General features: G+C 71.3%; 53 protein-coding genes and 4 pseudogenes (2 of these 57 only partly in view). 30 read left to right on the forward strand and 27 right to left on the reverse strand.

The genetic code is table 11. The features are described 5' to 3' along the window. On the forward strand, positions 1-181 hold the 3' end of the coding sequence (locus tag ACFY9V_RS34240) for a phosphotransferase (RefSeq protein WP_391164246.1). 872 nt of this gene lie to the left of the window's left edge; only the last 181 of its 1,053 coding nucleotides appear in the window; its start codon lies beyond the left edge, outside the window; the stop codon is at positions 179-181. Position 182: 1 nt separating this feature from the next. Here the strand turns inward: ACFY9V_RS34240 and ACFY9V_RS34245 are convergent, their stop codons facing one another. From ACFY9V_RS34245 to ACFY9V_RS34255, 3 genes are all read right to left on the reverse strand, one after another. After that, the gene (locus tag ACFY9V_RS34245) at positions 183-1,001 is read right to left on the reverse strand and encodes a family 1 encapsulin nanocompartment shell protein (RefSeq protein ID WP_355347477.1); all 819 of its coding nucleotides are present in this window, start codon (positions 999-1,001) and stop codon (positions 183-185) included. Beyond that, positions 998-2,080 carry a Dyp-type peroxidase gene (locus ACFY9V_RS34250; RefSeq protein WP_391164247.1) on the reverse strand — a complete coding sequence of 361 codons (1,083 nt, stop codon included), beginning with the start codon at positions 2,078-2,080 and terminating at the stop codon, positions 998-1,000. Before ACFY9V_RS34250 ends, ACFY9V_RS34245 begins: the two co-directional genes overlap by 4 nt. A 223-nt stretch (positions 2,081-2,303) precedes the next feature. Then, positions 2,304-4,523 carry an NADP-dependent isocitrate dehydrogenase gene (locus tag ACFY9V_RS34255; RefSeq protein ID WP_355347483.1) on the reverse strand — a complete coding sequence of 740 codons (2,220 nt, stop codon included), beginning with the start codon at positions 4,521-4,523 and terminating at the stop codon, positions 2,304-2,306. Between the two features lie 432 nt (positions 4,524-4,955). Here ACFY9V_RS34255 and ACFY9V_RS34260 point away from each other — a divergent pair, with 432 nt between their 5' ends. From ACFY9V_RS34260 to ACFY9V_RS34280, 5 genes are read left to right on the forward strand one after another with little or no spacing between them, the layout of a single operon-like run. Beyond that, positions 4,956-5,144 carry a hypothetical protein gene (locus ACFY9V_RS34260; RefSeq protein WP_188280008.1) on the forward strand — a complete coding sequence of 63 codons (189 nt, stop codon included), beginning with the start codon at positions 4,956-4,958 and terminating at the stop codon, positions 5,142-5,144. A gap of 14 nt (positions 5,145-5,158) precedes the next feature. Beyond that, on the forward strand, positions 5,159-5,875 hold the full coding sequence (locus tag ACFY9V_RS34265; RefSeq protein WP_391164248.1) for a hypothetical protein: 717 nt from the start codon (positions 5,159-5,161) through the stop codon (positions 5,873-5,875). Next, the gene (locus ACFY9V_RS34270; RefSeq protein ID WP_355347490.1) at positions 5,872-6,855 is read left to right on the forward strand and encodes a DUF6895 family protein; all 984 of its coding nucleotides are present in this window, start codon (positions 5,872-5,874) and stop codon (positions 6,853-6,855) included. Before ACFY9V_RS34265 ends, ACFY9V_RS34270 begins: the two co-directional genes overlap by 4 nt. Further along, a complete protein-coding gene (locus tag ACFY9V_RS34275; protein WP_391052104.1) occupies positions 6,855-7,787 on the forward strand; it encodes a DUF6895 family protein in 933 nt (310 codons plus the stop codon). The genes ACFY9V_RS34270 and ACFY9V_RS34275 overlap by 1 nt, the downstream gene beginning before the upstream one ends. Continuing rightward, a complete protein-coding gene (locus ACFY9V_RS34280; protein WP_391164249.1) occupies positions 7,784-8,866 on the forward strand; it encodes a serine hydrolase in 1,083 nt (360 codons plus the stop codon). The genes ACFY9V_RS34275 and ACFY9V_RS34280 overlap by 4 nt, the downstream gene beginning before the upstream one ends. Position 8,867: 1 nt before the next feature. On the opposite strand, the gene ACFY9V_RS34285 is transcribed toward ACFY9V_RS34280, so the two are convergent. The 4 genes from ACFY9V_RS34285 to ACFY9V_RS34300 form a co-directional block, all read right to left on the reverse strand. Continuing rightward, positions 8,868-10,526 carry a DHA2 family efflux MFS transporter permease subunit gene (locus ACFY9V_RS34285; protein ID WP_391052099.1) on the reverse strand — a complete coding sequence of 553 codons (1,659 nt, stop codon included), beginning with the start codon at positions 10,524-10,526 and terminating at the stop codon, positions 8,868-8,870. Positions 10,527-10,656: 130 nt separating this feature from the next. Then, positions 10,657-11,625: an oxidoreductase gene (locus ACFY9V_RS34290; protein WP_391164250.1), complete on the reverse strand. Its 969-nt coding sequence runs from the start codon at positions 11,623-11,625 to the stop codon at positions 10,657-10,659. A gap of 70 nt (positions 11,626-11,695) precedes the next feature. Next, positions 11,696-12,904, reverse strand: coding sequence for an acyl-CoA dehydrogenase family protein (locus tag ACFY9V_RS34295; protein ID WP_391164251.1), 1,209 nt, complete (start codon positions 12,902-12,904; stop codon positions 11,696-11,698). 201 nt (positions 12,905-13,105) lie between these two features. Next, on the reverse strand, positions 13,106-14,035 hold the full coding sequence (locus ACFY9V_RS34300) for a LysR family transcriptional regulator (protein ID WP_355347507.1): 930 nt from the start codon (positions 14,033-14,035) through the stop codon (positions 13,106-13,108). A 439-nt stretch (positions 14,036-14,474) separates the two neighbouring features. Between ACFY9V_RS34300 and ACFY9V_RS34305 the strand changes: the two genes are divergently transcribed. From ACFY9V_RS34305 to ACFY9V_RS34330, 6 genes are all read left to right on the forward strand, one after another. Further along, positions 14,475-15,239 carry an SDR family oxidoreductase gene (locus tag ACFY9V_RS34305; protein ID WP_391164252.1) on the forward strand — a complete coding sequence of 255 codons (765 nt, stop codon included), beginning with the start codon at positions 14,475-14,477 and terminating at the stop codon, positions 15,237-15,239. A gap of 26 nt (positions 15,240-15,265) precedes the next feature. Then, entirely contained in the window at positions 15,266-16,879 is a 1,614-nt protein-coding gene (locus ACFY9V_RS34310) for a rhodanese-like domain-containing protein (RefSeq protein ID WP_391164253.1), read from the forward strand. A gap of 90 nt (positions 16,880-16,969) precedes the next feature. Continuing rightward, positions 16,970-17,872: an ABC transporter permease gene (locus ACFY9V_RS34315; RefSeq protein ID WP_355347516.1), complete on the forward strand. Its 903-nt coding sequence runs from the start codon at positions 16,970-16,972 to the stop codon at positions 17,870-17,872. After that, on the forward strand, positions 17,856-18,638 hold the full coding sequence (locus ACFY9V_RS34320) for an ATP-binding cassette domain-containing protein (RefSeq protein ID WP_391164254.1): 783 nt from the start codon (positions 17,856-17,858) through the stop codon (positions 18,636-18,638). Before ACFY9V_RS34315 ends, ACFY9V_RS34320 begins: the two co-directional genes overlap by 17 nt. Before the next feature lie 65 nt (positions 18,639-18,703). Continuing rightward, positions 18,704-19,822, forward strand: coding sequence for an ABC transporter substrate-binding protein (locus ACFY9V_RS34325; RefSeq protein ID WP_391164255.1), 1,119 nt, complete (start codon positions 18,704-18,706; stop codon positions 19,820-19,822). A 48-nt stretch (positions 19,823-19,870) separates the two neighbouring features. Next, positions 19,871-20,875 (forward strand): aldo/keto reductase, encoded by a 1,005-nt coding sequence (locus ACFY9V_RS34330; protein ID WP_391164288.1) that lies wholly within the window; start codon positions 19,871-19,873, stop codon positions 20,873-20,875. A gap of 96 nt (positions 20,876-20,971) precedes the next feature. On the opposite strand, the gene ACFY9V_RS34335 is transcribed toward ACFY9V_RS34330, so the two are convergent. The 6 genes and pseudogenes from ACFY9V_RS34335 to ACFY9V_RS34360 all read right to left on the reverse strand — a co-directional run bounded on the left by ACFY9V_RS34335 (position 20,972) and on the right by ACFY9V_RS34360 (position 28,454). Then, the gene (locus ACFY9V_RS34335; RefSeq protein WP_391164256.1) at positions 20,972-22,297 is read right to left on the reverse strand and encodes an NtaA/DmoA family FMN-dependent monooxygenase; all 1,326 of its coding nucleotides are present in this window, start codon (positions 22,295-22,297) and stop codon (positions 20,972-20,974) included. Between the two features lie 17 nt (positions 22,298-22,314). After that, on the reverse strand, positions 22,315-23,646 hold the full coding sequence (locus ACFY9V_RS34340) for an NtaA/DmoA family FMN-dependent monooxygenase (RefSeq protein WP_391164257.1): 1,332 nt from the start codon (positions 23,644-23,646) through the stop codon (positions 22,315-22,317). A gap of 181 nt (positions 23,647-23,827) precedes the next feature. Next, positions 23,828-24,691 (reverse strand): DMT family transporter, encoded by an 864-nt coding sequence (locus tag ACFY9V_RS34345; RefSeq protein WP_355347646.1) that lies wholly within the window; start codon positions 24,689-24,691, stop codon positions 23,828-23,830. A 180-nt stretch (positions 24,692-24,871) separates the two neighbouring features. Continuing rightward, positions 24,872-26,749: a chitobiase/beta-hexosaminidase C-terminal domain-containing protein gene (locus ACFY9V_RS34350; protein WP_391164289.1), complete on the reverse strand. Its 1,878-nt coding sequence runs from the start codon at positions 26,747-26,749 to the stop codon at positions 24,872-24,874. Positions 26,750-26,884: 135 nt separating this feature from the next. Continuing rightward, positions 26,885-27,253 (reverse strand): annotated as a pseudogene (locus ACFY9V_RS34355) (hypothetical protein); the annotation flags it as partial. Positions 27,254-27,602: 349 nt separating this feature from the next. After that, entirely contained in the window at positions 27,603-28,454 is an 852-nt protein-coding gene (locus tag ACFY9V_RS34360) for an alpha/beta fold hydrolase (protein ID WP_391164258.1), read from the reverse strand. Positions 28,455-28,555: 101 nt separating this feature from the next. Between ACFY9V_RS34360 and ACFY9V_RS34365 the strand changes: the two genes are divergently transcribed. After that, a complete protein-coding gene (locus ACFY9V_RS34365; protein ID WP_391052430.1) occupies positions 28,556-28,978 on the forward strand; it encodes a winged helix-turn-helix transcriptional regulator in 423 nt (140 codons plus the stop codon). A gap of 237 nt (positions 28,979-29,215) precedes the next feature. On the opposite strand, the gene ACFY9V_RS34370 is transcribed toward ACFY9V_RS34365, so the two are convergent. Continuing rightward, positions 29,216-29,782 (reverse strand): TetR family transcriptional regulator, encoded by a 567-nt coding sequence (locus ACFY9V_RS34370; RefSeq protein ID WP_391052431.1) that lies wholly within the window; start codon positions 29,780-29,782, stop codon positions 29,216-29,218. Positions 29,783-29,891: 109 nt separating this feature from the next. Between ACFY9V_RS34370 and ACFY9V_RS34375 the strand changes: the two genes are divergently transcribed. After that, a complete protein-coding gene (locus ACFY9V_RS34375) occupies positions 29,892-30,815 on the forward strand; it encodes an NmrA family NAD(P)-binding protein (protein ID WP_391164259.1) in 924 nt (307 codons plus the stop codon). A gap of 64 nt (positions 30,816-30,879) precedes the next feature. Here ACFY9V_RS34375 and ACFY9V_RS34380 read toward each other — a convergent pair. Beyond that, positions 30,880-30,987, reverse strand: a pseudogene (locus ACFY9V_RS34380) (TetR/AcrR family transcriptional regulator); the annotation flags it as partial. Between the two features lie 280 nt (positions 30,988-31,267). Here ACFY9V_RS34380 and ACFY9V_RS34385 point away from each other — a divergent pair. Then, a complete protein-coding gene (locus ACFY9V_RS34385) occupies positions 31,268-31,753 on the forward strand; it encodes a GNAT family N-acetyltransferase (protein WP_391164260.1) in 486 nt (161 codons plus the stop codon). Here the strand turns inward: ACFY9V_RS34385 and ACFY9V_RS34390 are convergent. Further along, positions 31,743-32,186 carry a glutaredoxin domain-containing protein gene (locus tag ACFY9V_RS34390; RefSeq protein ID WP_391164261.1) on the reverse strand — a complete coding sequence of 148 codons (444 nt, stop codon included), beginning with the start codon at positions 32,184-32,186 and terminating at the stop codon, positions 31,743-31,745. The genes ACFY9V_RS34385 and ACFY9V_RS34390 overlap by 11 nt on opposite strands. 175 nt (positions 32,187-32,361) lie before the next feature. On the opposite strand from ACFY9V_RS34390, the gene ACFY9V_RS34395 reads away from it, so the two are divergent. Next, on the forward strand, positions 32,362-32,892 hold the full coding sequence (locus tag ACFY9V_RS34395; RefSeq protein ID WP_391164262.1) for a GNAT family N-acetyltransferase: 531 nt from the start codon (positions 32,362-32,364) through the stop codon (positions 32,890-32,892). Positions 32,893-32,928: 36 nt separating this feature from the next. Here the strand turns inward: ACFY9V_RS34395 and ACFY9V_RS34400 are convergent, their stop codons facing one another. Then, positions 32,929-33,423, reverse strand: coding sequence for a MarR family transcriptional regulator (locus tag ACFY9V_RS34400; RefSeq protein WP_391164263.1), 495 nt, complete (start codon positions 33,421-33,423; stop codon positions 32,929-32,931). Positions 33,424-33,514: 91 nt separating this feature from the next. Between ACFY9V_RS34400 and ACFY9V_RS34405 the strand changes: the two genes are divergently transcribed. From ACFY9V_RS34405 to ACFY9V_RS34415, 3 genes are all read left to right on the forward strand, one after another. Then, positions 33,515-34,381 (forward strand): haloalkane dehalogenase, encoded by an 867-nt coding sequence (locus tag ACFY9V_RS34405; protein ID WP_391164264.1) that lies wholly within the window; start codon positions 33,515-33,517, stop codon positions 34,379-34,381. Positions 34,382-34,598: 217 nt separating this feature from the next. After that, positions 34,599-35,492 (forward strand): virginiamycin B lyase, encoded by an 894-nt coding sequence (locus ACFY9V_RS34410; protein WP_391164265.1) that lies wholly within the window; start codon positions 34,599-34,601, stop codon positions 35,490-35,492. A 147-nt stretch (positions 35,493-35,639) separates the two neighbouring features. After that, a complete protein-coding gene (locus ACFY9V_RS34415) occupies positions 35,640-36,545 on the forward strand; it encodes a phosphotransferase (protein WP_391164290.1) in 906 nt (301 codons plus the stop codon). A 78-nt stretch (positions 36,546-36,623) separates the two neighbouring features. Here the strand turns inward: ACFY9V_RS34415 and ACFY9V_RS34420 are convergent. Continuing rightward, positions 36,624-36,830, reverse strand: a pseudogene (locus tag ACFY9V_RS34420) (response regulator transcription factor); the annotation flags it as partial. 238 nt (positions 36,831-37,068) lie between these two features. On the opposite strand from ACFY9V_RS34420, the gene ACFY9V_RS34425 reads away from it, so the two are divergent. Beyond that, entirely contained in the window at positions 37,069-38,268 is a 1,200-nt protein-coding gene (locus ACFY9V_RS34425) for an anhydro-N-acetylmuramic acid kinase (protein ID WP_391164266.1), read from the forward strand. Between the two features lie 115 nt (positions 38,269-38,383). Here ACFY9V_RS34425 and ACFY9V_RS34430 read toward each other — a convergent pair whose 3' ends face one another. Then, the gene (locus ACFY9V_RS34430) at positions 38,384-38,752 is read right to left on the reverse strand and encodes a VOC family protein (protein WP_391052454.1); all 369 of its coding nucleotides are present in this window, start codon (positions 38,750-38,752) and stop codon (positions 38,384-38,386) included. A 64-nt stretch (positions 38,753-38,816) separates the two neighbouring features. Between ACFY9V_RS34430 and ACFY9V_RS34435 the strand changes: the two genes are divergently transcribed. Then, on the forward strand, positions 38,817-39,290 hold the full coding sequence (locus ACFY9V_RS34435; protein WP_391164268.1) for a MarR family transcriptional regulator: 474 nt from the start codon (positions 38,817-38,819) through the stop codon (positions 39,288-39,290). A gap of 80 nt (positions 39,291-39,370) precedes the next feature. On the opposite strand, the gene ACFY9V_RS34440 is transcribed toward ACFY9V_RS34435, so the two are convergent. The 4 genes from ACFY9V_RS34440 to ACFY9V_RS34455 all read right to left on the reverse strand — a co-directional run bounded on the left by ACFY9V_RS34440 (position 39,371) and on the right by ACFY9V_RS34455 (position 42,947). Then, the gene (locus tag ACFY9V_RS34440; protein WP_355347567.1) at positions 39,371-40,213 is read right to left on the reverse strand and encodes an alpha/beta hydrolase; all 843 of its coding nucleotides are present in this window, start codon (positions 40,211-40,213) and stop codon (positions 39,371-39,373) included. Between the two features lie 86 nt (positions 40,214-40,299). Then, positions 40,300-41,085 carry a glutaminase gene (locus ACFY9V_RS34445; protein ID WP_391164269.1) on the reverse strand — a complete coding sequence of 262 codons (786 nt, stop codon included), beginning with the start codon at positions 41,083-41,085 and terminating at the stop codon, positions 40,300-40,302. Positions 41,086-41,220: 135 nt separating this feature from the next. Further along, a complete protein-coding gene (locus tag ACFY9V_RS34450; protein ID WP_391164270.1) occupies positions 41,221-41,880 on the reverse strand; it encodes an NAD(P)-binding domain-containing protein in 660 nt (219 codons plus the stop codon). After that, a complete protein-coding gene (locus tag ACFY9V_RS34455) occupies positions 41,877-42,947 on the reverse strand; it encodes an Atu2307/SP_0267 family LLM class monooxygenase (RefSeq protein WP_391164271.1) in 1,071 nt (356 codons plus the stop codon). Before ACFY9V_RS34455 ends, ACFY9V_RS34450 begins: the two co-directional genes overlap by 4 nt. Before the next feature lie 313 nt (positions 42,948-43,260). Between ACFY9V_RS34455 and ACFY9V_RS34460 the strand changes: the two are divergent. Beyond that, a pseudogene (locus ACFY9V_RS34460) lies at positions 43,261-43,529 on the forward strand (alpha/beta hydrolase); the annotation flags it as partial. 243 nt (positions 43,530-43,772) lie between these two features. On the opposite strand, the gene ACFY9V_RS34465 reads toward ACFY9V_RS34460, so the two are convergent. Then, positions 43,773-44,741: a zinc-binding dehydrogenase gene (locus ACFY9V_RS34465; RefSeq protein WP_391164272.1), complete on the reverse strand. Its 969-nt coding sequence runs from the start codon at positions 44,739-44,741 to the stop codon at positions 43,773-43,775. Positions 44,742-44,819: 78 nt separating this feature from the next. Between ACFY9V_RS34465 and ACFY9V_RS34470 the strand changes: the two genes are divergently transcribed. Beyond that, a complete protein-coding gene (locus ACFY9V_RS34470; RefSeq protein ID WP_391164274.1) occupies positions 44,820-45,500 on the forward strand; it encodes a TetR family transcriptional regulator in 681 nt (226 codons plus the stop codon). 88 nt (positions 45,501-45,588) lie between these two features. Continuing rightward, a complete protein-coding gene (locus ACFY9V_RS34475; RefSeq protein WP_391164291.1) occupies positions 45,589-45,777 on the forward strand; it encodes a hypothetical protein in 189 nt (62 codons plus the stop codon). 139 nt (positions 45,778-45,916) lie between these two features. Here the strand turns inward: ACFY9V_RS34475 and ACFY9V_RS34480 are convergent, their stop codons facing one another. Then, positions 45,917-46,669 carry an SDR family oxidoreductase gene (locus ACFY9V_RS34480; RefSeq protein WP_391164275.1) on the reverse strand — a complete coding sequence of 251 codons (753 nt, stop codon included), beginning with the start codon at positions 46,667-46,669 and terminating at the stop codon, positions 45,917-45,919. A 113-nt stretch (positions 46,670-46,782) separates the two neighbouring features. Here ACFY9V_RS34480 and ACFY9V_RS34485 point away from each other — a divergent pair, with 113 nt between their 5' ends. Both ACFY9V_RS34485 and ACFY9V_RS34490 read left to right on the forward strand, forming a co-directional pair. Next, on the forward strand, positions 46,783-47,742 hold the full coding sequence (locus tag ACFY9V_RS34485) for a cupin domain-containing protein (protein WP_391164276.1): 960 nt from the start codon (positions 46,783-46,785) through the stop codon (positions 47,740-47,742). A 142-nt stretch (positions 47,743-47,884) separates the two neighbouring features. Next, a complete protein-coding gene (locus ACFY9V_RS34490; RefSeq protein WP_391164277.1) occupies positions 47,885-48,352 on the forward strand; it encodes a MarR family transcriptional regulator in 468 nt (155 codons plus the stop codon). Between the two features lie 186 nt (positions 48,353-48,538). On the opposite strand, the gene ACFY9V_RS34495 is transcribed toward ACFY9V_RS34490, so the two are convergent. Continuing rightward, positions 48,539-49,561 carry a MurR/RpiR family transcriptional regulator gene (locus ACFY9V_RS34495; protein WP_355347579.1) on the reverse strand — a complete coding sequence of 341 codons (1,023 nt, stop codon included), beginning with the start codon at positions 49,559-49,561 and terminating at the stop codon, positions 48,539-48,541. A 264-nt stretch (positions 49,562-49,825) separates the two neighbouring features. Between ACFY9V_RS34495 and ACFY9V_RS34500 the strand changes: the two genes are divergently transcribed. From ACFY9V_RS34500 to ACFY9V_RS34515, 4 genes are read left to right on the forward strand one after another with little or no spacing between them, the layout of a single operon-like run. After that, positions 49,826-51,115, forward strand: a complete 1,290-nt coding sequence (locus tag ACFY9V_RS34500) for an extracellular solute-binding protein (RefSeq protein WP_391164278.1) — start codon at positions 49,826-49,828, stop codon at positions 51,113-51,115. Position 51,116: 1 nt separating this feature from the next. Continuing rightward, the gene (locus tag ACFY9V_RS34505; RefSeq protein WP_391164280.1) at positions 51,117-52,097 is read left to right on the forward strand and encodes an ABC transporter permease subunit; all 981 of its coding nucleotides are present in this window, start codon (positions 51,117-51,119) and stop codon (positions 52,095-52,097) included. Continuing rightward, a complete protein-coding gene (locus tag ACFY9V_RS34510) occupies positions 52,094-52,930 on the forward strand; it encodes a carbohydrate ABC transporter permease (protein ID WP_355347589.1) in 837 nt (278 codons plus the stop codon). The genes ACFY9V_RS34505 and ACFY9V_RS34510 overlap by 4 nt, the downstream gene beginning before the upstream one ends. Positions 52,931-52,937: 7 nt before the next feature. Next, positions 52,938-54,542: a glycoside hydrolase family 3 N-terminal domain-containing protein gene (locus ACFY9V_RS34515; protein WP_391164281.1), complete on the forward strand. Its 1,605-nt coding sequence runs from the start codon at positions 52,938-52,940 to the stop codon at positions 54,540-54,542. A 67-nt stretch (positions 54,543-54,609) separates the two neighbouring features. Here ACFY9V_RS34515 and ACFY9V_RS34520 read toward each other — a convergent pair whose 3' ends face one another. Next, positions 54,610-55,732: the 3' portion of an MFS transporter gene (locus tag ACFY9V_RS34520; RefSeq protein ID WP_355347595.1), read on the reverse strand. 176 nt of this gene lie beyond the right edge of the window; 1,123 of the gene's 1,299 nt are visible here — the last part of the coding sequence; the start codon falls outside the window, past its right edge; the stop codon is at positions 54,610-54,612.

Genomic DNA, 55,732 nt, shown 5'->3' on the forward strand with positions numbered 1-55,732 from the left:
GGAATTGGACGGGCGGCGGCTGCGGTTCTACGCGCTCGCCATGCGGCTGTCGCTCGTCGCCGGGCCGCTGCGCCTGCTCGACGGCGACTTCCCCGACCGCGGCTTCATGCTGGGCGTCGTTGAGCACAACCTCCGGGAGTCGTTGGCGTTCCTGGAACCCGACCGGACCCGGTCGCCCTGACTCAGACCGCGATGGCGCGCGGGGCGGACTTCAGGGAGACGGCGGCTTCCGCGGTGTGGACGAGGAAGGTCAGGGTCTCCTGGAAGTAGAGCCGCACACTGGTGTCGTCGTGGGACAGGTAGCCGATGGACAGGTCCTGGCCGAGGCGCAGTTCGAAGTCGCCGCCGCGGCCGGCGATCAGGAAGGCGCCGTCGATGGCGGGCGCCCAGATGATGTCGCCGTCCAGCAGCCGGGCCAGGTGCTGGTGGATCGGGTAGCCGTGGTCCGAGGTCTCGTTGACCGCGGTGTACGCGTCGGCGCTGAGCGCCAGGTGGTAGGTGCCGTCGACGCCCGCGAGGCGCAGCGCGGTGATCGCCTGGCTGACGGCGTTCGGGTAGTCGCGTACGTCGTCGGGCAGGGTGATCGCCTGGTTGGAGGAGGCGGCGCGGATGCCGTCGATACCGGCGGCCGGGTAGCCCTCGAAGATCACCCGGTCCTCGGCGAAGGCGAGCTGCCGGGCGGCGTCCTTGACGGGCTGCCAGTCCGCGTCCTTCGCGCCGCGCTCGACGTCGTCCACCTGGCGGCGGTCGACGCTGAAGGGCAGCCGCAGTTCGACCACCGGCTGCGAGCGCCGTACGTGCGCGGCGACGCCGTCGGCGGGCGACTCGATGGCGTCGAGGTGCCCGGTGGCGACGGCGGACAGCTCGGATCCGGCCGGTTCCGGTACGTCCACGATCCGGCGCCCCGCCACGTTGCGCTTGAACGTGCGTCGCGCCTCGTCCTCCAGATCGGCCCAGGCGGCGGCGGAGATGGGGGCCAGTTCACGATGCAGGTTGTTCACGGCGTGGTGCTCCTCTTCAGGTCGCCGATACCCAGCGAGTCGTCGGGTACGGCGGGGGCGGATTCGACGGTGGCGGATTCGACGGGGACCGTGACGGGGGCGGGTGCGGCCGGGGTCGCGGTGCCCGACGCGGCCGCGCGGGCGGGCGGGTCGGGGAGGTCGTCCAGGAAACCGGCGGCCGGGGCGTGGAACAGGGTCCCGGTGACCGCCGTGGAGAAGTCCAGGATGCGGTCGTGGGTGGCGGGCGGCAGGCCGAGGAACATGTTCCGCAGCATCTGCTCGGTGACGTCGGGGGTGCGCGCGTAACCGATGAAGTAGGTGCCGAATTCGCCCCTGCCCGGACTGCCGAAGGGCATGTTGTCGCGCAGGATCTTGCGCTCGGTGCCGTCGGCCTCGGTGATGGTGTTGAGCGCGACGTGCGAGGCGTCCTCGTCCAGCTCCACATTGCTCAGCTTGCGGCGGCCGATGATCTTTTCCTGCTCCTCGACGGGCAGCGCGTTCCAGGCGTCGAGATCGTGCAGATACTTCTGCACGATGACGTAGCTGCCGCCCGCGAAGTCGGCGTCCTCGTCACCGATGAGCACGGCCCGGTGGGCGGCCGGGCCGACCGGATTCTCGCTGCCGTCGACGAAGCCGAGCAGGTCGCGGGCGTCGCGGTAGACGAAGCCCTGGGTCTCGTCGCGGAGGGTGACCGAGCCGCGCAGCCGGTTCATGATCTCGGTGGCGAGCGAGAAGCACAGGTCCATCCGGGTGGCCCTGATGTGGAAGAGCAGGTCGCCGGGGGTGGAGACGGCCCGGTGCCGGGCGCCGCGCAGTTCCTCGAAGGGGTGCAGCCCGGCGGGGCGCGGTCCGGCGAAGAGCCGGTCCCACGCCTCGGAGCCGATGCCCGCGACACAGCTCAGCCTGCCCTCGGGGCTGCCGAAGCCGATCGACCGCTGCAAGCCCGCGAGGTCGGCCAGCAGGTCGCGCGCCACGGCCTCGCCGCCGGGGTCGACGGTCACCACCAGGAAGGTCGCCGCGGTGGTCAGCGGGCTCAGCACCGCCTGCGGTTCCGCCGCCGGGGACGGTGCCGCGGGCACGCCGCTCTCCTGTGTCGTCAATGCGTTCCTCACCAGGCTCGGATCGGACAGGGACCCCGTGGATCGGAAGGGGTCCGCGTACAAGCGGGACATCTCAACTATCGCAAAGCACCGGGACTCGTGCCCGCGCCCCGGCCGGACATGCCGGTCGGGGCGCGGGGATGTGCGATGCGGTGATGTCCGCCGGGGTCGATCCGTACAGGTCAGCCCGGTGGCGGCGGCGTCAGCCCAGGGTCGACAGCGCCTGGTTCAGCGTCTGCGACGGCCGCATGACGGCCGCGGCCTTGGCCGCGTCGGGCCGGTAGTAGCCGCCGAGGTCGACCGGCGAGCCCTGGACCGCGATCAGCTCGCCGACGATGGCCTGCTCCTGCTCGGCCAGCGTCGTGGCGAGCGCGCCGAACGCCTCCGCGAGCTTGATGTCGTCGGTCTGCGCGGCCAGCTCCTGGGCCCAGTAGAGGGCCAGGTAGAAGTGGCTGCCGCGGTTGTCGATGCCGCCGAGGCGGCGGCTGGGCGACTTGTCCTCGTTGAGGAAGGTGCCGGTCGCCCGGTCGAGGGTGTCCGCGAGGATCTGGGCGCGCGGGTTGTCCGTGCTCTGCGCGAGGTGCTCGAAGCTCACCGCGAGGGCGAGGAACTCACCGAGGCTGTCCCAGCGCAGGTAGTTCTCCTTGACGAGCTGCTGCACGTGCTTGGGCGCGGAGCCGCCGGCGCCGGTCTCGAACAGTCCGCCGCCGTTGATCAGCGGGACGACCGAAAGCATCTTGGCGCTCGTGCCGAGTTCGAGGATCGGGAAGAGGTCGGTGAGGTAGTCGCGCAGCACGTTGCCGGTCACGGAGATGGTGTCCTCGCCGCGGCGGATCCGCTCCAGCGAGAAGGCGATGGCGTCGACCGGCGGCAGGATCCGGATGTCGAGGCCGTCGGTGTCGTGCTCGGGCAGGTACCGCTCGACCTTGGCGATCAGGTTGGCGTCGTGCGCGCGGTCCTCGTCCAGCCAGAACACCGCGGGGGTGCCGGTGGCGCGGGCGCGGGTGACGGCGAGCTTGACCCAGTCCTGGATCGGCACGTCCTTGGTCTGGCACATGCGGAAGATGTCGCCCGCGCTGACGGCCTGCTCCAGCACGGCCCGGCCGGCTCCGTCGACCACGCGCACCGTACCGGTGACGGGGATCTCGAAGGTCTTGTCGTGGCTGCCGTACTCCTCGGCGGCCTGGGCCATCAGGCCGACGTTGGGCACCGAGCCCATGGTGGCCGGGTCGAAGGCGCCGTGCGCGCGGCAGTCGTCGATGGTGACCTGGTAGATGCCCGCGTAGCTGCGGTCCGGGATGACCGCGAGGGTGTCGGCCTCCTGGCCGTCAGGCCCCCACATGTGACCCGAGGTGCGGATCATGGCGGGCATGGACGCGTCCACGATGACGTCGCTGGGCACGTGCAGGTTGGTGATGCCGCGGTCGGAGTCGACCATGGCCAGCTCGGGGCCCTCGGCGAGCTCGGCGTCGAAGGACGCCTTGATCGCGGCGCCCTCGGGCAGCGACTCCAGACCCTTGAGAATGCCGCCGAGGCCGTCGTTCGGGGTGAGACCGGCCGCGGCGAGCGTGGCGCCGTGCTCGGCGAAGGTCTTGGGGAAGAAGGCGCGTACGACGTGGCCGAAGATGATCGGGTCGGAGACCTTCATCATGGTGGCCTTGAGGTGCACCGAGAACAGCACGCCCTCGGCCTTGGCGCGGGCGATCTGGGCGGTGAGGAATTCACGCAGCGCCGCGACCCGCAGGACGGCGGCGTCCACGACCTCACCGGCCAGTACGGGTACGGACTCGCGCAGCACGGTGGTGCTGCCGTCGTCCCCGGCCAGCTCGATGCGGAGCGATCCGGCCTCGGAGACGACCGCGGACTTCTCGGTCGAACGGAAGTCGTCGCCGTCCATGTGCGCGACGTTCGTCTTGGACTCCGGCGTCCAGGCGCCCATCCGGTGCGGGTGCGCCTTGGCGTAGTTCTTCACCGAGGCGGGGGCGCGGCGGTCGGAGTTGCCCTCGCGCAGCACCGGGTTGACGGCGCTGCCCTTGACCTTGTCGTAGCGGGCGCGGACGTCCTTGTCCTGGTCGGACTTCGGGTCGTCCGGGTAGTCGGGCAGCGCGTAGCCCTGCTCGCGCAGCTCGGCGATGGCGGCCTTGAGCTGCGGGATCGACGCCGAGACGTTCGGCAGCTTGATGATGTTCGCGGCGGGCGTCTTGGCCAGTTCACCCAGCTCGGCGAGCGCGTCGTCGATCCGCTGGTCCTCGCGCAGGTACTCGGGGAAGACGGCGATGATCCGCCCCGACAGCGAGATGTCGCGGGTCTCGACGGTGACCCCGGCGGTGGAGGCATACGCCTCGATCACCGGCAGCAGCGAGTACGTCGCCAGGGCCGGAGCCTCGTCGGTATGCGTGTAGATGATGGTCGAGTCAGCCACCGGTCACTCCGTCCAGGTCTGCAACATTGCTCGACATCAAGATATCCCGTGACCGACCCGTGTCCTACCCGCCCCCACCTCCGCGCCCCGCGCGGACGCCCCGGACACCGCCGTACGCGCGCCGCATGACCGCGTCCCGGCGCAGGTCAGAGGTCCCGCGTCGGGCAGCGCCGGGCACCCGACCTCACTTGTCAGACAATATTCATGGCCGTGAACTCCCCTTCCTCGCGCGGTCGTACGGGAGCGTCGGGCCACGACGGATGCCGCGCGGGCGAGGAAAGAGCCGCGGCGTCCGGGGCGCGGACCGGGCCGTACGCGCCGGTGTCGCACGGGCCGCGATACGGGTCACCGCCTGGGCGATTTGTTCCGTTTGCGGCACTTTGGAACCTCGGCCATGCTGAAGGAGATCCAGCCGAACAAGGAGATGATTCCATGAACTCGGATCTCACAGCCCCGGTCGAGTCGGCGGTCCTCGCCGCTGAGGTCGAAGGACTGCTGGACTCCGCGGAACCCGAGGGCATCTACCGCGACACGCGCGAGTGCGGCGGCGGTCTGCTCCTCGCAGGACTTCTGCTGATCTCGCCCCCGACCCCCCGTCCGACGAAGACGGACGCGTCCTGAACTGAGGGGTCACGTTGGCAGAGCAGGCGCAGGGGACATCCCCGCTGAGCGCTGTGGTCGCCGACGTCGCACAGGCAGTCGCCCTCGCCCTTCGGGGCGGGGGCGGCTCCTATGCGCTGTCGCGCGTACTCCCGCAGGGCGAAGCGGTGGCATCGGCCGCGATCCGGGTACTGGGCGCCGACGTACTGGCGCCGTACGCGCTGGACCGCGGCCCCGCCCATGACACGGGCGGCGCGGCGGGCACGGCCGATCAGGCCCTCGTCCGCGCCGCGCTCGCCGCCTATCCGCCGGGGGCCGACGCCTCCGAGGTGTCGGTGTGGAGCTACCGGGGGCTCGCGGCGGCGGCGCGCGCCTTCCTGCCCGCGGACGCCGACGGCCGGCCGCCGGAGCCGCCCGCCGCGACGCAGTGGGCCGCCACCGACGCGTGGCCGCGACTGGCCCACCGGGCCTCGCAGTTGGCCTCGCTGTCGCTGCCGGGGCTCGACACCCCGCTGGCCGGGTGCCTGGCGGAGCGCACCGACGACCTGGCCCGCGGCTTCGTCCGCGCGGTCCGCCGTCGGGACTGGCTCCAGGCGGCCGGGATCGGCCGCTGGCTGGCGGGGCTGCCGGACGTTCCGGACTCGCTCGGTCTGGACAGCGGCCTGGTGTTCGTCCGTCAGATGAGCGGCGACGACCCCCGCGTGGCGCTGCACATCACCGCGGCGGCGCGTTTCCACGGGCGCGGTTCGTGACCGGCGGCCGGGTCCCCGCGGCGGGCGCCGGCCCGGAGCCGCTGGACCGCATGGCCGTCTCGGCGCTCACCTGGCTGGACGGCATGCGCCCGTGCTTCCGGCTGCCCCCGGACGTGACGACCGACGCCGATCCCAACACCACGCTCAAACCCCTCGGCGAGCTGGCCGAACTCAGCCACCTCATCCGTACGCACCACCCGCTGCCCGCCGTCCGCGACCTCGCGGACGGCCTCTTCCGCTTCGCCTGGCGTGAGACGCGCGACGGTGAGCTGTTCGGCGACCTGATCCGCGGCGAGCCGCGCGCGACCTACCCGGTCGAGCTGTACGGGGTCTTCGCGCAGACCGGGCTGAGCCATCCGGGCGTCGAGGAACTGGTGCGCACCATGACCGGGCTGCGCGGCTGGCGGGTGGCGCGCGAGGACCACACCCGTACCCTCGGCGTGCTCAACGCCGAGCGGCGGATCGGGCTGCGCCACCACGCCGACTTCGACGCGGTGCTGGCCATGACGGGACTCGGCCGGGCGGTCGAGCCGTGGACGCTGGACCGCAAGGCGGCCTACGGCGTGACGCACGACGTCTTCCACCTCACCGACTGGGGCCGCGCCCCGCACCGGATGCCCGCCGACCGCGCCGAGTATCTGCGGCTGTGGATCCCGTCCTGGCTGGAGAGCTGGCTGGAGGAGGAGCTGTGGGATCTGGTCGGCGAACTGCTCGCCGTGGCGGCCTGCCTGCCCGCGCCCGTCCCGGACGCGGCGGCCTGGCGGCTGCTGGCCGGGGCGCAGGGCGCGGACGGCGCGGTGCCCGAGATCGGCGCCGCGCCGCCGCCGGGCACGGCCGCCGCCGAGGCGTTCACCGCCTGCTACCACTCCACGTTGGTGACCGCCTTCGCGGCCACCCTGGCCCGGATCGGCCCGACGCGGCCGGCGGGCCCGACCGCGGGCGTACGGCGCCCGGTCCTGGAAAGCGAGGCAGCATCGTGATGACGACGGCCGCATCCCCCGCGCTCCTGCACCAGGTGGGCGAGCGCGCGCTGGCCTGGCTCGACGCGAACCGGGAGCACTTCCGGCTCACCGACGACGACCGCGCCACCAGCGGCGCGGTCATCGAACGCCTCAAGCCCATCGGCGAGTTGGCGATCAACATGCGGGTGCTCTCACGCGAGGGCGTGGCCGGGTCACGGCAGCGCGACCGGTCGCTGCGGCTGCTGGACTTCGCCTGGCGCGAGTTGCTGGACGGCGGCAACGTACTGGCGGCGCTCCAGCGCGACGAACCGCTCTCCCCCGTGCCGCTGGAGATCTACGCGACCTTCTACGAACTGGGCCACCGGCACCCCGGTGTGGAGGACGCGGTCGCCCTCTCGCGCCGCACGGCGTCCTGGCGGGCCCTGGAGATGGTGCCCAACCGGCGCCTGGGCCTGCTCAACGCCGAGCGCAAGCTGGGCCTGGTGCCCAGCGGCGACTTCGACCTGGCCGTGGAGCGCACCTGGCTGGGCCAGACGCCGGAGCCCTGGACGGTGCAGTTCCACATCGCGTACGACCTCACCCACACCGTCTTCCACCTCACCAACTGGGGCGAGGCGCCGGACCGCATCCCGCCCGCGATCGTCGACTATCTGACGCGGTATCTCCCGGCCTGGACCGAGGACTGGGCCGACCTCGCCCACTGGGACCTGCTCGGCGAACTGCTGGTCGTGGACGCCTGTCTGCCGCGCCCGGCGCTCGACGGCGAGGTGTGGGAGCGGTACGCCGCCGCGCAGTCCGACAGCGGTGCGATGCCGGTGCGCAACGGGATGCCGGACGGGAACGCGGCCGAGGTCTTCGACCAGGTGCACCACCCGACGCTGGTCGCCGCCTTCGCCTCCGCGATGGCCACCTCGCGGGCGCTGTCGGCAGACACGGACGCGGTCGCGTGAGCGCCACAGCGGTGGACCGCCTCGCGCCGGACGAGGCCGAGGACCGTACGGCCGACGGCGCGCCGGTCCGCGACCTGCTGGAGCGGGCGGTCACCGAGGTCAGGGCGCCCGATGTCGTGCTGGCCGTCTCCCGCGCGGGACGGCGGACGCTGGTGGGCGGCGGCAGCGCGCCGCCGCGGGCGGCGCGCGAGGAGGCGCGGTACGAACTCGGCTCGCTCTCCAAGACGTTCACCGTGCTGCTGCTGGCGGCACTCGCCCGCGACGGCGTACTCGGTCTCGACGACCCGCTCGCCGCGCACCTGCCGGACCTGCCGCTCCCCCACCCGTACGCGCGGCGGATCACGCTGCGGCACCTGGCGACCCACACCTCGGGGCTGCCGCGCGTGCCGCGTGACCTGGTGGCGGGCGCGGTGCTGCGGCCGTACACCAACAGCTACGCCCGCTACGACACCGGACGGCTGCTGCGGGCCTTCGCGGACACCCGTACCCGCCACGCCCCCGGCAGCCGCTGGCACTACTCCAACCTCGGCATCGCGCTGCTCGGACCCGCGATGGAACACGCCACGGGAACGGACTACGGCACGCTGCTGGCGGGGCGGGTGCTGGCGCCCCTGGGGCTGCCCGGCACCACGACGGGGCCGGGCGGTGTCCTCGCGGCGGTCGGCTACCGGACCGACGGGCGTACGCCGCTGCCGCCGACCGACATGGCGGCCTTCACGGCGGCGGGCGGGGTCCGGTCCACACCGACCGACCTGCTCCGCTACGCCGAGGCGCACCTGCGGCCCGGCGGCACGGCGTTGGAGGCGGCGCTGCGCGACGTCCAGGTCCCGCAACTGCGCCGGGGGCTCGGTCACCGGAACACGCACACGCTGACCTGGTACCACCATCCGGCGCCGGGTGGCCCCCTGCTCTTCCACGCGGGGGCCACCTTCGGGCAGCAGACATTCCTCGGCTTCCACCCGGCGACCGGTACGGCGGTGGCCGGATGCGCCACCCGGCACGACCGCGGCTGCCGCATCGTCAAGACGGCCTACGCGCTGCTGTACCGGCTGTGCGGTGAGCCGAGGCACACGCCCTGACTCAGGAGGTCGCCGCCTCCACCTTCTCCTCCTGCGAGAAGTCCCCCGCCGTGGTGCGCAGCGGGACCTCCTTGATGAGCAGCGACAGCACGAAGGCGATCACCAGGACGCCCGCGCCGACGAGGAAGGCGACGTTGATCGCGTCGGTGAAGCCGGTCTTGAAGGGGTGGGCGAGCGCCGGGTCGACATGGCTGAGGAACGACGTGTCGTTGAGCGTGCCGGTGCTGCCCGAGGACGCCGAGGTGAGCGTCTTGAGCTGGTCCGGGTGCGCGGCGGCGGCCTGCTGGAACGCTTCTCCTCCCTTGGCGGCGGCGAAGGCGGAGCCGATCTTGCCGCCCACGACGGAGTAGACGATCGACAGGAAGACGGCGACGCCGAGCGTGCCGCCCATCTGCCGGAAGAAGGTCGTCGAGGAGGTGGCGACACCGATGTCGCGCGGCGGCACCGCGTTCTGCATGGCCAGCACGATCGTCTGCATGTTCAGGCCGAGTCCGGCGCCGACGACGAACATCGACACGTCCACGTAGAACAGGCTGCTGTCGGCCGACATCTGCCACAGCATCAGCATGCCGCCCACCAGCAGGGCGCAGCCGATGATGGGGAAGATCTTGTAGCGGCCGGTGCGCGAGGTGATCTGGCCGGACACCATCGAGAAGATCATGATGCCGAGCACCAGCGGCAGGGTGAGCAGACCGGCCTTGGTCGGCGAGTTGCCCTTGACGAGCTGGAGGTAGAGCGGCAGCAGCGTGATGCCGCCGAACATGCCGATGCCGATGATCGCGGACTGCGCGGAGCCGACCGCGAAGACGCCGTTGCGGAAGAGCCGCAGCGGCAGCAGCGCCTCCTCGCCCGCCCGGCGCTCGGCCAGCAGGAAGGCGACGATGCCGACCGCGCCGATGATGTAGCAGGACAGCGAGGACGCGGCGCCCCAGCCCCACTCGCGGCCCTGTTCGGCCACGATCAGCAGCGGTACGAGGGCGACGATCAGCGCGGTCGCCCCGAGGTAGTCGATCCGGTGCGGCCGTCGTTCCTGGCGCACGTGCAGGACCCTGGCGACCACGAACAGGGCGAGGATGCCGATGGGGACGTTGATCAGGAAGATCCAGCGCCAGCCGTCGATGCCGAGCAGCGAGTCCTGCCCGGCCAGCGCGCCGCCGATGACCGGTCCGAGCACGCTGGACGTGCCGAACACGGCCATGAAGTAGCCCTGGTACTTGGCCCGTTGGCGCGGCGGGATGATGTCGCCGACGATGGCGAGCGCGAGCGAGAACAGCCCGCCCGCGCCGATGCCCTGGAGGGCGCGGAAGCCCGCGAGCATGTACATCGACGTCGACAGCATGCACAGCGCCGAGCCGACGATGAATATCGCGATGGCGAAGAGAAAGAACGGCTTGCGCCCGTACTGGTCGGAGAGCTTGCCGTACAGCGGTGTGCTGATCGTCGAGGTGATCAGGAAGGCGGTGGTCACCCACGCCTGGGCGGTCAGGCCGTTGAGGCTCTCACCGATCTTGTAGATGGCCGTGGAGACCACCGTCTGGTCCAGTGCCGCCAGGAACATGCCGAGCAGCAGCCCCGAGAGGATGACCATGATCTGCCGGTGTGTGTACTCCGTCGGGGGCGCCGCGGTGCCGGCCGGCGCGGCGTCTGCCTGAGCACTCATGGTGCTGCTTCCTCTCCCGTAATGCTGCTCTGTTTGCCTTGGGCAACATTACGCCGCCCGGTGCCGCGACCCCCTACCGGCTGCTGGGGAGTGCGGGGTAGCGGGTGCGGGCGGGGCGTGAGCGGGCGGCCTACCGGGGCGTGACGGCGTCCACGCCGGTCAGTTCGGCGGACAGCGTCCACAGCCGGGCGGCCTGGTCCGGGTCGATCGCGTAGTCCTTCACACCGATCCTGGTGCCGTCCGCGGGCGCGGGCTCGGCGATCTCGCAGTCCGCCAGGTAGACGCCGCCCTTGCCGTCGAGCATGGGCGAGGTGGCGGCCCAGACCTGGGTGGCGGCGCCCTGCTCGGTGCTCTTGAGCCCGGCGGACTCCAGCGGTTCGCCGTTCTCGTCGATCAGGCCGCGCTCGATCAGCTCGGACTGGGGCAGGTGGCGCTGGAGCGGGGTGAGGATGCCGCCGGGGTGCAGCGCGAAGGCCCGCACCCCGCGCCGCGCGGCGAGCTGGTCGAGGTGCACCGCGAACAGCACGTTGGCCGTCTTGGCCTGGCCGTACGCCTGCCACTTCTCGTAGCCGCCGCGCGCGTACTGCGGGTCGTCCCAGCGGATGGCGGAATAGTGATGACCGGCCGAGGAGACCGCGACGACGCGCGCGCCGCCGTCCTCGATCGCCGGCCACAGCCGGTTCACCAGCGCGTAGTGCCCGAGGTGGTTGGTGGCGAACTGCGCCTCCCAGCCGGGTCCTACCCGCGTCTCGGGGCAGGCCATGACGGCGGCGCTGTTGATGACGATGTCGATGCCGCGCCCGGTGGCCAGGAAGCGCTCGGCGAAACCGCGGACGCTGTCGAGGTCGGCCAGGTCGAGCTCGTCGACCTCCACGCCGTCGATGCCGTCGAGCGCGTCCTTGGCGGTCGCGGGCCGCCTGGCCGGTACGACGACGTGGGCGCCCGCCGCGGCCAGCGCGCGGGTGGTCTCCAGGCCGATGCCGGAGTAGCCGCCGGTGACGAGGGCGAGCCTGCCGGTCAGGTCGATCCCCTCCAGCACCTCCCGCGCGGTGGTCTGTGCGCCGAATCCCGAGCCGATCGCGTGCTGAGTCGTTGTCATGCCTCACACGCTAGGAGCTGGAGTGGACTCCAGCGCAAGCGCCGCGGCGCCGGACGTGTCGGGGCGGTTCCTAGAAGAAGCCCTGGTTCGGCAGCGGCGTTCCGTTGAGTTCGTAGCGGCCCACCGCGACCGCTTTGAGCGTCTTCGGATTGTGGGCGGCGATCGTACGGATGTTGCGCCAGTGCCGGTCGAGGTGGGCGCCGCGGCGGACCAGCGAGCCGCCGCCGATGTCGAAGAGCTCGGACGCGGCGCGGTTGGCGAGTTCGTCCACGACGACCTTGGCCTTGGCGTTGAGCAGCGACGCGCGCGCGGACAGCTCGGCCTCCTCGGGGGTGCCGTGCGCCGCGTAGGCGTCCTCCAGCGCGCGTCCGGCGGTCAGGACCAGGGCCTGCGCGGCGAACGCCTGGCTGTGCAGCAGCCCCACGCTGTACTGCACGATCGGGTCCTCGGTCGGCGCGTCGGCGGGCGCGTGGTAGAAAGCCCGTTTCTTGGCCCGGACGTGTGCGACGGCGTCGGCCGCCACCCGGCGCAGGATGCCCGCGATCATCGCGTTGAGCTGGATGTGGAAGAACGTCGCGGGGTACGGGACGGGTTCGCGGGCGTCGGTCGCCCGGGTGAAGTAGTCCTCGGGTGTGATGGCGACATCGTCGAAGGTCACCGTGCCGCTGCCCGTGAAGCGCTGGCCGAAGCCGTCCCAGTCGTTGGGGCGCAGCACGCCGGGGCGGTCGGTGGGGACGATGACCTGGGCCCTCCCGCCGTCCACGTCGGTGACGCCGACGACCAGCCAGTCCATGTACAGGCTGCCCGTGGTGTAGTGCTTCGTGCCGTTCAGCCGCAGGCCGCCGTCCGTGCGGCTGACGGTGGTCCGGTACGGGAAGTCGGTGGCCCCCGCCTTCGCGCCCAGTTCGGTGGAGGCGGAGCCGATCAGCTCACCGCGCGCGACACGGTCGAGCCAGACCGCGTCCTCGGGGCGGGCGCCGCGCAGCAGCCCCTCCACCACACCGAAGTGGCTGCGCAGGATGTGCGCCACATTGGAGTCCGCGGCGCCCAGGTCGATGAACACCTCGAAGAACTGGGTGAGGCTCGCGCCGCCCCCGCCCCGTTCGACCGGCACCCGCAGGGCGCCGAGCCCTGCCCTTTTCGCCGCCTCGACGGCCGCGTACGGCAGTTCGTCGCGCTCGTCCCGCCCGATCGCGCCGTCGCCGATGTGCTCGATCAGCTCCCGCAGTCGCGCCGAGCCGAAGGTGACACCGCTCGTGGCCTCGGCTGTTTCCGTCATGCGTGCTCCCCTGCTCACTGTGGCGCCCGGTTCCTGTGGCACCTCAGCGTCGATCCGGCGGCGTGGCCGATCAACAAGGTTCGGCTACGGCGTCGTTGCGGCTGCGCTTAACTGTCGGGCCGAGGTGCGCTCGTCAGCGCGGCGCGGTCCCGGTTCGGCCCGCGCGGGTGCGCGGCGCGGTACGCGGTCCTGGCGGCGCGGTCAGGAGGCGACCCGCAGGACCCGTCTGTGCAGCGCCTGTTCACCGATCGAGCGCAGCGTGCGCAGGACGAGCGCGATGTTCGGGTCGTTCCTGCGGGTGGTGCGCGTGACCGAACTGATCGTGCGGTAGCCGATCGGCACGCCCTCGACGATGAGGTGTTCCAGGTGCGCCGGTACGGACAGCCGGGGCACGATCGCCGAGACGACCTCGGTGGCGGCCAGGTCGCAGACGATCTGGGCGGTCACCAGCCGGTGCGTGATCCGCGGGGTGAACCCGGCCCGCTCGGCGGCCCGCAGCAGCGCGGTGTCCAGGGTGGAGTTGGCCAGACCGGTGACCCACACCTGTTCGGCGAGCGCGGCGAGCCCCAGGCTGCGGACCCGGGCGTGCAGCCCGGTCGGCGCAAGGAGCACGAACGGCTCGACCAGCAGCACCTCCCGGCTCAGCCCGTTGAGCAGGTCCTGCGCCTCGAAGTCGCACCGGTAGGTGACGGCCACGTCGACCTCGCCCTGGCGCAGCAGGCGCAGCGCGTCATCGGCCTCGGCCTGCTGGAGGTGGATCTGCAAGTGCGGCTCCTCGGCGCTCAGCAGGTGGATCAGCGGCGCCGCCAGGACGGGTATGCCCAGGTTGTAGGAGACCATCGCGATCTGTCCCGAGACCTGGTCGCGGGTGGCCGCGAGCGCGCTCATCGCGTCGTCGACGGCGCCGAGCACGACGCGTACGTGGTCCACGAGGATCCGGCCACTGCGGGTGAGGCCCAGGGTGCGCCCGTCCCTGCGGAACAGGATCGAGCCGGTCTCGACCTCCAGGACCCGGAGTTGCTGTGAGACGGCGGAGTTGGTGATGTTGCGCCGTTCGGCGACGGCGGTGACCGTGCCGAGATCGGCGAGATCGCGTAGCAGCATCATGCGACGCAGGTCGAGCATGCTCATGGTTGACCTCAGATGTTGTCGAGTTGACCCCCACGACACCCAGGCGCGGCGCGGCCGGTACCGGCGGCGGCGGTCTGGGTTCGATTCTGACGAGCGGCGGCGCTCCTAGGAGGGCAGGCCGCGCTTCGGCACCAACGGCGTGGTGCGGATCAACGACGACAGGCGGCGACGCAGACGCGCATGAGATCGACATGGCGTCGCGCGAAGAGGTCCGTCCCGGTCACGCACCGAGGATCGCACACCCACCCCGATTCCCACCACGTCCTAGATCGTGTCGATTCGCACAGTGCCGCCCCGGCCTCCCCCGCCCACCCCACTGTTAAGCCAGGTCCCGGCTATTGCTGTAGCCAGATCTTCTTGTTCGCCCCTTCCCGTCCCCGCAGGCTGAGGCCCTATTCGCAGCTCGGCGTCGCCGTCGGGCACTCGATCGGGGAAGTCCATGGGTCTCGAACTCGAAGGAAAACGCGCCGTCGTCACCGGGGGCGGCACGGGCATCGGTTACGCCATCGCCGAGGAACTGGCGCGCGAGGGCGTGCGGGTGGCGATCACCGGACGGCGGGGGGACGTCCTGGACGACGCGGTCGTACGGATCAGGGAGTCGACCGGCGCCGACGTGCTCGCCGTGCGGGCCGACACCGGTGACGACGACTCGGTGCGCGAGCTGGTCGACACCGTGAGAACGGCCTTCGGCGGTATCGACATCCTCGTCAACAACGCCGCCGAGCAGCCCGCGCAGAAGGGGCCGAGCTTCCAGGACGCCGACGACGCCTGGTTCCAACGGCAGCTCAACGTCAAGGTGATCGGCTATCTGCGCACCATCAAGGCCGTCGCGCCGCTGCTGATCGAGAACGGCTGGGGCCGTGTCATCAACATCAGCGGCACCGGGGCCCGTTCGACCGTCTCGGTGATCGGCTCGGTCCGCAACGCCTCGGTGATCGCGCTGACCAAGAACGTCGCCGACGAACTCGGCCCGCACGGCGTCAACGTCACCGTCGTCCACCCCGGTCCCACCCGCACCGAGCGGTACGTCGAGCTTCAGAGCGGCGGCGCGGCCGACGGCGCGCCGGGCAATGTCATCGGCCGGGTGATTGAGCCGCACGAGGTGGCGTGGGTGGTCGCCTTCCTCGCCTCGCCGCGCAGCGTGGCCGTCGTCGGCGACGGCGTCTACGCCGGCGGCGGCGTGCCCGGCGCCATCCACTACTGATCCGACCAGAGTCCAGGAGAGTTCCCATGACCGAATCCGTGGCCCCCGCCATCGCCGTCGACGAGTTGCGCGCGCTGCTCGACGGCGGCCAGGAGTACGCGCTCGTCGACGTCCGTGAGTCCGGCGTCACGGCGGCGCAGGGGTCGATCCTGCTCGCCGTCTCGATCCCGCTCAGCGTCCTGGAGCTGAAGGTGGGGGCGCTGGTCCCCCGCCGTGACACGCCGGTCGTCGTCTACGACGGCGGCGACGCGGAGCTGGCGGGGCGCGGGGCGGCCCGGCTGCGCGCGCTCGGCTACACCGACGTCCGGGTGCTCGACGGCGGCCTCGCCGCGTGGGCCGCGGCCGGGCACAAGGTCCACAGCGGCGGCGATCACGTCATCGGGCAGGCCTTCGGCGAGTGGATCGAGGAGGTCTACCAGACGCCGCACATCAGCGTGCCGGACTTCCTGAGCCGCCGCGCGGCCGGTGAGGACATCGTGCTGCTGGACAGCCGCCCCATCGGCGAGTTCCGCGACCACAGCCTGCCCGGCGGGACGTCGATACCTGGCGCCGAACTCGTCTACCGCGCGGCCGAGGCGGTGTCGTCGCCCGACACGCTCGTCGTGGTCAACTGCGCCGGGCGCACGCGGAGCATCCTCGGCGCCCAGGTGCTCATCAACGCGGGCCTGCCGAACCGGGTGGTGTCGCTGGAGGGCGGCACCCAGTCCTGGGTGCTGGAGGGGCACGAACTCGACCACGGCGAGACGTCCTCGGTGGCGCCGCCGACCGGCGCGGCGCTGGAGGCGGCGCGGGAGAGCGCGGTCCGCTTCGGCGAGCGCTTCGGGATCGAGCACATCGACGCGGCGGCGCTCGCGGCGTTCGGCAAGGACGACACGCGTTCGCTGTACGTCCTGGACGTGCGCACGCCCGAGGAGTTCGAGGCCGGTCACCTGCCCGGCTCCCTGTCGGCGCCGAGCTGGGATGTCGCGCCGTGGGTGTTCCGGCACGTCGGCACGCACCATTCCCGTGTGGTCCTCGTCGACAACGACGGCGTACGGGCCGCGGTCGCCGCTTCCTGGATCGCCCAGATCGGCTGGGCGCGGGTGTTCGTCCTCGACCGGGCCCTGGAAGGCGTCGACCTGGAGACCGGCCCGGTGCCGCGGCCCGTCCTCGACCCGCCGTCCGGCGGCTTCGAGACGGTCACCGCGCAGGAGCTGGACGGCGCCCCGGCCGACACCCGGCTCGTGCTCGACGTGGCGCCCAGCCCGGAGTACCGCACCGGCCACGTCCCCGGCGCCCGGTTCGCCATCCGCGCCCGCCTCGCCGCGTCGGCCGCCGAGCTGCCCGGCACCGGGCCGGTCGTGCTGACCTCCTCCGACGGGGTGCTCGCGCGCTACGCCGCCGCCGACCTCGCGGCGGCCACCGACCGTCCGGTGCGGGTGCTCGACGGCGGCACGGCGGCGTGGCGCGCGGCCGGTCTGCCCGTGGAGACCGACCGGGCCGAGTGGCTGCACGCCCCGGAGGATGTCGTCGCCTCCGGCTGGCGCGAGAGCGACCCCGAGGACCGCAAGGCCGGATTCCGCCGCTATCTGTCCTGGGAGCTCGGCCTGGTCGCCGAGTTGGCGCAGGACGACACCGTTCCGTTCAAGAAGTTCGCCTGAGGCACTGACCCCCTGTGAGGACACGCTCATGACCGCCATCGCCAGGCCCCTCACCACCCGGCCGGTCGACACCGCCGCCGAGGTGACGCGTTGACCGGCGCCGCTTCCGTCACCGACACCGCGCCCGCGCCGGGTGCGCCGACCGCCACGAGGACTCCGCGGGGCGCGGCGGGGCTCATCGACCTCAGCCCGCGCAACCGCGGGCGCGAGAGCGTGCGCAAGCGGGTCCGCTTCTGGAGCGGCTGGACCCTGCGCGTCGGCGTGCCCGTCGCACTGATCGCCCTCTGGCAGCTCGCGTTGACCTGGGGCTGGACCACCGAGGACGTGCTGCCCTCGCCGAAGACCATCGTCGAGGCGTACCAGTACCTGTGGAACAACGGCTCGCTCCAGGCCGCCGTACCGGTGTCGCTGCGGCGGGCCGGTGAGGGGCTGCTGCTCGGCGGCAGCGCGGGGCTGGTGCTCGGGATCTTCGCCGGTCTGTGGAAGATCGGCGAGGAGATCTTCGACGCCACCCTCCAGATGCTGCGGACGGTGCCGTTCATCGCGCTGGTCCCGCTGTTCGTCACCTGGTTCGGCATCGACGAGCCGTCCAAGCTCGCCCTCATCACCGCGGCGGCGCTGTTCCCGCTCTACCTGAACACGTTCCACGCCGTGAAGGGCGTCGACCAAAAGCTCATCGAGGCGGGCAGGACCTTCGGGCTCAGCGGCTTCCGGATCGCCCGCCGGATCATCTTCCCGACGGCGCTGCCCGGCATCCTCACCGGTCTGCGCTTCGCCTGCTCCTTCTCGCTGCTGTCGCTGGTGCTGGCCGAGCAGGTCAACTCCACCGCCGGGATCGGCTATCTGATCATCAACGCCCAGAACAACCAGCGCCCGGACATCGTCATCGCCGGCATCTGGATCTACGCCGTGCTGGGCATCCTCATCGACTTCGTCATGCGCGGCGTCGAGCGTCTCGTCCTGCCTTGGAGGGCCCGTGTCGGTATCAACTGAATCGCCGGGCGACCTCGCCGCGGACAGCGCAGGATACGCCGTCACCGCGCTGGGGGTCCGACGGGTCTTCGACGGCCGTGCGGTGCTCGACGGGGTCGATCTCCGGCTGCGGAAGGGGGAGTTCGTCGCGCTGCTCGGAGCGTCCGGCACCGGTAAGACGACGTTGCTCCGTATCGTCGGCGGACTCGACACCGCCGACGAGGGAAATGTCGTCGTGCCCCGCGTGCGGTCGACCGTCTTCCAGGAGCCGCGGCTGGTTCCCGCGCAGAAGGTGTGGCGCAATGTCGTGCTCGGCGCGCGGCGTCCGCGATCCGCGTACGGCAAAGCGCTCGACGCGCTGGCCGAGGTCGGTATCGAGAGCCACGCCAAAGCCTGGCCCCGGACGCTGTCCGGCGGTGAGGCACAGCGTGTCGCGCTCGCCCGCGCGCTGGTCACCGAGCCCGATCTGCTGCTGCTCGACGAGCCCTTCGCGGCCCTGGACGCGCTGACCCGGATCAAGATGCACGACCTGCTGGCGGCGCTGTGCGCCAAGCACGAGCCCGCCGTCGTCCTGGTCACCCATGACGTGGACGAGGCGATCCTGCTCGCCGACCGTGTCCTGGTCCTCTCGCGCGGTTCGATCGCCCTGGACCAGCGGGTCGAGATCGACAAGCCCCGCCACCGCGACGATCCGCGGTTCCTCGAACTGCGCGCGGCGCTGCTCGACCAGCTCGGCGTGGCCCGCACCGTCGGCGGCGGCGACGAGGAGGTGGCCGCCGGCCATTGACGACCCGTCAGATCAGCGCACCACGAACCGTCTTCACCCGACACATCCCGAGGAAGTCATCGCACATGTACAGCACCGGCAAGCACTCCCCCTTCGTCCAGCGCACGTTCACCGCCTTCGCGGCCGTCGCCCTCGCCATGGTCGCCACCGCCTGCGGCGGTTCCGGCGGCGCCTCGACCTCCGCGAAGAACGCGGGTTCCGGGTCGAACGGCGGCTCGACGGGAGGTTCCTCCTCCGCCGCCGCGGTCGACCTGTCCGGCGTCAATCTCACGATCAGCTACCAGACCGCCGACTTCCCCGCGCTGCTGAAGGAGTCGGGCCTGTTCGAGGACACCCCGTACAAGTACAAGGTCCCGATCATCGCGGGCCCGGCGAACCAACTGGCGGCGCTGTACGGCAAGCAGATCGACGTCGGCCAGGTCGGTGAGAACACCGCCGCCTTCGAGGCCGCCAACGCCTCGGCCGACTGGACGAAGACCGGCGCCCCGATCCAGGGCTTCGCGGTGACCTGGACGCCCGACGCGCCCTACCCGGCCGCCGTGTACGTGACGAAGAGCTCCGGCATCACGACGCTCGCCGAGCTGAAGGGCAAGAAGATCGGCTACAACTACGGCGGCAACATCTACGCCGCCTACGTCGTCGCGCTGGAGAAGGGCGGCTTCGGCCCCAAGGACGTCCACGGTGTGCAGTTCCCGAGCAACCAGGCCGCGGCCAACGCCTTCAACGCCGGGCGCCTGGACGCGGTGGTGACCAGCTACAGCAACGTGAAGAAGCCCGTCGACTCCGGAAAGGCGATCAAGATCGCCGACAACGCGACGCTCGGCATCCTCGGCGGCAGCGGCTGGATCGCCAGGACCGAGGTGCTCGACGACCCGGCCAAGCTGGCGGCGCTCAAGGACTTCTACGGCCGGCTGCGGACCTTCTACGAGCAGTGGATCCCCGGTCACGAGACCGCGTACGAGAAGGTCGAGCAGCAGGTCCTCAGCCAGACGCCCGACGTGGCCAAGGTCAACTGGGAGAACGCCCGGCACTCGACCTTCTACAAGATCGGTGACCCGGAGTTCCTGCGGATCCAGCAGGCGACCGTCGAGGCCGCGTACAAGTACGGCGGGCTGAAGACCAATGTCACGTCCAAGCTCGGGTTCAACTACACCACGGCGCTGGACGACGTGACGACCGGCTGACCCGGCGCCGCTCCCGAACCACCGGCTGAGGAGTAACCATTGACCGACATCACTCGACGCAGGCTCGGCACCGAGGGGCTGGAGGTCTCGGCCCTCGGCCTGGGCTTCATGAGCTTCGCGCGGTCCACCGACGCCGACGAGCGGCACAGCGCGTCGGCGTTGGTGGGCGAGGCGATCGACCTCGGCATCGACTTCTTCGACACCGCCGACATCTACGGCCCGGCCATCAGTGAGACGCTGCTCGGGCAGGCGGTCAAGGGCCGCCGTGACGGCCTGGTCATCGCCACCAAATTCGGCAACCCGCTCGACCGGGCCACCAACCCCGACGCCCGCCCCATCGACGGCCGTCCGGAGTACGTACGGTCGGCGGTGGAGGGCTCGTTGCGGCGCCTGGGCGTCGACCACATCGACCTCTACTACCAGCACCGCGTCGATCCGGCGGTGCCGATCGAGGAGACGGTCGGCGCGCTGAAGGAGCTGGTCGAGGCGGGCAAGGTCCGCTGGATCGGTCTGTCGGAGCCGGGTCCGCGGACCCTGCGCCGCGCCCATGCCACACATCCGGTCACCGCGATCCAGAACGAGTGGTCGCTCTTCACCCGCGACATCGAGGCCGAAACGCTGTCCATCGCGCGGGAGTTGGGCATCGGCATCGTGCCGTTCTCGCCGCTGGGCCGCGGGTGGCTGACCGGTCGGCTGCGCAGCCGCGCGGACCTGACGGGCCGTCGGCTGGAGCACCCGCGGTTCGCCGAGGAGGTCTTCGACACGAATGTGAAGTTGGCCGACGAGGTCGTCGCCGTCGCGGCCGAACTCGGCGCCGAGCCCGGTCAGGTGGCCCTCGCCTGGGTGCTCTCGCGGGGTGAGGACGTCGTGCCGATCCCCGGCACCCGGCACGCCGCGTATCTGCGGGAGAACGTCGGCGCGTTCGACGTCACGCTCACACCGGAGCAGGCCGCGCGACTGGCCGGTATCGCCGAGCGGGTCGAGGGCGACAGGGCGCTGCGGCCCGGCGCCATCGGGGCCGAGGCGCGCCTGCCGGACGCCGGCGGTTCCTGATCCGGCGGCAGCCCGAAGAGCCGCCCGGCGTACCGGCCCCGTGGGATGGGGGTCGGTACGCCGGGCGGCTCCGTCGCGCCGTGCTGCCCTGCGGCCTCAGACCGGGGTGGCCGCCGGGATGGGCAGGCCGAGGTTGCCGCGCAGCGTGCTCGCCTCGTACTCCTTGCGGAAGATCCCGCGCCGCTGGAGCTCCGGCACCAGGTGGTCGACGATGAGGTCGAGGCCGTCGGGGTAGAGGTCGTGGTTCAGGTTGAACCCGTCCGCGGCGCCCTCGGTGAAGTACGCCTCCATCTCGTCGGCGATCTGCTCCGGGGTGCCCACCACCATGCGGTGACCGCCGCCGGCGATGTGCCGGTCGAGCAGGTCGCGCACCGTCAGGTTCTCGTTGCGGGCGGACTGGAGCACGGAGTTGGCGAAGCCGTAGCTGCTCGGCTTCCACTCCGGCGAGTTGATCAGGTCCCAGGGCGGCTGCCGGTCGAGCTCCAGGCTGTCCACCGGCAGGCCGAGCTGCGCCGCCAGCGACGTCAGGGCGTCGGTGGTGTCGGTGCTCAGACCGGCCAGCAGGTCGCGGCGCTCGCGCGCCTCGGCCTCGGTGCTGCCGATGACCGGCCACAGTCCGGGCAGGATCAGAACGTCGTCGGGGTCGCGGCCGTGAACGTCGCGGGCCCGGGCCTTCACCTTGGCGGCGAAGTCCTTGCCCTGCTGGAGGTTGTGCGCGGCGCAGAAGACCGCGTCGGCGTACTTCGCGGCCAGGTCGATGCCCTGCTCCGACGCGCCCGCTTGCAGGACGACGGGGTGGCCCTGCGGCGAACGCGGCACCTGGTACCAGGTCTTGACCCGCAGGTGCTCGCCGACGTGGTCGACCTCGCGCACCTTCGTCAGGTCGGTCAGCTCACCTGACGCCTTGTCACCGACGAGCGCGTCGGGGTCCCATGACTCCCACAGCGCCCTGATCACCGCGATCGCCTCGTCCGCGCGGCCGTAGCGGGCGTCCCGGTCGGGGTGCGCGTCGAGGCCGAACTGGGCCCCGGCGCGCGGCGACTGCGTGGTGACGACGTTGACCGCGGCCCGGCCGCCCGAGACCAGGTCGAGCGAGGAGCCCAGCCGGGCGATGTGGTACGGGTGGCGGTAGGTGGACGACACGGTCGCCACCAGGCCGACGTGCGTGGTGGCGCGGGCGATCGCGGTCAGCACGACGAACGGGTCGATCGCGTTCCACGGCCTGGTGAAGTCCTGCTGGGAGAATCCGAGGGTCTCGGCGAGGAACACCGCGTCCAGCAGGCCGCGTTCCGCGGTCCGGCCGAGGTTCTCCCATTCGTCGATGTCGAGGAAGCCGAGCGGGTCGTCGCGCAGGCGCCAGCCCCCCGGTGCTCGGCCCAGCGCGTTGGCGTTGACGTTCAAGTGCAGTCGGCGTGTGCTCACTGGTGGCGGTCTCCTGATCAGGCCGTGCGCGCGGTGGCGCGGCTCGCGTCGGTCACCAGGGGCGGAAGCCCGTAGTGGCCGCGCAGCGTGGTGGACTCGTACTCCCTGCGGAAGATCCCGCGCCGCTGGAGCTCCGGCACCAGGTGGTCGACGACCTGCTCCAGGCCGGAGGGGAAGATGTCGAAGTTGATGTTGAAGCCGTCGGCGGCGCGTTGGGTGAACCAGCTCTCGATCTCGTCGGCGACCTGCTCGGGCGTGCCGACGATCGCGTTCTGCGCGTTCGCGCGGCGTTCGAGGACCTCGCGCACGGTGAGGTCTCCCTGGCGCGCCACGGACAGCACGCCGTTGGCGGCGCCGACGCTGCGCGGGCTCCACCGCGGCGAGTTGATGTAGTCCCAGGGCAGGGCCTTGTCCAGGCTCAGCAGGTCGACGGGGACGCCGAGTTGGACGGCCAGCGCGCGCACTGCGGCGTCGTCCGCCTCCACGGGACCGACCAGTTCGGCGCGGCGCCGGATCGCCTCGGCCTCGGTGCCGCCGAGGGTGATGTTGAGGCCGGGAAGGACCAGGAGTTCGTCGGGGTCGCGCCCGTGGGCGGCGGCGCGGGCCTTCAGCCCGCGGTAGAACTCCTGCCCAGTCGACAGGGTGTTGGAGGCGCAGAACACGGCGTCCGCGTGCTGCGCGGCCAGTTCGATGCCCAGGGGCGACGCTCCGGCCTGGACGATGACCGGCCGCCCCTGCACGGAGCGCGGGAACTGGAACCGCCCCCTGAAGCCCACGTGTTCGCCGTCGAAGTCCACCGTCGGGACCCGGCCGTCGTCCACCAGTTCGCCCGTCGTGGGGTCGGCGACCAGGGCGTCCGGGTCCCAGGAGTCCCACAGCCGCTTGACGGCGTTCAGCACCTCTTCGGCGCGCCCGTACCTGACCTCGCGTGCGGGAAGCGGTCCCCGCCCGTACAGGGCCGCGGCCGCGTCCTCGCCGGAGGTGACGATGTTGACCGCCGCCCGGCCGCCGGAGGTGATGTCGAGCGTCGCGGCGCGGCGCGCGATGTCCCACGGCTGGTAGAAGGTCGCGGACAGGGTCGTCACCAGACCGATGTGGCGGGTGGCGCGGGCCACCGCCGTCTGGAGCATGAACGGGTCGAAGGCGTGCCACGGCTTGCTGAAGTCGGTGGCGCCGAGGTGGTCGGCGAGGAAGACCGCGTCCAGCAGGCCGCGCTCGGCGATCCGCCCGAGCTTCTCCCAGGAGGCGACGTCGAGGAACCAGGTGGGCGGAGAGCTGTGCCGCCAGCTGTTCGGCGGTTTCGCCAGCCCGTTGGCGTTGACGTTGAGGTGCAGGAATCGTTCGGTCACGGCCCCATGCTTGGGCGAACCGCTCCGGGGATGAAGCCGAAGCGGCTACCGGTTCCCTTAAGCTGCCCTTCGCGGTTCGCGCCAGGCCCGGGCCGGTATCGGGCCGGTGCCGCGCCGTTGTCGAGCCGGTGCCGGGCGGATGTCAGGTCGGTGCCGGGCCGAGACCGGGCGGCCCGTGCGGTCAGCCCGCCAGTTCCCTGATCAGCGGGACCGCGCGGGAGAGCCGGACGGTGCCGTAGGCGATCAGGCCGACGGCCGCCAACTGCGGCACGACCCACCAGCCGGTACGGATGTGCTCGCCGTAGACGGTGATGCCCAGCGCCAGGCTGACGGTGGCGTCGCCGAGAGTGAGGGCGGGCTGCGAGGCGATGATCGGCCCGGACTGGAGGGCGCTCTCCAGCAGGAAGATCGCGGTGACGCCGCACAGCGCGAAGCCGTAGGTCTGCCAGGCGGTCAGGAAGGCGACGCCGCCGTGCGCGGAGAAGGTGTCGGCGGCGGACTTCATCAGCGCCGCGGTGAGCGCGTTGGCCACCGCGGAGGCGGCGCCCAGCAGGGCGGCCCTCGGCGCGCCGGAGGGCCGGTGGCGGGCGATGACGACCGCCCAGCCGATGGCGCCCACGCAGAGCAGGACGGCGGGCACCCAGTGCGCCATGGACGCCTGGGCGCCGCCGCCGCCCGGCGCCGCGGCGCCCAGGGCGAGCGCCAGACCCGCGACCATGCAGGCGACGCCGCTCCAGCCCGCGCGCGGCAGGGCGCGCCCGAGTAGCGGCACGCTGAAGAGCAGGGCGAGCGGAAGTTCCAGGATGAAGACGGGCTGCGCGAGGGCCAGCGGTCCCGCCACCAGGGCGAGGGCCTGGAAGGCCGCGGCGCCCGCCACTCCGCAGATGCCGAGCAGCCACACCGGCTGCCGGATCATCGCGAGCATCTGACGCGGGCGCATCGCGTCGTTGGGCGGCACGGCGAGCGCGGCCTTGCGCTGGAGGACGGTTCCCACCGCGTTGCTGGCCGCACCGAGCAACGCGAAGAACACACACAGCACCAGCAGGGTCGGCCTCCCGTGACGTAACTCCCCTGGCGCAGCGTAGGCGGCGCGCGGCGCCGACGCACACGCGGGTGGGGGTCACGGGCCCGGCTTCACCCGTTCGCGGGGGCGGCCCGGTGCTCCCGCCTGCACGGGAGCACCGGGCCGCCGTCACCGTGGGTTCACGGTGAGGGGATCAGCGGGTCACGGATAGGACACGACATTGCTGGGGGTGGTGTTGGACGCGGTGACCGCTCCGGTGTCGTTGATGACGTGGGTGATGGTGCCCACGCCGCCGAGCGAGACGGTCAGCGCGCTGTGGAATTTCACGCCGGAGGTGTTGGGCACCTCGAACGCGTGGTAGCTGTTCACCGCCGGGTTGACGTTGAAGTAGCAGTAGCTGCCGAGCCCCCACGCCTCATGGGTGGTGACGTTCGCGCCGACCTTGTAGGCGGCGTATCCGTTCTGCCCGTTGGGGTTGACCCAGGCGGCCTGGTTCGGCGGGTCGTACGGCATCTCGTTCTGGAAGAAGATCGTCTTGCCGCCCTGGCCGTTCCAGACGACCTCGTACTTCTGGTAGTGCTCGACGAACAGTCCGGTCGCGAGCACATTGGCGCCGTTGACGATCAGACCGGTGTCGGCGGTGTTGGACGTCCAGCCGACGCCGCTGCCGTGGTCGGCGCGCCAGGCCCAGATGTGGTCGATGATCGTGTTGGCGCTGTTCACGATGAGGCTGGTGGTGGCCTTGCCCGCGACCTGGCCGCCGATCCGGAAGAAGACGTCCTGGATGGTGGTCGGGTTGGCGGCGTGGCTCGCGGTGGAGCCGGAGGGGCCGACGGTCAGCAGCGCGGCGGAGTTGGTGGTGCCCGCGTCGAAGAGCAGACCCTTGAGGCGTACGCCGTCCACGTCGGCGACCTGCATGGCGTTGACGCCGTTGTCGGGCACGAACGTCGGGTAGCCGATGCCGAGGATGGTGGTGTTGGCCTTGGTCACGTTGAGCGTCTGGTTGAGGTGGTAGACGCCGGGGGTGACGAAGAGGTTGCAGCCCTGGGACAGGGCGGTGTTGATGGTCGCGGCCGTGTCCCCGGCCTTGACCACGTAGAACTGGCTCATCGGCAGCGAGGTGCCGGGGGTGCTGCCGTTGGCCCAGCTCGGTCCGGACGCGTTGGTGCGCAGCGACGGCAGGAAGACCCGGTACTTGCCCGCGCTGTCGACGTACAGGTACGGCACGTCACGGGAGACCGGGGTGGTGGCCAGCGTGGTCTCCGGCGGGTTCGGGAAGGTGTTGGCCGGGGCGCCGTTGACGCCGGAGAAGACCATGTTCCACACGCCGCCCGCCCAGCTCCCGAGGTTGCTGTCGCGGGTGTACCACTGCTGCTGCGAGACGGACGCGGCCTGGCCGCTGACCTTGGTGTCGGCGATGTAGCCGCCGCTGGCGTAGCCGTAGCTGGCCGGGTAGAGCGCGAGCCCGCCGTGCACGTCGATCCGGCGGAAGGGCGCGGCCTGTGCGACGGCCCAACGGTCGGTGCCGCTGGAGGGGTTGATCGCCAGATTCTCCGCGGACCGCCAGAAGTTCTGGGTCGCGTTGCCCGCGTCGGAGGCGTTGAAGGCGTCCACGGTGACGTCACCGTTGATCGTGACGTCGTCGGGGTTCTGGCCGAGACCGGCCACCGAGGTGTAGAAGCCGACGTTGTCGGACACGTTGTACGTGCCTGGCTTGAAGAGCTGCGCGACCCGGTTGTTGCTGAACTGCGCGGTCTGGGTGTCCTTCTGCTGCGCGAACTGCGCGTCGAGCTGCGCCTGGATGGTGGCGCTGGACATCGACGGGTCGTAAATGTGGACGTTCGACCCGAAGTTGGGAGTGTCCGACTGCGTCGGGCAGCTCGCCGAGGTCGAGCCGATGGTGTAACTGGCGGTGGCCACGGCCGAGTTGGTGGACCCGGACTTGATGCCGATCGCCTTGACCGTGGTGCTCGCCGAGATGTTCAGCGGCGCGCTGTAGAGCGTGGAGGAGGCGGTCGGCGTGGAGCCGTCCAGCGTGTAGCGGATGCTCGCGCCCGAGGTGGCGTCGGATATCGTCACGCTCTGCGCCGAGCTGAAGGTGCCGCCCGCCGGGCTGAAGGTCGGCGTGGCGACGGTCGTTCCGGTGCCGCCGGTGCCGCCGCCGGTCGTACTCCCGCTGCCCTGGGTGTACGAGAAGTGCGGCGTGTCGTACTGCGGGCCGCTTTTCTCGTACGTGAACCAGTAGTCGAGCACGGTGCCGGTGGTCAGCGAGCTGACGGTCTGGGTCCAGACGCCCGCGTTGTTGGTCATCCGGACGTTCTGCTGATTCGCGCCGTTGACCAGGTAGTGGACGTCGACGTAGGCGGCGGCCGTGGTGGGCTTGAACGTGATCTGCGCCTGCGTGGAGTTCAGTTGGGCGACGCTCTGCGTGTAGTCGGACGCGTCCGCCGAGGCGGTGCCGACGGTCTGGGTGAGGCCGATGATCCCGGCCAGAACGAGGACGAGGGCCCCGAGCAGGGCGACCACGCGTCGCTGCCGACGCGGCGTGCCCTCGGTACGGGCCGGGAGGATGGATCTGCGCATGTGTGGGGGTCCTTTCGCCTGGGTTCGCGAAGTGAACACCAGGGTCAGCGCGGAGATGTGGGGGTGGATCGCGCTCGGCACTGCACATTCAGAGCCAAGGTCCCGCCTTGGCCCTTTGATTCAGTCTCTTGAAAACGCTCTCAATCTGCGGATGGCGGTAATCCCGAATCCGTAAGGCAGTGTCAAGTGGCCATGGCGAGCCGTCAAGCACATGCACCGGATTCACACAGTGAACGATTCGAGTGGGGCGTGCGGGAGACGTGGGGTCCGTGGTGCGCCGCCCAGGTCACGCCTCGTCCGCGGTCATCCCTGCCCCCGCTCACGCCCGCCTCGGTCACGCCCGCCCCGGTCACGCCCTGCCCGCGTCGTCGCGGGCCAGGAACGGGCGCAGGAGCGCGAGCAGGGCGCGCGGCCGGTGCAGCGGGATGATGTGGCCGCAGTCCTCGATGAGGTGTGCGGTGAGATCGTCGGCCAGCGGGCGCAGTTGGTGTGCGAGCACGTCGCCGACCGGCTGGGCGCCCAGGGCCATCGTCGGCACCGTCAGGCGGTGGGCGGCGACCGCCTCACCGATCCGCGCCGCGCTCTCGGGCAGGGCGCGGTAGTACGAGAACGCGCGGCTCAACGCCTCGCGGCCGGTGTACGCGCGCACGAACGCGTCCCGAAGTGCGGGGCGCACTCCCTCGCCGAGCGTGCCGGAGCGCAGGAACCAGTCGACGTACTCGGCTTCGTGACCCTCCAGCACGGTCTCGGCGAGGCCGGGCGCCGCGCGGTGGAAGCCGAACCACCACGGCGGTCCGGCGGCGAGGAAGTCCTCGGCGCCGGGCAGCGCGCCCAGCAGGGATTCCATGACGACCAGGCGGCGGACGAGGCCGGGGTGGCGCAGGGCGAGGAGGAAGGCCGCGGGGGCGCCCGCGTCGATGCCCACCACCGCGGCGGACGACACGCCGAGCGCGGCGAGGAGCGCGGCGGCGTCCTCGGCCAGGGTGCCCGCGTCGTATCCGGACGGGGCAGGACCACTCGCGCCGAAGCCGCGCAGGTCGGGCGCGATGACGCGGTAGCGGCCGGTCAGATCGGCCATGACGTCCGTCCACACCTCCCAGGTGTGCGGGAAGCCGTGCAGCAGCAGGACGGCGGGACCCGATCCGGCGAGGGCGACGTTCAGTTCGACACCGTTGACGGGCACGCGGCGCAGTTCGGGCATGACGGGACTCCAGGAGTGGTAACCAATGGTGACAAGATCACGCTAGGGAACTAACCTGGTCCGCCCAAGACGGCACTTTCCCCTCAGGTGGTGAGCCCCAGGTGACCACGTCCGGGCCCGACGCATCGGGCACGTACGGGCCGCGGCCCGGCGACCGCGGTGACCTGCTGGATCCGCGCTGCCCGACCCGCCAACTGCTCGACCGCATCGGCACCAAGTGGACGTCGATGGCGGTCAAGACGCTGGCCGAGCAGGCTCCGGGCGAGGTCCGCTTCGCCGAACTGCGGCGCCGCATCCCCGGCATCTCGCAGAAGATGCTGTCCGCCACCTTGCAGAGCCTGGTCCGCGACGGCCTGGTCACGCGCCGCGTGGAACCGACGGTGCCACCCGCCGTCCACTACCGCCTCACCGACCTCGGCCTGTCCCTCGAACACCCCCTCGCCGCCCTGCGCGACTGGGCCGAGACCCACATGCCGGAGATCGACCGCAACAACCGGCTCGCCGACGGGCCGTCTCCCGACTAGGGCCTGTCCGGCGGATCATGGGCGGTCCAGGCGGCGACCGGTGCTCCCCGGACTCCGGCCGGGGGGACCCGCTGAGCGGAAGGCGCCGGGATGCCCGCACAGCGGAACTGTTCGGGTATTCCGGCAACGCGACGGGCGTGCGTGCCAGACGCCGAAGGGGCCATTCCCGATCCGCCGGACAGGCCCTCGTCGTATTGACCTAGCGCCCGCGCGGCCGACGGCGACAGGCGCCGTTGCTCAGCGCTGGGGGCTCAGGCCCGCCACCGACAGGTCGAAGAGTTGGCGGGCGCGGGCGGCGGGGTCGGGGGCGTGCTCCGTAGCCAGGGCGATGCCGACCAGCAGGGTGATCAGGTCGAGGGCGGTGACGTCCTTGGCCACCGCGCCGTCCCGCGCGGCGCGGCGGAGCAGCGGGCCCGCCGCTTCTTCGAGCGTGGCCGAGCAACTGTTGTTGTGCACCGGGTCGACTCCGGCGGCGTTGTAGGACAGCGCGGTGGCCAGGCCGCGGGCGGAGACGCAGTAGGTGAGGACGTCGCCGAGCCACTCCAGCAGCGCGCCGCGGCTCTCGCCTTCGCCGGTCAGCTCGTGCGCGCGGACGCGCAGGGCCTCGATCCGCTCCCGGGAGACCGCCTCCAGCAGCGCTTGGCGGGTGGGGAAGTGCCGCCGCACGGTCGCGGAGCCGACCCCCGCCGTGCGGGCGATCTGTTCCAGCGAGGCGTCGGCCCCGTGGGCGGCGACTTCCTGCTGGGCCACGGCGAGGATGCGCGTGTAGTTGCGCCGGGCATCAGCGCGCTGGCCATCCGGCATGGCCTACCTCCATGGTTGCCAAGTGGCGGGGTCCGCCATATCGTACCCGGAAGAGAAACGGCGGGCCCCGCCGTTTAGCGTCTCCCCGCACGAGCACCCGAGGAGCATCATGTCCGCACGCCCCGCACCGGTCCTGGTCACCGGCGCCACCGGCCGGCAGGGCGGCGCCACCGCCCGCGCCCTGCTCGCGTCCGGCGTCCCCGTCCGCGCCCTGGTCCGCGATCCGGCCGCCGACCGGGCCAAGGCCGTCGAGGCGCTCGGCGCCGAACTGGTCACCGGCGACCTGCGCGACCGCGGCTCCGTGGTCCGGGCCGCCGAGGGAGTCCGCGCCGTCTTCTCCGTACAGATGCCCGAGATGACGGCGGAGAGCTTCGACTTCGAGGGAGAGGTGACGCAAGGCGTCAACCTCGTCGAGGGCGCGAAGGCCGCAGGAGTGCCGCAGTTCGTGCACACCTCCGTGACCGGCGCCGGTCAGCACACCGAGGCGCCCGGCTGGGCCGAGGGCCGCTGGCCTTACATGGAACCCGTCCTGGGCGCCAAGAGCGCGATCCAGGACGCGGTCCGCGCGGCGGGTTTCCCCCACTGGACGCTGCTCAAGCCCGGCTTCTTCATGGAGAACTTCCTTCCGTCCATGGCGTTCCTGTTCCCGCGCGGCATCGACGGCGGCCTGGTGAGCGTCCTCAGGCCGGACACCCATCTGTCGCTGATCGCGGTGGACGACATCGGCCGCGCCGCCGCGGCGGCCTTCGCCGATCCGGAGCGGTTCGACCGGGTCGAACTGGAGCTGGCGGGCGACTATCTGTCGATGACTCAGATCGCCGACGTCCTCTCGCGGGCCCTGGGCACGCACCTGCCCGCGCCGGACATGACAGAGCAGGAGGCGCTCGCCGCCGGAATGCCGGCCATGGGCGCTTCGCATGAATGGCTCAACGCGGTCGACCAGCCGGGCCGCCCGCAGTACGCGCGGGAGCTCGGCATCCCGCTCACCGGCTTCGAGGAGTGGGCGCGGCAGCGCATGGTGGCCGCGGTCTGAACCGCGCCCGTGAGGCGAGCGGGCCCGCACCGCGACCGGCCGGAGCCCGCGGTGAGCCGTCCCCTCAGGCGCCGGGGAGGACGGCCGCGACGACCTTGCGGATCGCGGCGGGTGTCGGCGGCGGTCCGTCGCGGTCGGCGAACAGCAGATGGCCGGCGCCGATCAGGCTCGGGGGCGAGGAGAGCGGCCTCGGCCGCCGCGTCGAGCGGCTGCGGCGGCTGCGTCCGCGTCGCGACCGGCCCACCGAAGAGGGTGAAGAACTCGTCCTGCCCAGCCGGAGCGCACATGCTCCGGCCGTCCGAGCCGGGCTGGGACGCCACCTGCCGCCGCCTCCTGGCGACCTGTCTGCGAGGCCCGCGGCGTGAGCCGTGACCGACCCCGATGACCCCGCGCGCCTCGGCCGGCGGAAAACCACAGGCCGCGCGGCGGCCCAACTGCCTATATTCCTGGCCATGCCCCAGATCGAACTGCTCCACCCGGACCACTCCCCCGCGCTGCTCGCCTTCGAGCGGGAGAACCGGGCCTACTTCGCCGCGACGATCCCCGATCGGGGCGACGACTTCTTCGCCCGCTTCGACGACCACCTCCGTGACCGGCTGGCCGAGCAGGAGACCGGCGCCTGCTACTTCCACGTCGTGACCGGCACCGAGGGCGACGTCCTCGGCCGGATCAATCTCGTCGACGTCGCCGACGGCGGCGCCGACCTCGGCTACCGGATCGCCGAACGCGCCGCGGGCCGGGGCCTGGCCACCTGGGCGGTACGGGAACTGTGCCGCACGGCCGCCACCGACTACGGGCTGACCGTCCTGCGCGCCGGAACCACCCTCGACAACGCGGCCTCCCGAGCCGTACTGGCCCGTACGGGCTTCACCGTCGTCGGCGAGCACCAGTTCTCCGGCCGCCCCGGCCTGACGTACCGCCGCGCCCTCACGCCGTAGCGGACGGGGAGAGCTGTTCGCGCACCCACGCGGGATCGGGGTTGGTGTACGGCCGGCCCGCGACGACGACGGTCGGGACGGTCTCATTGCCCTCGTTGACCGCCCTCACCGCCTCCGCCGCGGCCGGGTCACGCCAGATGTTGACCCAGTGCAACCGGCGGGCCCTGCGGCCGAGTCGGAAGCGCAGGCGCAGGCAGAATTTGCAGCCCGGCCGCCAGTAGACGATCGGCCGGCCGTCGGCGGCGCTGAGGCGCTGCGCCTCGGACGCGCCGATCGACCGGGGGAAGACCAGAGGCGAGTTCAGCCCCGCGAGCAGCACGAAGGCCAGCAGGAAGGTCGCGGCCCGGCCGGGGCTCCCGCCGAGGATCAGCCCCGTCGCGGCGGCCACGCCGCAGAGGACCAGCAGCATCGACAGGAACCACCCACGCATCATGATCAGGCAGCTTATCGGTGCGGTGAACCGCCTCTCGGGCCAGGCCGCGGCTCGCTCGCGTACCCCCCGGACAACCGGACGACCGGAGTCGGCCTCGCGCGCGACGCGTCGCCTTCGGTCGATGACGCCGGTATTCGGTTTGCCGTCGGCCGACGGGCTCGGATAGGAAACGTGCATGCTCAAGGGGAACAAGGTCGGGCTGAGGGCTCGGCACGCGGATGACATCCCGGTCCTGCGGACCGAGCTCTACAACGACGTGGTCAACGCCGCGCGAGCGGAGGGCGGCCCGTGGCGGCCGGTCTCGCCCGAGTCGAAGGATCCGCGGCTGTTCGTGGACGACAAGGAGGAGGGGCATGTCGCCTTCTCCGTCGTGGAGTTGGACGGCGGCGCCCTGGTCGGCACCGCGACGCTCTGGGGTATCGACACCCACAACCGGTCGGCGCACATCGGATTGGGCCTGTTGCCGTCCGCTCGCGGGAAGGGCTACGGGACGGACGTGGTCGCGGCCCTGTGCCAGTACGGTTTCGTCGTGCGCGGCCTGCACCGGTTGCAGATCGAGACACTGGCGGACAATGACCCGATGCTGCGCTCCGCCGAGCGGAACGGCTTCGTCCGCGAGGGCGTGCTGCGCTCATCCGCGTGGGTGATGGGCGAGTTCCTGGACGAGGTCCTGCTCGGGCTCCTGGCCGCGGACTGGAAACCGTAGCCAGGGGCCGCTAGAGGGCGCGGGCACGGGCCGGTATCACATGTGCTGCCCGTGGTGGTCCACGACGGCGGTGAGGAGCCGGGCCAGCTCGGCGCGCTCCGGTTCGGACAGCGGGGCGAGCACCTGGTCCTCCACCTCGGTCAGCAGTCCGTCGAGCTTCAGGAGCCGGCGGCGGCCCGGCTCGGTGAGCGCGATGATGTTCTGCCGACGGTCGGCGGGGTTGGGCGAGCGTTCGAGCAGCCCGCTCTCGGCCAGTTCGTTGACGACCGCGACCATGTCGCTGCGGTAGATGCCCGTACGGCCGCTCAGTTCGGCCTGGCTGGCGGGCCCGAACTCCTCCAGGGTGGCGAGCACCGCGTAGTGCCATTTGCGGGCGCCCTCCCGCGTCAGCTCCTCGTTCACCAGGCGGTCCGAGCGGATCGCGGCGAGCGACAGGAGCCGGGTCCGCAGATTCCGCAGCCGCGCCGGAGTGGCCGCGACGGTGGCCTGCGGTGCGGTCGGGGGTGCCGTGTCACGCGCGCCGTTGCTCATGCCGCGATCATACACTTTGCGTTAGTGCCACTAACGGATTATCTTCGACACGAGATAACCGTTAGTGTGACTAGCGATGTGGAGAAGCGTCATGACCGTGACGAAGGTGCTCGATTCGACGATGTTCCACGAAGAGACGGGCAGCGGCACTCCCGTCGTCCTCCTGCACGGCAATCCCGGCTCGTCCCACCTGTGGCGCAAGGTGCTGCCCGCGATCGACCTGCCCGCCCGCCTGCTCGCGCCCGACCTGATCGGGATGGGCCGCTCGGGCAAGCCCGACGTGTCGTACCGGTTCGCCGACCACGCGCGCTACGTGGACGCGTGGTTCGACCGGCTGGACCTGGACAAGGTGGTGCTCGTCGGCCACGACTGGGGCGGGGCCCTCGCCTTCGACTGGGCGGCCCGCCACCCCGACCGGGTCCTGGGTGTGGCCTTCTTCGAGACCATCGTGCGGCCGATGTCCTGGAGCGAACTGGGCGAGGGACCGCGCTCGCGCGCCGAGACCATGCGCGGGCCGCAGGGCGAAGCCCTGGTGCTCGACCGGAACGTCTTCCTGGAGTCGGCCTTCACCGGCGGGGTGCTGCACCCGGTGGGCGAGGACGACCTGCGGGCCTACCGGGCGCCGTACCCGACTCCCGAGAGCCGCCGCCCGATCCTCGCGTGGGCCCGCTCACTGCCGCTGGACGGCGAGCCGGCCGATGTCACCGAGCGCGTCGAGCAGTACGACAAGTGGCTCGCGAGCAGCGATCAGGTCCCCAAACTGCTGCTCACCTTCGACTCCTCGCCCACCTTGCTGATCGGCCCGGAGACGGCGGACTGGTGCGCGGCGAACATCGCGGCCCTGGAGACCCGGCACTGCGGTCCCGCCGGGCACCACGCCCCGGAGGACCAGCCGCTGGCCATCGCGGACGCGATCACCGCGTGGGCGCGGCGGCACGCGGTGGTCACCGGCCGCTGAGCGCGCGGCCCGGCCGTTCCCGCGCCGGGCCCGTACGGGAAATCAGTTGCGCCCGGTGGCCCCGTGTCAGCAGGGTGCGGGGGTGATCGGGACGGGGACCGCACCGGCCACGGACGTCGGTCGAGCCGCGACCGTATCGGCGTCCCCCTCCGTATCCGCCGTCCGTATCCGCCATCCGTATGCGCTACCCGCATTCGCTTCCGCAGGAGGATTCGCCGTGCAGCGTTCTGAAGGCCCGGCCGTCACGGAGATCCCCGTGGCGGGCAAGGACGCCGGCCCCTACGGCATCGCGGCAGGACCTGACGGCGCCCTGTGGCTCACCCTCGCGCAGAACGGCAGCGTGGCGCGCCTCACCCTCGACGGCGAATTCAGCGAATTCCCGCTGGACTCGCCCGAGAGCCGCCCCACGGTCATCACTGCGGGCCCGGACCGCGCGCTGTGGTTCACCCTCCATCTGGCGAGCGCGATCGGCCGCGTCGGCACCGACGGCGCACTGCGCTCCTACCGGCTGCCGACGCCCGACAGCGGCCCCTTCGGCATCACCACCGGCCCCGACGGCGCGCTGTGGTTCACGCAGATGAACACCGACCGGATCGGCCGGATCACCGTCGAGGGAGAGATCACCGAGTACGCCCTTCCCGTACAGGGCGGCTGTCCCTCGGCGATCGCCGAAGGCCCGGACGGGGCGCTGTGGTTCACGCTCAACCAGGCGAACGCGATCGGCCGCGTCACCGTCGAGGGCGCGGTCGACCTGTACCCCCTGCCGACTCCGGGTGCCGCGCCGGTCGGCATCGCCAGTGACGGCGCCGCCTTGTGGTTCGTCGAGATCGCGGCGGGGCAGATCGGCAGGATCACGACGGACGGGCGGATCGAGGAGTTCGCGCTCCCCGACCGTACGGCCAAGCCGCACGCCGTCGTCGCGGCCGGCGTCGGGGACTGCTGGTTCACCGAATGGGGAGCCAACCGCATCGGTCACCGCGCGGCGAGCGGCGAGATCACCGCGTACGACCTGCCGACCGCTTCATCGGAGCCGCACGGCATCACCGTGGGTCCGGACGGCGCTGTCTGGTCGGCCCTGGAGGTGGGAGCCGTCGCACGGCTCGCGCCCTGAGGTGAACCGCCGCCTCGGCGGGGCCGGGCGGGTCGTCACCGGCCCGCGCGGAGAATCCGGTCGGCGGACCGCGCCTCGCCCGCTGGAACAGTCACGGCCGTCAGCGACCGCCGAGCCACATCGATCGCATCGCTTCAAGGAGCCGTCCTGACCACGCAGCACACCCCGGACGCCGCGGACTTCCGCCCCGCGATCGACACCGCGCTGGTACGACGGCTGGTCGACAGACAGTTCCCGCGGTGGGCCGGCCTTCCCCTGGAACCGCTCGGCGCGGCCGGTTCCGATCATGTGATCCACCGGCTGGGCCGGGAGTTGTCGGTCCGCCTCCCCCGCCACCGCGGCGCCATCGGCCAGGCCGCGAAGGAGGCGCGGTGGCTGCCCCGGCTCGCCGCGCACCTGCCGCTGACCGTCCCCGTACCCGTAGCTGTCGGACGGCCCGACCTCGGCTATCCGTGGCCGTGGGCGGTCACCCGGTGGCTGGACGGCGAGGTGGCCACCGTCGAGCGGCTCGGCGAATCGGTGGGCGCGGCGGTCGAGTTGGCGGAGTTCCTGCTGGCCCTTCAGCGATTCGCACCGCCGGACTCGGTCGCGGACGGGCCAACGGGCCTTGCGGCGAGCCCGTTGGCCGCGCGGGACCGCGCGACACGGGCCGCCGTCGCGAGGGTCGGCGACACCTTCGACGCGGCGGCGATGACCGGCCTGTGGGACGCGGCGCTGCGCGCCCCCGCGTGGGGCTGGCCACCGGTCTGGGTGCACGGCGACTTCCACACCGGCAATCTGCTGACCGTCGACGGCCGCCTCAGCGCGGTCATCGACTTCGGCGGCCTCGCCCTCGGTGACCCGGCCTGCGATCTGATGGTCGCCTTCACCTTGATGTCGGCCGGGAGCCGGGCCGCCTTCCGCGCCACACTCGGCGTGGACGACGCCACCTGGACACGCGGTCGCGGCTGGGCACTGGCCACCGGCCTGAACGCCTACGTGTCCTACGCCGCCGACGATCCGCGAGTCGCCGCACAGACCACCCGCCAGATCACCCAGGCCCTCACCGGCTAGGTCCCGCACAGGGCCGCATTGCTACGACCGGACGGTGGTGTTGTCGTGGCTCTCCGCCATCAGTGCGAGGACTTCGCGTTCGCACGCCGCGCGCAGGCCCTCGTCCCGGAAGCCGGGCGGCATCCGGACGTCGAGTACGGCGATGGCCGGGCGGTGTTCGAGCAGCGCGGGCAGCGCCTCGGGGCCGGTGCCGACGACGTCGACCACCTCGTGCCCCGAGGAGGTGGGCAGCAGGACGAGCCCTTGGCGCAGCAGCGCGTTGTCCTCGGCGAGCACCACGCGCACGGCAACTCCGCCTGGATGACGGTCGGTCCGCCGACCGGACTGGACACGGTGACCTCGCCGTCGAGCGCGGCGACCCGGCGGCCTGTGCCGAGCAGACCCGAGGCGCCGTGCTCCCCGCTCGCCGTCCGCTCGTCCACGCCGCCTCGGCCGCGTGACGGCGAGGAGCCCCGGGTGAGCGGGGAGGACACGTCCGCTCATACTGGGGCGACCGCAGACCCCGCACTCCTGGAGAAGTCACGTGATCGTCGTCGGTCTCATGTCGGGCACCTCGATGGACGGCCTGGATGTCGCCGTCGGTGAGTTCGGGTTCGACGGGGAGGTGCTGACGCTGCGGCCGCTCGGGGCCGAGGAGTACCCGTGGCCGCCCGAGACGCGGGAGCGGCTGCTCGGGCTGCTGCCGCCGTCAGCTGTCGGGCTCGCCGAGGTGTGCGAGGTGGACACGCTGGTGGGGCAGGCGTCCGCGGCGGCGGTCGTTAGGGCGATCGAGCGGTTCTCCGGCGGCCGGGCCGACCTCGTGGCCTCGCACGGCCAGACGGTGTTCCACTGGATCACCGACGGCCGCGCCCTCGGCACCCTGCAACTCGGCCAGCCCGCGTGGATCACCGAGGCGACCGGACTCCCTGTCGTCTCGGACGTACGGGCCCGCGACATCGCGGCGGGCGGCCAGGGCGCGCCGCTCGCAAGCACGCTGGACACGCTGTGGCTCGCGGACGACACGTCGGCCGGTGCCGGGACCGTACCGACCCGCCGGGCCGCGCTGAACCTCGGCGGCATCGCCAATGTGACGGTGGTCGGCGGCCGGGACGAGCCGGTCGTCGCCTTCGACACCGGTCCGGCCAACTGCCTGCTCGACGCCGCCGCCCACCGCGTCACCGGGGGCCGGGCCGGGAGCGACCTCGACGGCCGCCTCGCGCTGGCCGGGACCGTACGCCCGGACCTGCTGGCCCGGCTGCTGGACGAGCCGTACTACCGGCGGGAGGCGCCGAAGTCCACCGGCCGCGAGCTGTTCAGGGCCGACTACGTCGAGCCGCGGTGCGCGGGGCTGCCGCCGGTGTCGGACGAGGATCTGATGGCGACGCTGACGGAGCTGACGGCCGTGACCGTCGCGGACGCCTGCCGCCGGTACGGGCTCACCGAGGTCGTCGCCTCCGGGGGCGGGGTGCGCAATCCGGCGCTGATGGCGGCGCTGCGCGAGCGGCTGAGCCCCGCGGTCCTCGTCACCAGTGACGAGCGCGGGCTGCCCGCGGGCGACAAGGAGGCGTATCTGATGGCGCTGCTGGGCTTCCTCAGCTGGCACGGGATTCCCGGTGTGGTCCCCGGCGCGACCGGCTCCGCGACCCCGCGGGTACTGGGCCGGATCACTCCGGGCGACGCGCCGCTCCGGCTGCCGGAACCGGCCCCGAGCCCGCGCCGCCTCGCCGTCCTGCCGCCGGTCTGACCCGTACCGCCTGGCGACGGCCGACGGCCCGCGGTGGGACACGCTGGGCGGCATCGCCTTGTGCGTACCGCCGTTGAGGCGTGCGCCGTTGAGCCGTGCGCCGATGAGCGGCCGATCAGGCGCGGTCGTGGAGCGTGATCTGGTAGCCGTCGGGGTCGGCGAAGGTGAACGTCCGGCCGAAGGGGCCGTCGACCGGCGCGGAGACGATGGTGTGACCGTCGGCGACGAGAGCGTCATGGACGGCCTGGACGTCGGTGGCGTGCAGCCAGATCGCGGCACCGATGCCGGGCTGGGCGACGGACGCGAGATCGGTGCCGGGAACGATGTCGCGCAGTGCGAACGCGATCGGCTTCGTCTCGAAGACGACGGCGTGCGGAGGTCCGGCCTGCGAGCGGACGAGGCCGAGGTACTGCTCGTAGAACGCCTGTGAGGCGCCGAGGTCGCGCGCCTGGAGCGAGATGAAGTCGGGACCGGTGGCGGGCATGGTGATGCTCCGTTCTCTTCATGTCAGATTCCTGACACAGGCCAATGTATGTCAGAATACTGACATGAGTCAAAACGGCGCGGGCATCGACCTGGACAAATCACTGGGCTACCTGCTCAAAGAGGCTTCGAGCGCTCTGCGCGCGGCCATGGAGGAGGTACTGCGCCCCCTCGGAATGACCGTGACGCACTACTCCTGCCTGGAACTGCTGGCTCAACGGCCGGGCCTGTCCAACTCCGACCTCGCGCGCGGCGCGTTCGTCACGCGGCAGTCGATGAACGTGCTGCTCCAGACCCTGGAACGGGACGGCTACGTGACCAGGCCCGCGGCGGCGCCCGTCGGGAAGGTCCTCCCCACGCGGCTCACACCGCGCGGCCGACGGAGCCTGGAGAAGGCGACCGTGGCCGTCCGTTCCGTCGAGGTGAGAATGCTGGCCGGCCTGACCGACACCGAGCAGTCAGGCGCGTTCCGGATCTTGCAAAGCATGATCCATTCCCTGCGCGACACCCAAGCCGACGGCCCATGCGGCGCTGGTTGACGCAACATCGTCTGGGAGACGCGGCTCCTGGCCACGCCTTCCAGCGCCTCGGCTCCCGCGCCGCGTCCGTCAGGCCACCGTCACTTCGAGAGGAAGTCGCGCAGCGCGGTGTTGACCTCGTCGGCGTGGGTCCAGAGCAGGCCGTGCGGTGCTCCTTCGACCTCGACGTAGTCGGCCTCGGGGAGCGCCTTGTGGAATCGGCGGCCAGTGGCGTCGATCGGGAGGATGTTGTCCTTCGTTCCGTGCAGGATCAGCGCGGGCTTGCCGCTCGCACGGACCGCCTCGACATCGGCGCGGAAGTCCTCGATCCATGCCGGGACCGCGGCGTACGCGGCCACCGGAGCGCTGAGGACCGCGACGTTCCAGCTACCGGTCACCGCCTCCTCGCTGATACGGGTGCCGAGGTTCTCGTCGAGGTTGTAGAAGTCCGCGTAGAACTGCTTGAACCAGGCGTACCGGTCCGCCTTCGCGGTCGCCGCGATGCCGTCGAACACTTCCTGCGGCACGCCGTCGGGGTTGTCGTCGCGGGCGACGAGGAACGGCTCCAGTGAGGCGAGGAAGGCGAGCTTCGCGACACGCTCATGACCGTGCCGGCTCACGTAGCGGGCGAGTTCCCCCGTGCCCATCGAGAAACCGACAAGGACGACGTCCCGCAGGTCGAGGGTCTCGAGGACCGTGTTCAGATCGGCGGCGAAGGTGTCGTAGTCGTAACCGGAGTTCACCTTCGAGGACTGGCCGAAGCCTCGGCGGTCGTAGGTGATGACCCGATAACCCTGGGCCAGCAGTTCGCGCGTCTGACGTTCCCAACTGTGCCCGTCCAGCGGGTAGCCGTGGACCAGGACGACCGGCTGCCCGGAACCCTGGTCCTCGTAGTAGAGCTCGACCGGCGTGCTGTTCTCCGTGCCGACGGTGATGTAACCCATGGTCTCTTTCCCTTTCCGGCCGACGAACCGAACGCCGACCCGTGTCTTTGAGCCCGATGGCTCGATTTCTGTGCGAGAACTCCGTTTCACCGGCGGCGAGTCGGATGATTCCCCGCTCCGCCGCCGACCGCTTCCCGTGCCGGGCCGCCCCTCGGCGGACGCACGGCCTGGTCCACGGTGTCCACGACGGTGACGCGGCCACCGTCGCCGGGATCGGGATCGGGCATGATCGATTCCGGGTCGGCGAGATACACCTCGTGACCACTCAGCGTCAGCCGACGCACGACCTCCAGCAGCACGCGCCGCGCCGCGCCGTCCATCGAATGGACCCTTGTCAGGTCCAAGGCCACCCTTACGGCCGAAGGCGGAACGGCCATGGCTTCCTGAACGACCCTCTCGGCCGCGGCGAAGCCGATGCCGCCTTGCAGTCGCAGGACCCGGAGCGCGTTCGGTCCGCTGCCCACGTCATGGTGGGACCGCGCCACCGCACGCGCGGCGGCGGGGACCTCCATCACACGCAGTCCCATGCCCCCGGAGAATGGTTCGAACAGGGACACCCCGCGAACGCTGTTCCCGTGACGATCCAGGCGTGGTGAGAACGTGGCCATGCCAATCTGTCCGGGGAGCGCGCCGATCAGGCCCCCTGCCACCCCGCTCTTCGCCGGAATGCCGACCCCGCGTGGTGACGAGTACGGAACACTGCCGGATGTAACCGTCCACGACGGCCTCGGGGTCCTCGGTGAGGCCACGCGCTCCGCCAGAAGCAGGTTCACCGCGCCGGCGAGTGCGTGCACGGTGATCGCACCAACGTTGATCATGGGATTGAGAGGGCGCAGTGCCTCTGCCCGATAGTCGGGAATGATCGGCCGCATTCGTCCTCCATGCGCAATCGGCGTCGGGCACCGCCGCACGACGGTTTGTCTGACTGTCCTTCCGCGCGGAAGGCGACGAGGTGACCGCGGTTTTCGGGTCCGGTCGAGGCGCCGCTGTTCTTCTGCGACGAGTGCTCAAGCAGCCGTGCCGGACTCGGGGGCGGCGGTGAGCGCGCGAAGCTGGTCGATGTCGACGTTGGCTCCGAAGGCGGGGGTTCCCGGCTCGAGCCGGACGCCCGCCGCAAGGCCGCCGATGGCGAGGGGGGCGAATCCGAGTGCGGTGATCAGGTCAGCGACGACGGCGAGATCCTCGGGCGAGTCCCCGGCGATCGCGATGGCCTTGCGTCCGACGGAGCCGACCGGACGGGCCCCGTCCTCGAGATCGTGGTAGCCCATGTGGTTGAGGGCTTTCACTACACGTGCGCCCGTCAGGAACCGCTGAACGGCCTCGCTCGACGACGTGTCGGGCGGGAGGATCTCGTCGCGGGGACCGTCGACCTCCCACCAGTGGTTCATCGCGTCGACGACCAGCTTGCCCTTCAGCTCCGTGACCGGGAGGTCACGGTGTTTGCCGAGTGGGAGGGCCAGGACCACCACGTCGGCGGCATCGGCGGCCCGGGCCGGCCATACGGCGGTCGCTCCGGGCGTGAGGACCCTGGCGGTGAGCGCGACCTTGGAGGGGTCGCCGGACCCGGAGATCAGGACTCGATAGCCGGCGGCGACCGCCAGGCGTGCCAGGACAGTGCCGACCTTCCCGGCTCCCAGGATTCCGACCGTGGTGACAGGGTCAGTCATCGCGTGGCTCCCGCCGAGGCCGCGGGCCGCTCGGACAGAAGTTCACGGACCCGAGGGATGACCTGGGTGCCGTACAGCTCGACCGCACGCAGGCGCGCGGAGGCCGAAACGGTGCCGGCGGCGGAGTAGATCATGTCGAACCGGCCCGCGTCCAGGACTCGTACGGCATGGGCGATCCTCGCCGCGACCGTCTCGGCCGAGCCGACGTACAGCGACCCGCGGTCCACCTCCGCGTCGAATTCCTCCCGGCGGAGCGGCGGCCAGCCGCGCTGCCTCCCGATGCGGTCGCGGATCTCCTTGTACCCGGGGTAGAAGAGCTCCTTGGCCTCTTCGTCGGTGGAGGCGACGAAACCGGGCGAATGGGTCCCGATCGGCTGGGCCGTTGTGCCGAACTCGTCGCTGGCCCGCCGGTAGAGATCCACGTAGGAAGCGAACCGGTCGGGAGCGCCGCCGATGATGGCGAGCATGAGCCGGAAGCCGTATCGCGCGGTGCGGAGCACGGACTGCGGTGTCCCGCCCACCCCTACCCAGGTGTTGAGACGTCCCGACTCCGTCTTCGGGTACACGTCGGCATCGCGCAGGGCGGCACGCGTGGTGCCGTCCCAGGTGACCGGCTTCTCGTCCAGGAGTCGATGGAAAAGGTCGATCTTCTCCTCGAACAGCACGTCGTAGTCCTTGAGGTCGTACCCGAACAGCGGGAACGACTCGGTGAAGGAACCGCGCCCGAGAATCACCTCGGCGCGGCCGTTGGAGAGCGCGTCGACCGTGGCGAACCGCTGGAACACCCGCACCGGGTCGTCCGAGGACAGCACGGTCACGCCCGAGGCGAGCCGGATGCGCCTCGTGGCCGTCGCGATGCCCGCCAGCACCGTCTCGGGGCTGGAGATCGCGTACTCGGGTCGGTGGTGCTCGCCCAACGCGACGACGTCGATACCGACCTGGTCGGCGAGGACCGCTTCGGTCACCGCGGCGCGGATGGCCTGGGCGTGCGAGACGATGACGCCCTGGTCGTCCCGGGGCCGGTCCCCGAAGCTGTCGATGCCGAACTCGATTTGCGAAACGTCCATCGTGCTCACTCGCTCAACGCTTTCGTCGGGTCGGGGCATGGCGATGCGTGGTTCGTGACCGCCGGGCGGGACATCCGTCCCGGGCGACCTGTGCGCGGATTCCCCGCCGGTCAGGTGCAGCGACCGCACCGCCGTCGCTTTAGTTGACATGTAAACCATGCCACTCGCATGGTTGAGATGTCAACTAGATGCCGGTGCGACACCCTTGACAGCAGCGGATGGAGGGGAGGCCGGGCACAGACCTCCGACCCCTGACGAGGATTCCTCGCCTGACGCGGGCCCGCATGGCCGTGCCGCCCACCGGCAGGGGCCGCTGCGGCCCCGCCGGAAGGTACTCGCTCTCACCCTCACCGTCGTCGCGATCGCGGCGACCGCGCTCGCGGCCGCTTCCGCGGCGACGACGGACACCCCAAGGACACCGCGGCACCCCTGAAGTGGGGACCGTGCCCGAAAGAAGCCGCCGCGCCGCGGTTGGAGTGCGGAACCCTGCACGTCCCCCTGGGCTACAGCCGGCCCGACGGTCGCCAGATCGAGATCGCGGTTTCCAGACTGGCCAGTGATCAGCCGTCCAAGCGCCGGGGGCCCGGCAGTGCACCGGCTCGCGCAGCGCGTGGATGCTGCCGCACACCACCACCGCCAACAACGCCGCAAGGGGTGCGCGCTGAGACCAGGGCCGTGTTGTGCGGCTGCGGTCAGAGCCGCCTCCAGCCGTACTGCGACCACGCGGGGCCCTGCGGTCAGTGACACGACCGGCGCCCCGGCGCGCAGTGGGGACACCGCTCGGCTGAGTTCTCGTCAGCGGCGCCGAGAACGACTCCGCCCGCCTCACGCGCCAGAGGTCGGCCGGATGCTTCCGTCAGCCTCTGTGCGGCCGACTTCGACCACCGCCTTGCCGTGGAGCGTGCGCGTGAGAAGCCGGTCGATCGCTTCGTCGACGCGGTGCCAGGAGCCGCGCCACGCCACTGACGGAGTCAGGTCCCCCATGGCGACCCGCTCGCTCAACCAGCTGAGGTCGGGAGGCAGCGGAGCGCCGTCGAGCTGGTGGAAGGTGACGATGCTGCGGTTGTGACGCGCCGGACCGGCAATGAGGGCACCCGGCGGGAACGACTCCGGCTCGGGAGCGACGTGCCCCAGGGCGACGAGCACCCCGTCCCGCTCCAGGAGGTCGAACGCCTCCACGAGGAGCGCGCCACCGACACACTCGACGACTCCGTACACGGATCCGGCGTACTCACTGGGGCGAGAGACCACCTCGGCGGCACCGAGAGAGCGCAGCTCGTCGGCGTACGGCGCGGCCGAGCCGGTGACGGCGACGACCGTGGCCCCGCCCATGCGCGCGAGTTGCACCGCGTAGCGTCCGACTCCCCCGGTGGCGCCCGTGACCATGACGGTTCGGCCGAGGATGGGGCCGATGCGCCGTAGCGCGCGCAGAGCACTGTTGGCGGCGACCGGGATGGTGCTCACTCCGCCGAGATCCGCGTCCCGGGGAACCACACCGATCATCGCGGTGTCCGCGACCCTGTACTCGGCCCAGCCGTTCGCCTCGTCGAGTGTGATGACAGGCGTACCCACCGGGGGCCCGGAGCCGTCGCGTGCGGCTTCGACGACATGTCCGGCCGCTTCCCACCCCGGAATGGCACCGTCGGGCAGTTCGCGCGCGGTCACGATCTCCCCGTAGTTGAGCGAGAACGCGTCTACCTTCACCAGGACCTGGGAAGGGCCGGGCCGAGGTGGTTCGGCCTCGCCCACCCGGAGCGCCGTACCGCGTGTGTGGTCGACCATCAGTGCCCTCACGGAAGCCCTCCTCAATGTGCCCCTGAGAGGCACATGCTACCAAGTGGCACGTCGAGGGTTTCACGGTAGGCTGCACGCGTGGATGGCGCCAGACCGGTCGGAGGGCAGGGCGGAGCCCGGCCGGAGACACTCAGGGAGCGCAAGAAGGCGCAGACCCGCCGGGACCTGGTGGTCCATGCGTTGGAGTCCTTCACCCTTCACGGCGCGGACGCCGTCACCCTCGACGACTTGTGCCTTCAGGTGGGCGTCTCGAAGCGCACGTTCTTCCGGTACTTCACCAGCAAGGAAGACGCGGCGATGACGCCGTTGCAGGATCTGTGGCGCGAGTTCCTGCGGCGGCTGGATTCGGAGCCGCAGTCCCGCGACGCCGACGCGACAGTCCTCTCCGTCCTGCGCGACACCTTGGTCGCCTCCATCCGCGAATGTGCGGCTCGGGACGCGAACTGGACCCGGCTCACGCTCCTTGCGCTCGGGCTCGACGCCGTCCACCCGTCGTTCACCGCGCACAATCTCCGGTTCTGCGACGAGGCCGTTCAGGCTGCGCTGAGCACCCTGGCACCGGTCCTGGGCATTTCGGATGCGGACGATCCCAGGCCCAGGCTCCTGCTCGACCTCTTCCTCGTCGCCTCGCGTGACGCCCAACGAGTCTGGATGCGGCGCCCGGAAGACGGCGACAGCGCGGAGAGTCTCGTCCTTCTCCTCAACCGCACCGTCGCCGCGCTCCCGGCGAGTCTCGAACTCAAGGCGCCTCAAGACTGATCGCTCACGCGTTCACGCCGGCCCTCCCCCCCCCCGCCCGGCCTGTGGCTCGGCTCGCACCAGGAACGCGCACCGCTCCGGCGCACCCGTGCTGGCACTCGCCTCACCCATCCCGTCCCGTCAGATCGGCACCGGTTTCTTCCAGGAGAAGCACCCGGAACGGCTGTTCGTCGAGTGCGGCGAATACCGCGAGATGATCAGCACCTCCGAGCAGATGCAGGGGTACTGCGGAGGCGGGCGCTCTCGCACGACGGACCGTTCCTGGTCGACCTGGTGACCGACCCCGACGCGCTGTCGATCCGCCGCACGTCTCGGCCGCTTCGGCCTTGGGGGCCGACATCGCACGCCCCGTGGCGCTTCCGTACGGGCTCGTCGGCTGCGTCGCCGAAGGCGACCTCGGGGTCGTCCCGTCCACGTCAGATCTGGTTGGTGCCGCCGTCGACGTAGATGTTCGCGCCGACGACGTAGCTGCTCTGCTCCGAGGCGAGGAAGGCCACGACCGCGGCCACTTCCTCGGGCTGGCCCATGCGGCCCTTGGCCACGGTCGCGGCGACGTTCTCCTTGACGGCCCGGGCGGTCTCCTCGTCGCCGAAGGCGGCGGTGCCCCCGGGCATCTCGATCCATGCCGGCGAGACCACGTTGACCCGGATGCCGCGGGTCTTGAGCTCGTTGGACCACGTCCGCGCGAAGGACCGGACGGCCGCCTTCGACGCCGCGTAGGCGCCGAACGCTTCCACGCCGCGGTCGCCGGCCGTCGAGCCGACCAGGACGAGCGACGCTCCGTCGTTGAGCAGCGGCAACGCCTTCTGCACGGTGAACAGCGTGCCTCGGACATTGACCCCGAAGGTCTGGTCGAAGTGCTCCTCGGTGGTCTGTTCCAGTGTCACGAACGCGCCGATCGCCGCGTTCGCCACGAGCACGTCCAGACCGTTGCCTCGCGCCCGGACGGCGGCGTAGAGCCGGTCCAGGTCCTCCGGCTTCGCGATGTCGCCGACGACCGCGGTGGCCCGGTCCGCTCCGATGGTCTTGACGGCGGCCTCCAACTCGGACGCGCGGCGACCGGTGACGAAGACATACGCGCCCTCGTCCGCCAGCCGTACCGCGGTGGCCAGACCGATACCCGTGCTGCCCCCGGTGACCACCGCCGTCCTGCCTTCCAGCTGTCCCATGTGGATGTCTCCCTCACCGTCCCGGTGCCCATCTGTACGACATCGATACTGCGGGAGCAGTGGAGTACGATCAATGACGGATAGTCTTGCATTGTTTACGTATCGTCCAGGAGATGTCGTCGATGCTCGGGTTCGGGGATCCGGTGGCCGACGCGATCAGCCTGCTCCGGCCCCGCACGGTGATTGGGCCCAATCTCCGGGCCTCGGGAAAGTGGGCTCTGCGCTTCGACACGTTTCCTCACGTGCGGGTCGGGGGCCTCGTACGCGGCACGTGCTGGTTGATCCTCGAAGGGCACGAGCCGGTGCTCCTGCGGGAGGGTGACACCTTCATGCTGGGCAACCCGCCGCCTTACGTGCTGGCCAGCACGCTCGACGCAAGCCCGCGCCCCGCGGAGCCGGTGTGGGCGGGCGCCGACGACGGATTCGTGCGGATCGGCCCGGAGTCCGAGAAGGACCTCTACCTCTGCGTCGGGCACATCGCGTTCGACGACAGGAACGCGGCACTCCTGACCGATCTTCTGCCGCCGCTCGTGATCGTCCGCGTTGGCGATCCTCATGGCGGGCGGCTCGCCCAGCTGATCGATCTCCTCGCCACCGAGGTCGGGATCACCGCCGCCGGTGGCCCGTTGGTGCAGAACCACCTCGCGCAGATCCTGCTCGTGCACATGCTCCGCGCCCACGCCGGTCAGACCGACCGGCCCACCGGCTGGCTGGGCGCCCTGAACGAGGACGGCATCGGTGCCGCCCTGCGCGCCGTGCACGCGGACGTGGCCCACTCCTGGACCCTCAAGGAGCTCGCCGAGATCAGCCACATGTCACGTTCCGCGTTCGCCCATGCCTTCAAGAGCCACGTCGGTGTCCCGCCGCTGGAGTACCTGATCCAATGGCGCATCAGCCTCGCCCGCGACGCCCTCGCCCGCGACACTCTGTCGATCTCCGAGCTGGCGCGCGCCACGGGTTACCGGTCCGAGAGCGCGTTCAGCACCGCGTTCCGCCGCGTCGTCGGCTCATCGCCCGCACAGTTCCGGAACCAGGAACGGCAGTCATCACGCTCGGCCGCGAACGGAAACTGAAGGAGCCGTCCCACGCTCAGCCAACCCCGCTCGCGCTCGCGACTCATACGGCGGATCCGCGGGCCTGACGTGGGGACATCGGGTCGCGTCCTGCTTGCCACGGAAGCAGGTGAGATGTCAACAACATCGATAGACTGTGCGTATGGACGTGACGCCACGCTGGCTCGAGCCGGAAGAGAAGGCCGCCTGGGACAGCTTCATCCGCATGCAGGAGACCCTCATCGGACGGCTGTCCCGCCACGTCCAGACCGACTCCGGAATGTCCGCGTCCGACTACATCGTGCTCTCCAGCCTCACCGAAAGGGGCGGGGGGCGCATGCGGTTCCTGGATCTGGCCAAATCCGTGGAGTGGGAGAAGAGCCGGATGTCCCACCAGGTCTCGCGGATGACGAAACGCGGGCTCACCGTCAGGGAGGAATGCCCCGACGACGGCCGTGGAGCATTCGTCGTCGCGACTCCTGCCGGCTACAAGGCGATCGAAGACGCCGCGCCGATGCACGTGGAGCGCGTACGACGCCTGTTCGTCGATGCCCTGACCCCGAGTCAGCTCAGCACGCTCGCTCTGATCTCCAAGAGAATCCTGGACCACATCGAGAAGCAGCCGGGCTGACCGGGCGTCACCGTCAGTTCACGTCCTGCCCGGCCGCCATGGCCTCGTCAGGTGCTTCGAAGGGGGCTCGGACGGCCGCGGAGCCGGCACCGGAGCGCTGGGCTGAGGGCAGTACCGCGCACGGAGGGCGTCGGCGCAGAAGGCGGCAGGGCGGTGGCGGCGGGCGAGTCGAGCGGTGTGGCGGGGTCAGTGGTCCTCGGCTGACGCGCGTCGGCCGGGGTGGGGGTGGGGGCGGCGCTGGTGCACCACGCCGTAGGTCTGCGCGAGCGCGGCGGTCGCGCGGTCGTACGAGCGCTGGGCGATGCCGACGAACAGGCAGTCGACCACGGCCAGTTGGGCGATCCGGCTGGCGGTGGAGCCGGACCGCAGGGGCATCTCGCGGACCGCGGTGGTGAGCACCAGGTCGGCGGACCGGGTGAGCAGCGAGCCCGCGAAGTTGGTGAGGGCGATGGTGGTCGCGCCGCGCTCGGCGGCGGCCTCCAGGGGGTCGACGGTGTCCACGGTGGCGCCGGAGTGGGAGATGCCGACCGCCACGTCGTTCTTGCCGAGCAGGGCGGCGGCGGTCAGGGCCGCGTGCGCGTCCGTCCAGATGAACGCCATGAGGCCGATGCGGTGCAGCTTCTGGTGCAGGTCCTGGCCGACGAAGCCGCTCGCCCCGATGCCGAAGATGTCGATCCTGCGGGCCTGGGATATCGCCCGTACGGCCAGTTCCAGGGTGTCGAGGTCGAGGTTTGCACCGGTCTCCTCCAGCGCCCGCGCCTCGTTGTACACGATTTTGTCCACGACCTGGGCGAGGGTGTCCGCCTCGCTGATGTCGCCGCTGGCCCGTAGCCGGTCCGCGCTCTGCGCGTCCTCGCGCGCCGCCGCTCCGGCCAGCGCCACGCGCAGGTGCGGGTAATTGCGCAGCCCGATCGTCCGGCAGAAGCGCATCACCGTCGTCACCGAGGTCTCCGCCTGCCCGGCCAGCGCCGTGCTCGACAGCCGCGCCGCCCCGGCCGGATCGCTCAGGATCGCCGCCGCGACCCGCTTCTCCGCGGGCTGGAGGGAGGGGACGGCGCCGCGGATCCTGACCAGTACGTCACCGGCGAGCGCGTCGTCGGGCGCCCGGTGCGCCGTGACGCCGGAGACGGGAGGGGCCGCCGCGGTCGGAGGGACCGCGGCGGACGCGTCCTGCGCGGTGGGCACGGGCAACAGTGCGCGCTTGGCCATGGCTTCCTCCAGATGACGTCAGCGACAGCGTAGCTCGGAGATGATGTTAAAAACGAACACTATGACCGCCGCTCGCGGTAGTTATTGACGCGTCAGGCCGTCATCTCCATACTTGCCGAATCACCGCAGCCCAAGGGCGGTCCGCAGCCGGACCGTCCGGCCATGCCGTACGCCCGGCGGGCGGGGCTGCGCGTACGGGGGACGGCGCCGCCGGGGTCCCCGTCCGACACCTCTGGCACCGCACCGCGAAGGAGACACAGCTCGATGAGATCTATGTGCAAGGCAGGCATTGCCGGGCTCACCGCGGCCGTCTTCCTGCTCACCGCGTGCGGGAACGACGGCTCGTCCTCCTCTTCCCCCTCCTCGGCCGACGGCAAGTCGCTGACCTGGTGGGTCATGAAGGGCACCAACCCGGACGCGACGGCCTTCTACGCCGCGGCGAAGAAGGAGTTCGCCGCCGAGACCGGCGCCACCTTGAAGATCCAGGAAGTGCAGTGGGCCGACGCCCACGACAAGCTGGTCCGCGCCTTCGCGGGCGGCGGCGGTCCCGACGTCTCGGAGATCGGCACCACCTGGACCCCGGAGTTCGCCGCCGCGGGCGGGCTCACCGACCTCACCCAGCAGATCGACTCCGCGGGCATCTCCAAGGATCTGATCCCCGCGCTGAAGGACTCCGCGACCTACGACGGCAAGCAGTACGGCGTCGGCTGGTACGCCGGTGTGCGGGCGATCGTCTACCGCAAGGACGTCTTCACCGAGCTGGGCCTGAAGACCCCGGCCACCTGGGCCGAGCTCGAGCAGACCGTGAAGACGCTCAAGCAGAAGAAGCCCGACATGATGCCCATGCCGATCGCCGGCGCCAGCTCGTACGCCTCGGCGCCCTTCATCTGGGGTGCGGGCGGTGACTTCGCCAAGGACAGCGGCGGCAAGTGGACCGGCACCCTCGACTCGCCGCAGGCCCGGGCGGGCCTGGAGTTCTACACCAACCTCGCGCTCAAGGACGACTCCTCCAGCGTCGGCGCCTCGACCTGGAAGGAGACCGACCTGCTCGACTCCTTCGTCAAGGGCAAGGCCGCCATGGTGATCCAGGGCAACTGGACCCCGAAGACCGCGATTGCCACCGACCCCACCCTCAAGGACAAGATCGGCGCCTTCCCGATCCCGGGCAAGGACGGCGGCATCGCGCCCGCGTTCCTCGGCGGCTCCAATCTCGCGGTCCTCAAGACCAGCAAGAACCCCGATCTGGCCTGGAAGTTCATCAAGCTGATGACCACCGGCGGCCTGAGCAAGCAGTGGGCGGACCAGGCGGGTTACTTCCCCAGCACCACCACGCAGCTCAAGCAGTACGCCAACAGCCCCGACCCGCTGGTGGCGCCGTTCGCCAAGACGATGCTCGAAGCGGGCAAGAACGTGCCGAGCGCGCCGCAGTGGGGCGCCGTCGAGGGCGACCAGACCGTGACGCAGATGCTCCAGTCGATCCTTACCGGCACCTCGGTGCAGAAGGCCACCACGACAGCCTCTGACTCCATCACCAAGACGCTCCAGGGGAGCTGACGTGGAGGACGTCACCGTGACCGACGGCGTGCGCACCGTCCCCGCACTCGCGGAGGACGCGCGCCGTCCGGTCCGGCGCACGCCGCCGCTCGTGGCCCGGCTGCGGCCGTGGCTGCTGCTCGCCGCGCCGCTGGCCGTGATCGCGGCGCTGCTGCTCTACCCGATCGTGCGCGTCACCTATCTGTCGTTCCAGCGCTACGGCCTGAAGGAGATCATCTCCGGCCACCCGACGTACATCGGTGTGGACAACTACCGCGAGGCGCTGGCGGGCTCGTATCTGTGGCACACCGTGCTGCCGAACACCGTGCTCTTCGCGCTGGTCGCCGTCGCGGGCACCATCGTCTTCGGGACGCTGGTGGCGCTGCTGCTCCAGACCCTGGGTCCCAAGTCGCGGGCCGCCGTCATCGCCTCCGCGCTCATCGCGTGGGCGCTGCCCGCGGTCACCGGCACCTATGTCTGGGTGTGGATCTTCGATCCGGACTCGGGCCTGGCCCGGCGGGCCTTCCAGAGTGTCGGGCTGCTCGGTCCCGACGGGTACAACTGGTTCACCGACCGGCTGTCGTTCTACTCGATCGCCGAGCTGAACGTGATCCACCACAGCTACCCGTTCGTCGCCATCACCGTCTTCGCCGGGCTGACCACGGTGCCGCAGGAACTGCACGAGGCGGCCCGGCTGGACGGCGCGAGCGCCTGGCAGCGGTTCTGGCACGTCACGGTGCCGGTGATGCGGCCGGTGTTCGCCGTGGTCACCGTGCTCTCCACGATCTGGGACTTCAAGGTCTTCACCCAGATCTACCTGATGCCGGGCGGCGCGGGTTCCAACCCGGACGTGCTCAACCTCGGTGTGTGGTCCTACATGAAGGCGATCAACCAGAACCAGTACGGGCTGGGCGCGGCCATCGCCGTCCTGCTCACCGTCGTCCTGCTGGCGATCACCGCGGTGTACCTGCGGGTGCTGTTCAAAGAGGATGAGATCCGATGACTGCCAGATCCTCCAACTGGGTCAGGACCGGCAAGTTCGCGGCCACGGCGCTGGTCCTGCTGTTCACGCTGTTCCCGGTGTACTTCATGCTCTCCACGGCGCTGAACGGGCGGGCGAGTTCGGGCACGGACAGCCTGTTCCCCACGCACTTCACGATGGGGCACTTCTCGAAGGTGATGTCCTCGGGGGCCTCGGGCGGCTTCGGCCGCTACATGGTCAACTCGGCGATCGTCACCGTGATCGTGGTGGTCGCCTCGGGTGTGCTCGCGCTGCTCGGCGCGGTCGCCATGGCGCGCTTCCGGTTCCGGCTGCGCACCACCGTGCTGGTGCTGATCCTCGTGGTGCAGATGCTGCCCGCCGAGGCACTGGTCATCCCGCTGTTCCTTCAGATGAAGGACTTGCGGATGCTCAACTCGCTGCTGGGCCTGGCGGTTGTCTACACGGCCTTCGCGCTGCCGTTCGCGATCTGGAATCTGCGGGGCTTCGTGGCCGCGGTGCCGGTCGAGTTGGAGGAGGCCGCCTACCTGGACGGCTGCTCCTGGTGGCGGATGTTCCGCTCGATCCTGCTGCCGCTGGTCGTGCCGGGACTCATCGCCACCAGCGCGTTCTCCTTCGTCCTGGCCTGGGAGGAGTTCACCTTCGCGCTGACCTTCCTGTCCGACCAGAACAGGATGACCGTCGGCGTCGGCCTCGCGGAGTTCCTCGGCCAGAACACCAACGACTGGGGCGGCCTGATGGCGGCCTCCACGCTGGTGACGATTCCGGTCGTGATCGTCTTCGTGCTGGCCCAACGACGGCTGACCATGGGCCTGGTGGCCGGCGCCGTGAAGTGAGGACTCCATGCCATCTGTGAACACCAGGACCTCCGGGAGCACCACGAGCACCGTGCCCGCCGTGGACGAGCGGACCCGGCGGCTGGTCCACGCCGTCCTCATGCCGGGCTTCACCGGTACGTCGGCGCCGCCGTGGCTGCTCGACGCCCTGCGCGACGGCCTGGGCTCCGTCTGCTACTTCGGGCACAATCTGGAGTCGCCCGAGCAGACCGCGGCGCTGTCAAAGCGGATCCACGCGGCCGGGCGGGCGGTCATCGCGATGGACGAGGAGGGCGGCGGTGTCACCCGGCTGCATGTGCGCGGCGGCTCTCCGCACGTCGGCGCGGCGGTGCTCGGCCGCGCCGACGACCTCGCGCTGACCGCGGCGGTCGCGCGCGGGATCGCCCGTGACGTACGGGCGGCGGGCATCGACCTGGCGCTCGCGCCGGTGGCGGACGTCAACTCCGACCCCGCCAACCCGGTGATCGGGGTGCGCTCCTTCGGCGCGGACCCCGGTCTGGTCGGCACGCACACGGCCGCGTTCGTGACCGCGATGCAGGCCGAGGGGGTCGCGGCCTGCGCCAAGCACTTCCCCGGCCACGGCGACACGAAGGTCGACTCGCATGTGGGCCTGCCGGTCGTGGGGGTCGATCTGGAGACGCTGCGGAGCCGGGACCTCGTGCCGTTCGCGGGCGCGGTGGCGGCCGGGGTGCGCTGCGTGATGACCTCGCACATCGTCTTCCCCGCGCTGGACAGCGCGATGGCGACGGTCAGTCCCGCCGTCGTCGCCCTGCTCCGCGACGGTCTGGGCTTCGACGGCGTGATCGTCTCCGACGCGATCAGCATGCTGGCGGTCGCCGAGACCATCGGCTTCGCCGAGAGCGCGGTGCGGGCACTGGCCGCGGGCGTCGATCTGGTGTGCCTGGGCAATCCGGGCCTGCCGCTGACCGGTGGCACGCCCACCGACGAGGAGGAATTCCGCGCGGTGCTGGACGCGGTGACGCGGGCGGTCGCCGAGGGCCGCCTGCCGGTGGCCCGGCTCGAAGAGGCGGCGGCCCGCGTCCACGCCCTCTCGGACTGGACTCAAGGGGCCCGAGGGGCCCGAGGCGGTGACGTCTCGGAAGCTTCGGTGACGTCGGACGTGACGGACGCCAACGCCGCCGCGGCGCGGCGGGCGCTGCGCGTACGCGGACAGGTCGCCGGATCGCTGAGCGGGGCGGTGCGCGTCGTGGACGTGCGCAGGCGGCGCAATGTGGCGACCGGGCGGCTCTCCGACCTGGTCGCGGACGCCTTGCTCGAACGGCTGCCCGGCTCGACCGTCGAGGCGGTCTTCGCGCGGACGGCGACCGTCGAGGGCCGGGCCCAGCAGGGGGACCTGACACCGGGCGAGGCGCAGGACGGTACGGCCTCCCCCGGTATCCCGGCCGATGTGGTCCTGGTCGGCACGCCCGGCAGCGATCCCGCCCAGGACGCGGCGCTCGCACGGCAGTTGGCCCTCTCCCCCGGCGCCGTCGTCGTGTGCCTCGGCTGGCCGGGCACCGAGGACGTCCTGCCCGAGGCGGTCAACGCGGTCTTCACCCACGGCGAATCCCTCCCCACCGCCCGGGCGGTCGCCGCGCTGCTCACCCGCTGACGCCCGGCGGTCCTCGGCCGTGGGGCCGAGGACCGCGGGTGCTGCGGGTAGGCGCCGCGCGTCGGTGCTACGCGTTCGCCGCCGTGCGGCTGATACGGACGCGTTGGGCGATCAGGGCGAGGGCGCCGAAGACGATGACGGCCGCGCTGTAGACGACGGCGGTGCGGTGGAGGCCGACGTCGGTGGTGGCGAATCCGGCGACCACGGCGGGGATGCTGAAGGCGAGGTAGGAGATCACGAAGGCGACGGCGAAGAGTTCGCCGCGCTCGGCCGGTTCGGCGATCCGGGCGAGGGTGCCGAAGCTGGCCAGACCGGCGGCGCCGAAGCCGACACCGGCGACGGCGGTGCCGAGGGCGGCCGTGGTGACCGACTCGGCCTGCACTCCGGCCAGGCCGACGGCGGTGCCGGTGACCAGCAGGGCGGCGCCGAGCGCGAGGGTGCGTTCGGTGGGCCAGCCGCGCAGGGCGAAGGCGGTGATCGAGGCCGGTCCGCACAGCAGGGTGACGACGAGTCCGCCGATGACGTGGCTGGACAGGCCGAACAGTCCCACCGCGACCGAGGGGCCGAGCGCGAGGTACAGACCGCCCAGCGCCCAGCTCGCGACGAGGATCGGCACGAGTCCGACGAGGTCGGCGCGGAGCCGGGGGGCGACGCCGAGGCGCGGTTGCAGCGAACGCGCCGCGCCGGGCCGCCGTTGCGAGGTCTCGGGCAGCAGGGAGACGAGCAGGCCCGCGAGCACCAGACCGGCGAGCAGGAGTACGTAGACCAGGCGGGTCGGGTGCGGGCCGTACTGCACGAGGAAGCCGCAGCCGAGCGCGCCCACGCCGAGGCCGAAGGTGGGGGCCGCGCCGCTGATGACTCCGGCGCGGTGCGGTGCGTGCGGTGGGTTGAGGTCGACCAGGGTCGCGCCGAGTGTCGTCATGGCCGCGCCGGTGGCGATGCCCTGGACGAAGCGGGCCACCAGCAGCACGGAGACGTCTCCCGCGACGATGAACAGCAGCATCGCGACGGCTTCGAGCGCGATGGCCGAGACGAGGACGGGGCGGCGGCCGATGTGGTCCGACAGCGCCCCGAGCACCAGCAGCGCGCCGATCATGCCGACGACGTACACCGCGAAGACGGTGGTCAGCATGGACGCGGAGAAGTTCCATTCGTGCTGGTAGACGACGTAGAGCGGGGACGGCGCGCTC

It is taken from the genome of Streptomyces sp. NPDC008317, assembly GCF_042955955.1.
Lineage (GTDB): Bacteria > Actinomycetota > Actinomycetes > Streptomycetales > Streptomycetaceae > Actinacidiphila.

Bases quoted from the DNA above. Each gene is read 5' to 3' on its own strand.
- ACFY9V_RS34260 (WP_188280008.1), top strand. From the start codon at position 4,956: ATGAACTCGGATCTCACAGCCCCGGTCGAGTCGGCGGTCCTCGCCGCT.
- ACFY9V_RS34275 (WP_391052104.1), top strand. From the start codon at position 6,855: ATGACGACGGCCGCATCCCCCGCGCTCCTGCACCAGGTGGGCGAGCGC.
- ACFY9V_RS34285 (WP_391052099.1), bottom strand. From the start codon at position 10,526: ATGAGTGCTCAGGCAGACGCCGCGCCGGCCGGCACCGCGGCGCCCCCG.
- ACFY9V_RS34290 (WP_391164250.1), bottom strand. From the start codon at position 11,625: ATGACAACGACTCAGCACGCGATCGGCTCGGGATTCGGCGCACAGACC.
- ACFY9V_RS34295 (WP_391164251.1), bottom strand. From the start codon at position 12,904: ATGACGGAAACAGCCGAGGCCACGAGCGGTGTCACCTTCGGCTCGGCG.
- ACFY9V_RS34300 (WP_355347507.1), bottom strand. From the start codon at position 14,035: ATGAGCATGCTCGACCTGCGTCGCATGATGCTGCTACGCGATCTCGCC.
- ACFY9V_RS34305 (WP_391164252.1), top strand. From the start codon at position 14,475: ATGGGTCTCGAACTCGAAGGAAAACGCGCCGTCGTCACCGGGGGCGGC.
- ACFY9V_RS34310 (WP_391164253.1), top strand. From the start codon at position 15,266: ATGACCGAATCCGTGGCCCCCGCCATCGCCGTCGACGAGTTGCGCGCG.
- ACFY9V_RS34325 (WP_391164255.1), top strand. From the start codon at position 18,704: ATGTACAGCACCGGCAAGCACTCCCCCTTCGTCCAGCGCACGTTCACC.
- ACFY9V_RS34360 (WP_391164258.1), bottom strand. From the start codon at position 28,454: ATGCCCGAACTGCGCCGCGTGCCCGTCAACGGTGTCGAACTGAACGTC.
- ACFY9V_RS34370 (WP_391052431.1), bottom strand. From the start codon at position 29,782: ATGCCGGATGGCCAGCGCGCTGATGCCCGGCGCAACTACACGCGCATC.
- ACFY9V_RS34375 (WP_391164259.1), top strand. From the start codon at position 29,892: ATGTCCGCACGCCCCGCACCGGTCCTGGTCACCGGCGCCACCGGCCGG.
- ACFY9V_RS34385 (WP_391164260.1), top strand. From the start codon at position 31,268: ATGCCCCAGATCGAACTGCTCCACCCGGACCACTCCCCCGCGCTGCTC.
- ACFY9V_RS34390 (WP_391164261.1), bottom strand. From the start codon at position 32,186: ATGATGCGTGGGTGGTTCCTGTCGATGCTGCTGGTCCTCTGCGGCGTG.
- ACFY9V_RS34395 (WP_391164262.1), top strand. From the start codon at position 32,362: ATGCTCAAGGGGAACAAGGTCGGGCTGAGGGCTCGGCACGCGGATGAC.
- ACFY9V_RS34400 (WP_391164263.1), bottom strand. From the start codon at position 33,423: ATGAGCAACGGCGCGCGTGACACGGCACCCCCGACCGCACCGCAGGCC.
- ACFY9V_RS34405 (WP_391164264.1), top strand. From the start codon at position 33,515: ATGACCGTGACGAAGGTGCTCGATTCGACGATGTTCCACGAAGAGACG.
- ACFY9V_RS34430 (WP_391052454.1), bottom strand. From the start codon at position 38,752: ATGCCCGCCACCGGTCCCGACTTCATCTCGCTCCAGGCGCGCGACCTC.
- ACFY9V_RS34435 (WP_391164268.1), top strand. From the start codon at position 38,817: ATGAGTCAAAACGGCGCGGGCATCGACCTGGACAAATCACTGGGCTAC.
- ACFY9V_RS34440 (WP_355347567.1), bottom strand. From the start codon at position 40,213: ATGGGTTACATCACCGTCGGCACGGAGAACAGCACGCCGGTCGAGCTC.
- ACFY9V_RS34445 (WP_391164269.1), bottom strand. From the start codon at position 41,085: ATGCGGCCGATCATTCCCGACTATCGGGCAGAGGCACTGCGCCCTCTC.
- ACFY9V_RS34450 (WP_391164270.1), bottom strand. From the start codon at position 41,880: ATGACTGACCCTGTCACCACGGTCGGAATCCTGGGAGCCGGGAAGGTC.
- ACFY9V_RS34455 (WP_391164271.1), bottom strand. From the start codon at position 42,947: ATGGACGTTTCGCAAATCGAGTTCGGCATCGACAGCTTCGGGGACCGG.
- ACFY9V_RS34480 (WP_391164275.1), bottom strand. From the start codon at position 46,669: ATGGGACAGCTGGAAGGCAGGACGGCGGTGGTCACCGGGGGCAGCACG.
- ACFY9V_RS34485 (WP_391164276.1), top strand. From the start codon at position 46,783: ATGTCGTCGATGCTCGGGTTCGGGGATCCGGTGGCCGACGCGATCAGC.
- ACFY9V_RS34490 (WP_391164277.1), top strand. From the start codon at position 47,885: ATGGACGTGACGCCACGCTGGCTCGAGCCGGAAGAGAAGGCCGCCTGG.
- ACFY9V_RS34495 (WP_355347579.1), bottom strand. From the start codon at position 49,561: ATGGCCAAGCGCGCACTGTTGCCCGTGCCCACCGCGCAGGACGCGTCC.
- ACFY9V_RS34500 (WP_391164278.1), top strand. From the start codon at position 49,826: ATGAGATCTATGTGCAAGGCAGGCATTGCCGGGCTCACCGCGGCCGTC.
- ACFY9V_RS34510 (WP_355347589.1), top strand. From the start codon at position 52,094: ATGACTGCCAGATCCTCCAACTGGGTCAGGACCGGCAAGTTCGCGGCC.
- ACFY9V_RS34515 (WP_391164281.1), top strand. From the start codon at position 52,938: ATGCCATCTGTGAACACCAGGACCTCCGGGAGCACCACGAGCACCGTG.